Source organism: Burkholderia sp. MSMB2157WGS (assembly GCF_001532755.1).
GTDB lineage: Bacteria > Pseudomonadota > Gammaproteobacteria > Burkholderiales > Burkholderiaceae > Burkholderia.
In genome coordinates, this window is sequence record NZ_LPJG01000044.1 from 56,810 (window position 1) to 114,480 (window position 57,671).

Below are 57,671 nucleotides of genomic sequence, written 5' to 3' on the forward strand. Positions count from 1 at the left end.
GCAATTCGCCGCGTTCCAGGCGGCGTCCGCGCGCTGGGGCAGCGAAAACTTCCGGTTGTGGGTCGGCAGGTAGCACTGGCGGTCGAAGCTCGCGCAATAGACGACGCGGTCGTCCATGTCGAGCACCGGCTCCTGGATGGCGGGCAGCACGCGATCGGTGAACGCCGTGAAGCGCGTCATGAACTGCTGCGGGTCGGTGCCGGGAATCGGTTCGTAGTGCGTATCGAAGAGCGCGTCGAGCGCGATATCGCCGCGGGCGACCGCGTCCTCGAACAACTTGCCGATCGCGGCGGCCGTGCGCCGCGCGGTGTCGATCAGGCGCGTGTCGGGCGATTCGATGCCGGTCGCGGCCGTGAGCTCGATCAGCGTCTCGGAAACGGAGAGCAGATTGCCGAGCCGGTCCTTGGCCTGCGAGAAGTTGTCGGCGGAGTTCTCGACGCCGGACGCCATCTCGCCCACCTGCTCGTCGAGGCGGTGGCACTGCGTCTCGATCTCGTCCGTCAGCGACGCGATCTGTTCGGCCTCGCCGGCGAGCTCGGTGATCGCGTGGCCGGTCGCGTGCACGACCTCGCCGATCGTACGCGTGCCCTCGCGCACGCGATGCGCGCGGGCGGCGTTGTCGGTGCCTTCCGCGATCAGGTGTTCGGTCTGTTCGGCGAGCCGCGCGAGAGTCGTCTCGATCTGGGCCGTCGCCTGCCCGGTCTTCGCGGACAGGTTCTTGACCTCGGCCGCGACGACCGCGAAGCTGCGTCCCGATTCGCCGGCGCGCGCGGCCTCGATCGCGGCGTTCAGCGCGAGCAGGTGAGTCTGTCGCGCGATGACGGAGATTTCCTCGGACACGGCCCGCACGTGATCGAGCGCGTCGCGCAGCGCGCCCATCTGGTCGCCGATCGTGGTGACGCCCTCGACGAGCCCGTGAATGTCGGCGAGCGATGCCTCGATCGTCTGCTGCGACTGCCGAACCGCATTCGACGCATTGGCGCTGACGTCGCGCACCTGCTGCGCGGCCTCGGCGATCCGGTGGTTGCCGCGCAGCGTGAGCGCGGCCGATTCGCGCAGCGTATGGCACACCTGCGCCTGCCGGGCGACGCGGGCCGCGACTTCCTCGACGTGGCCCGACACGTCGCAGATCTCGATGCCGAGCCTGCCGGCCTGTTCGGCGATGTCGCCGACGAGCGCGCGCGACGAACGGCGGCCGCGGCCGATTCCGAAGAGGTTCACGTTGGTGGGTCTCCTTGAGGGCATGCGCGCCGGGTTCCCGGCGGAGGTTGCGCGTGCGTTCCTGACTTGACGGCCGCACGGCCGCGGACTTGAGGTCGGGTAAACATCGAGATCGGCATGCCGGATGGGCGGACCGTTGCCGGGTGGGATGCGTTCGCGTCACGTTTCCGTGGCGCCGCCGCCGCGACGCGGAGCCGGGCGGGCGGCGCGCGGCGACCGCCCGTGCGCAGGCGCTGCGTCAGAACACGTGGTGGATGCCGGCGTTGACGCCGACCGTCGTGCCCGGCAACCCGTACAACGCGCCGCCCGTGATGCCGAGGCCCGTATTCATCGCACCGTGGTTGTTGACCACGCCAACCTGCGCGTACAGGCCCGTTCGTTTCGACAGGCTGTAGTCGGCGCCGATCGCGGCAAGCAGCGAATGATTGTGCGAATCGTTGCGGTCGGTCGTGTACCACGCGCCGGTGTTCAGGTCGAGGGCCGGCGTGACGCGATAGTCGAGGCCGGCGCTGTATACGTCGTTGCTGAACGAGCCGGCGACCTTGTAGCGCGTGAACGACGCCTTGCCGGTCACCGGCCCGAACGTATAGGCGGTGCCGATCGCGGCGTGCGACGGCTGACGGCGTACGGCCACGGACAGTGACAGGGCGAGCGACACAGCGCGACGCGACGGATATCGGGACGATTGATACGCAGTCCTCTTCATACCCTTGGCGACGCGCGATTTGCGCGTGCGAGGACGGCTGAAGGCCGGACGAGGGACCGATGCGGCAGGCCGGATGGTCGCCGTGCGTGTCGCGACCGGCAGCGGCTGTCCGCACCTCGATGCCGGGGCGCGCGATGCGGTGCCGGCGAGCCGCTGCGCGACGCACGCGGCACAAACGGTGCGCCGTCGCCGATTCGGGCGCGCGCACCGATCACGTTCAATCTCGACGAATGACCGCGCACGTCGGCGACATCACCCGTCGTCGGCCTTCGCCTGCAAATCCTTCAGCCCTTGAATCACGACCAGCAGCGCCCGGCCGTGCTCGTCCGAGCCGTCCCACGCGTCGACGATCGCGTCGCGCAGCAGTTCGTTGTACCGGCGGCGCGACGGCTCCGTATCGACACCATAGAAACTGCATAGCTTGTTGAATGGCGCGCTGCGGCGCAGCCGGCGCCCGTTCGACAGCCGAAGGCGCGATACGGTTGGCTGGCTGACCCCGGAAAGTCGCGCGATTTCGCTGGACGAGCGTGTATCCGCCATCAAGCGGCGCAACAGGTCTTGAACGGGAAAATCTTGGTCCGGGGCTTCCATGCGATGCATTATACCTATACAGTTACGGCTGTTGAATGGGCTTGCTGTCGACAGCGAGGCTGTATCCCGAGAAAGTTGATGACACTGAAACACCTCCCACCCACGTTCTGCTGGACCAAGATCGGTACCGAGTCCGGCGAGGAACTGCCGGCCGTCGTGCTCCGCAAGGAATGGGAGCGCCGGCTCGGGGGCGGGCGCTTTCTGTGGGGCATCAACCAGCCGCTCGGCAGCAGCGCGCAAGTCGCCGCGCATCGCACGGGTTCGCTGCTCGCGCTGTTTTCGCCGGTCGCGTCGCGCCCGCGCGCGGGCGAGCGCAAGGACGCGCTGCTGTGGAATGCGTGGATCGACGCAAGCGGGCAGGTGCGGCCTTTGCCGCCGCACACGTTCATCGCCAGCCGTTCGACGTTGCCGTCGGGCCGGCGCCGCGAGCAGCACTACGCGCTCGTGTGCGCATCGTCCACCGCGCTGACGGTCGGCACGCAGTTGCGCGTGTTTCCCGACCACCTGCGCAGCGTGAGCACCGGCAGGCCGCTGGGCGCCGCGCAGGGCGCGGCCGTGGTCGACTGCATCGGGCGTGCGAAGGAGCAGACGGGCAAGAGCTATCCGCTCGCGCTGTCGGTGGAGCTCGAAGCGCCGTATTTCGTGCGGCTCGCGCAGCCGTGCGTGCTGAAGGCGCGCGATCTCGCGGAAGTGAGCAAGGCCACGCGCGCAGGCGATTTCGATCGCTTCGTCGAGCTGGTCGCGCGCTTGCGCGGCCGTTCGCCGACGGACGCCGTGCGCGGCGTCACGCGCGATCTGTTCGATGTGCCGCCGATCGAAACGGCGGCCGCGTATGTGGCGCCCGCGCATGTCGCGCGCATGCGCAACCGGCCGGCGGCCGAGCATCCGCGCGATCTCACCGGCGATCTGTTCGACCTGTCGCCGGGCGAGGCAGCCGCATTCGCCGGGCTCGCCCATCCGCGCATCGGGCGCGCGTGACGCCACGCGCGAAATCGTTCGCGCAAGAATTTGTTGCAATCTCGCCGTAGCGGATCGGCGAACGCGGAGCGACAATCGGCACGAAGCGCGCGGTGCCGCGGCCGATACGTCGCCACGCGACGGGGCGTGGTTCACGCCGCCGACATGCGTACCACGCACACTGAGCGTCGGCGTGCTTCACACTGCAATCCTGAGGGAGGAGTGTCGATGTCGACCCACATCTGTTCGCGGGAAGCGCGAGCCGCACAACGCTTCGTCGAAGCGACGCGCAACGTGGATCAGGCGTTTCGCGCGGTGCGCGGCGAAAGCGACGACGACGGCTCGTCGGCCGAATACGCACGCGCGATGTCGCGTCTCGATCGCGCGCTCGACGAGCTGGCGCGTGCACAGGAATTCTTCGATCGCATCGTCGGCGCGAGCGCCGCGCAGGACAACTGACGGCTCCGGCGTTGCGCTTTTTCGCGCGTCGAGCGACGCGCATTCATCTTTTTGCCGGGCGCGCGTGCCCGGCATGCCGGTTCGTCATCCCGTTTCGATTTCCGTGTCGGGCCTTGCAGCCTGCGGCCGGATAGCCGCTGCAAGGGGAGTCGTGCGTCAGCCCGCGCGCGTCGTGCCCGGCACGGCACGGGACGCGTAGCCTCGATGCTGGAACGACATCGCGAAGAACCGCATCTGGTAGCGGATCGCATTCGCCCAGTAATCCCACGTATGGCCGCCCGGCCGCTCCGCATAATCGTGCGGCACGCCGAGCGCGACGAGCCGTTCATGCAGCGTGCGGTTCGAGCCGACGAATGCATCATCGCGGCCGCAATCGATCGTCAGGTCGAGATGTGCGCGCACGAATGCCCGCGCGCTTTCGACGATCACGTTGCGATTCCAGAACGACGGATGGCGATCGGGATCGCCGAACACGTGGGCGATCCCCGGCTCGTCCGTGCAACAGCGCGGATCGACCGCGCCGCTGATGCTGCCGACCGCGCCGAAGGTATCGGGCCGGTCGAGCGCGATGCGCAGTGCGCCGAAGCCGCCCATGCTGAGCCCGGTGATCGCGCGCGCGTGCTGGGCCGCGATCGTGCGGAAATGCAGGTCGACATAGGACACGACTTCGTCGCCGACGAAGGTTTCGTAGCGGCTGCCCGAATCGAACGGGCTGTCGATGTACCAGCTTTCGTGTCCGCCGTCGGGCATCACGAGGATCACGCGATAGCGGTCGGCCAGCGCGGCGATGTGCGTGTTCGACGTCCAGTCGGTATGGTCGCCGCCCGAGCCGTGCAGCAGATAGACGACGGGGTAACGTTCGCCGTGGTTGTCGCGCGCGTAATCGTCGGGCAGCACGATGGTGGCCTTCAGCGTCTCGCTCATCGCGGCGCTCGGGATCGCGACGACCCGCGCATGGAAGGCGAAAGCAGGGCTCGTGACGGCGAGCAGCAGAAGCAGCCAGAAGGTACGTGCCAGGCGCATCGATCCTTGCATGTGTCGACCCAGTCCGGCCGGAGGCCGGGAAAACCCTGTTCCGGCGACTCTAGCAACCGCGCCTTTCAACCATATTTCGGCGAATCCTACGGGTTGTCAGGCGGACGGCTTGCATACGATGCGCGCGAGGGCGGCGCGCAACGCATCGGGCTGCTCGGCCGCGATCAGGTGCCCGCTGTCGGCGATCGTGTCGAAGCCGGCGCAGCGTGCGAGCGCGTGTGCGGGCACGTGCCAGCCGGCGCGCGAGCGTTCGCCGGCGATCAGCCAGACGGGGTGACGCTCGAACACCTGCGCGAGCGCAGGCAGGTAGCCCGCGGCGCCGGTCGTCTCGACCACCGAGCGGCCCATCGCCCGCAGCGTCGATGCCGGCTGATGCGCGAGCCAGCGGCGTGCATCGTCGAGCTGGCGCGGCGACGGTGCGTCGATCGCGCCGCGCAGCCAGTCGAGCGGCGCTGCGCGCAGCCCGTCGAGCATCGCATCGGCTTCGCCGGGCGTCATGCGGCCGACCGATGCCGACCAGAACGCATCGTCGAGCGTGAAATTGCCTTCGACGTTGACGATGCGCCGCACGCGTTCGGGGTGCGCCCGCGCGAACAGCATCGCGATCGCGCCGCCGACCGAATGGCCGACGACATCGACCGGCTGCATGCCGAAGGACGCATCGACGGTTTGCCGCACGTGCTCGACCTGCGCGGCAAGCGAGATCGCGTCGGGCGGCGTGGCGCGATGCGCGCCGTAGCCGAGCAGGTCGGGGCAGAGATGCGGGCCGTTCCATCCGCGCACGTCGAACGTGCCGATGAAACCGTGAATGAAGACGACGGGCGTGGACGGGATCATGCGGCGTGCATCGAAGGAAGCGGTGGCAATTCGAGTTCGGCGAGCAGTTCGTCGAGTTCGAGCGCGTGCGTGCGGTCGTGGTCGAGCAGCTCGCGCACGAGTTCGTCGAGCGACATGCGGCGGATGCCGTCGCGCAGCCCGCAGCGTGCGAGTTGCGACGGTTCCAGCGCGGCCGCGGTGGCGCACAGCGCGGCGCGGCCGCGGCCGAACGCCGCCACCGCGAGATCGAGCGGCTGCGCGAGATAGTCGCGTTGCGCGGCGAGCGCGGTGCCGTCGACGGATTCGATCGCGGGCAGCTCGGCCGTGCGCACGGCGTCGATGCGCGCGGCGAACACCGCATCGAGATCGCGCAGGTGGCATGCATGTTCGACGAGCGAGAAGCCGGTGCCGGCCGGGCGGCGCACGGCCAGCGCCGCCGGCACATGCGCCGCATAGGCGGCGAGCCGGGCCGGCATGCGCGCCAGCGCGGCGACGACGTCGGCGAACGGTAGCCGCTGCGGGTACGCGCTGAATACCGCGCCATAGCTGAACGGCGCACCGCCGAGCCGCCCGCGCGCCTGCACGACTTCATGGCCGTGGCGGCGCATGACGTCGGCGACCATCGCGCCGCAGAACTGGCGGGCCGTCGTGTCGGCTTCGACTTCGGGGAAGGTGCGCACGATCTCGTCCTGGATCGCGCCGATCGCGGCGACGCCGACACGCGACAGCGCCGCGAACTCGAGATAGCGCTCGGGCCGATCGATCAACGCTTCGAGCTGGGCGCCGAGCGCGGTCGAGCGGAAACGGTCGAAACGGGAATGCATGACGGAGCCCTGTCGAGTAACGTGTCAAAACGATACGTTACTCGACAGGGCTCCGTCAATGGGTACGTTTTTGCGCTTAAGGCTTCTGCAGCCCGGGGGTGAATGCGGGGCTGAAATCCTCGGCCTCGAACAGCGGGCGGATCTCGATATCGGAGTCGCCGGGCATCGGGTTCGGGCAGCGCTTCACCCATTCGACGGCTTCCTCCATCGATTTCACCCGCCACACCCAGTAGCCGGCGACGAGTTCCTTCGTTTCGGCGAACGGGCCGTCGATCACCGTGCGGCTCTTGCCGGAAAAGTGCACGCGCTTGCCGTGGCTGCTCGGGCGCAACCCGTCGGCCGCGAGCAGGATGCCGGCTTTCATCAGTTCCTCGTTGAACTGGCCCATCGCGCCCAGCATGTCGGGGTCGGGCATTCGGCCGGATTCGGAATCGGCGGTGGCTTTGACGATGACCATGACGCGCATTGTCGTATCTCCTCGAACGTGAATAGTGAATAGGGCGCTTGCCGGCGGTGCGACGGCAAAACGATCGGTTACGACGATACGACGCGCGACGGCGACGCGAATCGACATCGCGAGCGAAAAATTGTTCACGCGCGATCGAAGCGGTGGGGAGCGCGGCGCGGCCGCTGTCACGGAGTGCATCGGCAAAACTGGTATGCTGGCCCGCATCACGTGTACGTGGAGGGTGCCATGGCTGCCAAGGAAGTCTCGAAGAAGAAGTACCTGAAAATCCTGAACAAACGCCTGCGTGCGGAGCCGGCGGCCCCGGCCGGCGCGTCGTTCGTCTTTTTCCCGCTGGGCGCGAAGGCGAAGCATGCGACGGGCGTCGTGTCCGGCGACGCGCGCAGCAAGCGTGAACTGGCCGTGATGGCCGCGATCCAGCGCAAGGCGGCCGAAGAATTCATCGTCGCCGACGCCTGACCGGCCGCGGCCGCGCCGCTGCCGGATGACCGCCGCCGCGCGTTACGCGGCGGCGGCTTCGCAATGGGCGATCGCGCCGGCGAGCACGCGCGATTCATGCAGCCCGCCGGGCGGCACCGAACGCTCGCCTGCCCGAAACGGCGCAAAAACCGACCGCCGCGATCAGGACGCCTCGTCCGCCGCCGTCGCCGGATACCGGCCGCTGCCGCCCGTCTCGTCGCCTGCCGCCAGTTGCTCCAGCGCGAGCCCCTTCGTCTCGATCCCGAGCGTCCAGACGGCGACGGCCGCCGCGACGAACGACAGCGCACCGAGCGTGAACACGCCGCCCTGACCGAACACCGGCAACACGACGCCGACCACGTAAGGCCCGATCAGCGAGCCGATCCGGCCGATCGCCGACGCGAAGCCCGAACCCGTCGCGCGTGCGCCGGTGCCGTACAGTTCGGGCGTGTACGTGTACAGCGCCGCCCACATCCCGAACAGGAAGAACTGCATCGCGAGGCCCGTGACGATCAGCAGCGTCGTGCTGCCGCCGTACAGCGCGCTCTGGCCGTACGCGTACGCCATCGCGCCGCCGCCGATCAGCGATGCGATGCAGGTCGGCTTGCGGCCCCAGCGTTCGACTAGCCACGCGGCGCACAGGAAGCCCGGCACGCCGCCGAGCGAGATCAGCACCGTGTAGAACACCGATTTCGTGACTTCGAAGCCGGCCTGCTGCAGCAGTGCGCCGAGCCACGACGTGAGGCCGTAGAAGCCGAGCAGCGCGAAGAACCACAGCAGCCATACCATCACCGTGCGGCGGCGGTACACGCCGCTCCAGATCTCGCGCCATGCGCCGCGGCCACGGGCGACGGCCGGCTCCGCGAGCCGCGACGGCGGCGGCAGCGTCGCGACGCCGGCCGAGCGCATCACCTTTGCCTCGATCGACTGCATCACCGCGTCGGCTTGCGCGTGCCGGCCCGCATGTTCGAGCCAGCGCGGCGATTCCGGCACGATACGGCGCACGACGAGCACGAACACGGCCGGAATCGCGAGCAGCGCGAACACGGTGCGCCAGCCGAATTGCGGCAGCACGAAATACGCGACGATGCCGGCCGTGATGAAGCCGAGCGGCCAGAAGCCGTCCATCAGCGCGATCAGGCGGCCGCGCTTCTCGGTCGGCACGAATTCGGACAGCAGCGTCTGCGCGACCGGAAACTCCATGCCCATCCCGATGCCGAGCAGCACGCGATAGACGATCAGCGCGTCGACGCTCTGTGCGGTCGAGCACAGGTACGACGCGGCGCCCCACAGCACCATGCTCCACTGGAAAACGGGCCGGCGGCCGAAGCGGTCGGCGAGCAGGCCGGCGACGGCCGCGCCGAGCACCATCCCGAAGAAGCTCGCGCTCGCGACGAGGCCGGCGGCCGCGGTCGACAGCCCGAACTCCTTGCGGATCGAGCCGAGCACGAACGTCATCGTGCCGAGGTCGACCGAATCGAAGAAGAACGCGATCGCGATGATGAAGAAGATGCGCTTGTGATAGCCGGAGAACGGCAGGCGTTCGAGCCGGGCGGCGGCGGAGGCGGAAGCGGTGGCGGCGGGCATGGCGTCCTCTGAAATGAAAAGGGGGCCGCGCAGCGCATGCTCCAGGGCCCCGATGCTTCGTATTCAGTAGACGCGACCACAAACTGCCGCATCAGAGGAAAAGCGCCGCCTGCTTGCCCAAATGCGTCATCGGCGGGCGGCGCGCGTGACGCCGGCCGTCGTCAATTCTTCAGTTTGTAGCCGGTGCGGAACATCCACGCGACGATCGCGAGCAGGATCACGAGGAACAGCGCGGTCGCGGCGAGACTGATCCACACGTGCACGTCGGCGATCCCGTAGAACGACCAGCGGAAGCCGCTGATCAGGTAGACGATCGGATTGAACAGCGTGATCACGCGCCACGCGGGCGGCAGCATGTCGACCGAATAGAAGCTGCCGCCGAGGAACGTGAGCGGCGTGATGATCAGCAGCGGCACGAGCTGCAGTTTCTCGAAGCTGTCGGCCCAGATGCCGATCACGAAGCCGAACAGGCTGAACGTGACGGCCGTCAGCACCAGGAACAGCACCATCCAGAACGGATGCAGGATGTGCAGCGGCACGAACAGGCCGGCCGTGGCGAGGATGATCACGCCGAGCAGGATCGACTTCGACGCGGCCGCGCCGACGTACGCGATCACGATTTCCCAGTACGACACGGGTGCGGACAGGATCTCGTAGATCGTCCCGGTGAAGCGCGGGAAGTAGATGCCGAACGACGCGTTCGAGATGCTCTGCGACAGCAGCGACAGCATCACGAGGCCCGGCACGATGAACGACCCGTAGCCGATGCCGTTCACGTCGCTGATGCGCGAGCCGATCGCCGAGCCGAACACGACGAAATACAGCGACGTCGAGATCACCGGCGCGATGATGCTCTGCATCAGCGTACGGCGCGTGCGGGCCATTTCTGCGCGATAGATCGCGCGGATGCCGTGAAAATTCCAGTTCGCCATGTGCGTTAGGCCCCTTGTGCGCCGTTGCGGCGATTGTCGATCAGGCTGACGAAAATATCCTCGAGCGAACTCTGCGTCGTGTGCAGGTCGCGAAAGCCGATGCCGGCCGAGCCGAGCGCGTTGATCAGCTTCGCGATGCTCGCGTCGTCGCGCTGCGAATCGTACGTATAGACGAGCGCGGCGCCGTCCTCCGCGCGTTCGAGCCCGAACGGCGCGAGCGCGGGCGGCACGTCCGCGAGCGGCTGCTCGAGCTGCACGGTGAGCTGTTTCTTGCCGAGCTTGCGCATCAGTTCGCGCTTTTCCTCGACGAGCACGAGTTCGCCGCCGAGGATGATGCCGATCCGGTCGGCCATCTCTTCGGCCTCCTCGATGTAGTGCGTGGTCAGCAGGATCGTCACGCCGCTTTCGCGCAGCGAATCGACGAGCTTCCACATGTCGCGGCGCAGCTCGACGTCGACGCCGGCCGTCGGTTCGTCGAGGAACAGGATGCGCGGTTCGTGCGACAGCGCCTTCGCGATCATCACGCGGCGCTTCATGCCGCCCGACAGCGTCATCAGCTTGTTGTCGCGCTTGTCCCACAGCGACAGCGCCTTCAGCGTCTTCTCGATGTAGGCGGGATCGGGCGCCTTGCCGAACAGGCCGCGGCTGAACGACACGGTGGCCCAGACGGTTTCGAACGCGTCGGTGGTCAGCTCCTGCGGCACGAGGCCGATCATTTCGCGGGCCGCGCGGTATTGATCGCGGATGTCGTGGCCGCCGACCGTCACGCGGCCTTCGGTCGGCGTGACGATGCCGCAGATCGAGCCGATCAGCGTCGTCTTGCCGGCGCCGTTCGGCCCGAGCAGCGCGAAGATCTCGCCGGGGCGGATGTCGAGGGTCACGTGCTTCAGCGCCTGGAAGCCGGACGCGTAAGTCTTGGAGAGGTCTGAGACGGAAAGGATCGGTTGCATGCTCACGGATGGCACGGCCGCCCGGCGCGACGGCGGGCGCCGCGCGTGCCCGGCGCCGCCGCCGCTGCGAAGCGGCCGGGACCGGGGACGGCATGGCGAACGGGCGTCATGTCGAACGGTATTGTGGTGCGGGATCGCGGGACCGCCATATTAGCAATCGGCAGATCGAAATGCATTTCGGTGGAAAGGCCGGGTCGTGCCGGTGCCGGATTTGCGTGAACGGCGGCGATATCGACTCATGATTCGGTGCTTTATTCGAGTGAAGCGAACAATGCGGAGTGTTTTCCGCGAACCGGCCGCGACCGCGCGCCCGCTCGGCGGCCCGGCCGACTGTGCTGCCTGCCGGCCCGCGCGCCGTACCGGGACGGCACGCGTGGCGCTCGCGATAATGCGTTCCTTTCACGGTGATACGGAGCGGCGCATGTCCTTGATCGATTTCAAATCCGTGGCGGATGCACAGGCTGCCGCCTGGAAATCCACGATGGTCGGCGAAGTCGGGCCGGCCCGGATCAAGGTGCTGCGCATGGATGCGCAGCCTTACGAAGCGGAAGTGCATGACTACGACGAGGGGCTGCTGGTGCTCGACGGCACGCTGATGCTGGAAGTCGACGCGGAAACGGTCGCGGTCGGGGCCGGGCAGATGTATCTCGCGCGCGCCGGCACGCGCCACGCGGTGCTGCCCGGCAGCCACGGCACACTCGCGATCATCGACGTCTGAGGTTGCGGCGCAGCATGCGTGCGGGCCGCCGAAGGCCGGCCTGGCTCGGCGCGGATCGGCGGTTGCCGTTCAAACGCGTGTTCCACGGCCCGGTATTTGTCTGAGCAAATAAAATGAAGGCCGTTTGAAAAACTGTCAAATACCGTGCAAGCGCTAGGATCGCGCGGTTTCATCCGTTTGGAACTCTGCATCCATTTACTTGTGGGAAGCGTCCGATCATAGTCTCGACAAACGACGCATCACGATAACGAATCAAGCGTACGTATGGAGACCACGCCATGAGACGCCTATCCGCAGGGCCAGCGGGACTGCCGTTTTCCGATATTTCGCTGAATGCAGGCGCGACGCAGGTCGCGCGGCTGCATCGTCACGTCGCCGTGTAGCGGCGAGCCATAGCGGCAAGCCGTAGCGGCAAGCCACTTTCCGTTTCGATCGTTCCGACGGCGCCGTGCCGCATGACGGCGCCGCGGGAGCGCGCTCGTCTGCTGCATGTGCCCGACCGGCATCGCGGCCGCCTTGCGTGCATCGTCATGCGCCGCGCCTTTCGGGCGACGGCGCGATACCAACCGGCGGGCCATGCAGCCCGGCCGGACGAGACTTGTCGTACCTGAAAAGGAGGGGTAGATGATTTGCATTCCTGAATGGCGGAAGGCGATCCTGGCGTGCGCGGTGCTGGCGCTGCCGTTCGTCGCCGGTTGCGGCGGCGGCGACGATCCGGGGCCGATCACCGTGCCGCAGTGCTCGGGCAGCGCATGCGGGCCGAGCGGCGCGGAAACGACGCCGCCCGTCGTGACGAAGCTGTGCCCCGACGCGCTCGATTACACGACGACGTATACGGGCGGCGCCGGCAGCGGCGAGTACGTGAAGGTGAAATTCGATACGACGAAGCTCACCTATCAGATGCAGTTCATCGAATCGTCGGTGCCGACCTCGGCAGGGCAGGTCAACACTACGCGCGCGGGCCTGACGATCAGCGGCGCGTTTCATCATCCGACCAATCTTCCGACGGCCGAGCAGAATCGCTGTGCGTTCGTGCTCGACAGCGGCGCGACGAGCGACGGCGCGTATTCGGTGACGATCAATCGCGCGGATCCGCCGATGCTGTTCGTCGGCAACGGCGTGGTGGGCGGCGGCATTCCGGGCGCGACGATTGCGTTCAAGGGCCTCGAGCCGATTCCGGGTCTGGTGCTCGGGGTCGTGCCGTCGCGCACGTTCGATTTTTATCCGTTCATCGGCTTCGTCGAAACGGAAACCGACTTCACGAAGGTCGCCGGCAACTACAACGAGGTCGGCATTCACCTGTCGCCGGTCGGCTCCAACTATCAGAATTTTCTCGGGCCCGTCGGCTGGCAGCCCGACGTCATCAACTGGAACCAGACGCTCAACGCAGACGGATCGTGCACGATCACGGCGAGCAGCGACTACTCGTGTCAGACCACCGGAACGCCGTGGACATTGCGCAAGAACGCGGACGGATCGGCCGACAACGTCTTCGTGAGCAATGCGAAGGCCAGCGCGCTCGGCTCGGTCGTCTATCCGTTTGCCGGACAGGGGTCGGCCATCGTGATCCTGGCTCCCAGCCAGGCGAAGGGGATCATGATCGTCGGCAAGCTGAATGGCGTGCTGGTGCCGGTGGTGATTCGTGTCGGTTACACGCACGTCGACGAGAGCAACGTCCTTGCGTCGGTTGCCGATGCCGAAGTCGGTATCTCGATGCTCTCGTCGACCAAGGCGATCGCGGCGAATTCGCTGAAAGGCGGGTACATCGGCGCAACCAGCGCGTCGGCGTGCGGTATCGTGACCTCCGACGGCCCGACCGGTGCCATTGCGACAGGCGGCCCGAGCTTCGACATCACTATTCCGCATCCGGACTTGCCGGGTACCTTCAGCGGCGGTTTCTTCCTGCCCGAAGCCGGCACCTGCAACGACGGCACCGCCGTGTCGACGATCGCCGCGAACTATACGTCCACGCTGTTCCAGGGCAATACCGCGGCGTTCATCGATCCGCAGACGTCGTCGGTCACCTCGCAGTTCTCGCTCGACTATACGCAGGCCACGCCCGGCAAGATCAAGGTCACGGCCACGCAGGGCTTCAACGCGAAGGGTGCGACCGGCGACGTCGCGATCTTCAGCAAGGGCGACACGGGCTGGCTCGTGACGGCCGGCAACGTCTACGCGATGGTCGTCGACAACAACAAGGTCAACCCGTTCTTCACGGTCGGCGCGTTCGTCCAGTAACCCTGCATTGAACACGTAACACCGGCGGCGCATGCGTCGCCGCCGGCGAATCGAATTTCAAGAGGATTCCTATGAATGTGAAACATTGGATGGCCGCGGCGTCGCTCGCGCCCGTGCTGGCCGCATGCGGCGGCGACGGCGACCCGCCGCCCGCGCCGGCGGTGCGGCTGTGCCCGCAGACGATCGACTACAACACGGTGTTCATCGGCGGCTCCGGGTCGGGCGAGCTCGTGAAGGTGCAGCTCGACACGACGAAGATGACGTACCGGATGACCTACCTCGCGTCGCCGGTGCCGACCGCGACGGGCACCGTGCAGCCGACCCGCGACACGGCGCCCGCCAACGTGGTCGACGGCACGCTGGCCGACGAAACGGGGCTGCCGACGGTGAAGCTGAACCAGTGCACGTTCCGGATGCAGAACGCAAGCCTCGACCCGAGCCGGCCCGCGCGGTTGTTCCTCGGCGAAGGCGTGCTGGGCGGCGCGATCCCCGGCGCGACGATCCAGTTCGACGGCGTGATCGGCGTCGGCAAAATCCCGAAGACGACGTTCCCGTACTACCCGTTCATCAGCTTCTCGTCGCTCGAAACCGACCTGACGAAGATCGCCGGCACGTACAACCAGCTCGGCTATCACCAGGTGCCGTCGCAGAACTTCCAGCCGGTGGCGCTCGACCAGAAGGTGACGATCGGCGCGGACGGCAGCTATACGGAAACCGACAACTTCGGCAAGAAGAACGGCGGGCAGCCGCTTGCGTCGAGCGCGACCGTGAACCAGCCGTTCACGCTGCGTCCCGATGCGCCGGCATTCCAGTCGCTCAACTACCAGCCGCAGATTCCGCCGACGCTCGCGGCGCTGGATCCGGCGAAGGCCGGCAAGGGGATCCTGATCGTCGGCAAGCTGCGCAACCAGCTCGTGCCGATCTTCATCCGTACCGGCGCCGCGAATGCGGACCTCACGCAAGGCCCGCCGAGCGCGGACGACGAATCGGGCATCTCGTTCCTGAGCCCGCAGACGGCGATCGCGCAGGGCTCGCAGGACGGCGAGTACACGGGCGTCGACAGCGCGTTCAACTACCGCGCGACCGCGCTCGTCGGCGCGCAGGCCACGCTGCTCGATCCGTTCAACGCGTCGCAGGCCGCACTCACGCGCGCGCTGAACCTCGACTACACGCAGAAGGTGCCGGGCGTCGTGACGACCGTGCATGCGGATGCGGCGTCGGGGCCGGCGACCGGCAAGTTCGTGTTCACCGGCGGCGTGTTCGGGTTCCTCGACATGGCCGATACGAGCAACCCGTACTTCACGGTCGGCGCGTTCGTGCAGTGACCGCGTGCGGATGGAGACACGGCGGCGCCGCGCGCGAATGCGCGGCGCCCGGACGGAATGAGGGGGAGACTTCATGAAGAAGCTGATTGTCGCGGGTGTCGTCGCAGGCGTATCGACGCTCGCATCGGCCCAGCAGGCGGGCGACAACGTCGCGACGCTGGGTTGGCTGCACATCATGCCGCAGGATTCGACCAACGGGCTGACGACGAATCTCGCGAACATGCCGATCAACGGACCGTTGCGCCTGCCCGGTTCGTTCACGTCGCCGGGCACGAGCCTGACGGTCAACAACGCCGATACGGTCGGCCTCACGCTCACGCACTTCTTCACCGACCACATCGCGGTGACGTCGGTGCTCGGCGTGCCGCCCGAGTTCACGCTCACCGGGCACGGCGTGATCAGGCCGCCGGGTCCGGCCGGCGCGCTCGGCAACGTCGACATGGACAAGTCGGCGAACCAGCCGGCCGTGAAGAACGCGCGGCAGTGGAGCCCGACGATCATTCTGCAGTACTACTTCAATTCGTCGACGGCGAAGTTCCGCCCGTTCGTCGGGATCGGCGTGGCCTACAGCTGGTTCAGCAACATCGAACTGAACGGCAACTTCGCGAAGGACATCAACGAGAACCTCGGCAGCGTGCTCGCCGCCGGCGCCGGCAAGCCGGGGGCGACGTCGGTGGAGGGCAAGGCGTCGTCGTCGTTCACGCCGGTCTACAACATCGGCGCGAGCTATGCGATCGACAAGCACTGGGGGCTCACGGCGACGCTGACGTACATGCCGCTGAAGACCTACTCGTCGCTGGTGATCAAGGCGGCCGACGGGTCGACGCTCGCGACCACGCGCACGAAGTTGAAGGCCGACCCGCTGATCACGTTCGTCGGGATTTCCTACAAGTTCTGAGCCGACCGGCGCGCATGACGCGTGCCGGCGGCTTCCTGCGACCGGCCGGCCGGCTCGTTCCGGCCGGAAGGTCGCGTTCCTGGCGGCGTGCCGCCATTCGTGAAGAGAGGGGGCAGTTCAAATGAGCATTCGCACAATCGTATCGCTTGTTGCTGCAGTGGCTTTCACCGCGGTCTCGGCCGCGCCTGCTTTCGCCGTCACCGTTTCGCGCGCCGATGGCCAGCCGATGAATCCGAACGGCGAGCCGTTCTCGGCGACGGGGCTGACGACCCTTGCCAAGGGATCGATCAACGCAAACTGCAACGCGACCTTCAACGGCACGATCACGTCGACCGGTATCGTCAACATCACGTCGACGACGTTCTCGGGCGGCGCGACGTGCGGCCTGATCAGCGGCAGCGCGAGCAGCACGTCGCCGTGGACGGGGCAAGCCGACAGCACGACGCAACTGTCGATCAACAACGTGAAGGTGAACGTCACGTTGCTCGGCACCTGCGGGCCGAGCAAGGTCGTGACGGCGTGGAGCGATGCGAACTCGTCGCTGACGTTCAACAACGCCGCGCTGACGCCGGACTGTACGGTGGGCGGTACCGTCCTGACGTCGCCGAAGTTCCACGTGCAGTAAGCGTCGCGCGAGCGGAGCCGGGCGTCCGCCATGGACGAAGACCGTGCAACGATGCACGGCGGGCGATCCGGTTTCGCGATGCATTCGCGTCGTCGCGCGTATCGGCGTGACGACCGGCTGGCCGCCTGCTTCGCGATCCGATGCGGGCGGCCATGCAGGGGCGGGCGAGACGCACCGTGCCACCTGCGTCGATGGACATAGAACAATCATTTCGATTTGCCAGAACCATTCCGGACCACCCATGCTCACCGACCCAGCGAAGTATGGCGATGCCCGCGGCGCGACGCCCGACCGGCTGCGCACGGCCGCGTGGCTGCAGTACCTGATCGACTACCTGAACGAAGCGACTTGCGTGGCGACGGGCGACATCTGCGCGCCGGCCGCTACGCCGACGCACGCGGCACGCGTGCGCGCCGGCGCGAATCTGTCGCATGAAGCGATCGGTGTCCTGCACGAACTCGCGCCGTGGATTGCGACGGACGGTGGCGGTTGCGCATGCGATGCGACCGATGTGTGCATGCACGTTCCCGACGCACGGCAGCTCGCGCGTGCGGAACGATACTGCCCGGGATCGCGCGCGACATTCGATGCGGCGCATGGCTTCATCGATGCGTGGGCCTTCGACGATCCGAACGACGGCTGGGCCGCGCTCGAGCGGATTGCCGACGGTGTCGCGCCCGACAGCGACGAGGTCGACACGGACGAAATGCGGGAGCGGCTCGCGAACGGTGAAGTGCCGCCGCTGGCGAAGAACCTGAGAGAACGACGCGCCACCGCCGCGGCGGCCTGCGTGGAGCCGTCGGCCCGGCCGGGGGCCGTCATCGACGCGATCGTGCTGCGCGTCTGCGGGCCGCGCGACGATGCGGCGCGCGTCGACGAGATGGCCGCGCTCGCGATGTTCTGCGCGGAGCTTGCAGCCGGCAAGGAGATTTCCTTCGCCGCGTACGGCGGTCAGCACAATCTGGTGGCACGGGCGATCCGCGAACGACGCGCCGATCTCGCGTCGGTGGCCGGGCTGCTCGCGGCGGTGTCCGTGTGCCGGCTCGACCGGCTCGTCGGCGCGGGCAGCTTCTGGGCGTATTACCTGCTCGCGGGCATCGTGATCGCGGCGCCGGGCTTGGTACGCGAGTTCGCGCGGCGTTTTCATGGAGACGCGTGGCAAGCCTGGCTCGACGAAGCGCTCGCTTGGCCGGCGGTCGACCGCTTCGGGATGAAGGAGGATGTCGCGTTCGATCGGCTACGCGGCGCGATGAGCCTGACGTCGCGATCGAATCCGATCGTGCGCGCGAAACGTGTGCGGGCCGCTACGCGGGTACGGTTTTCCGGAGACTGAATGAATATGGCATCGCACGCCATACCTTCGGTCGATGCGGCGATCGTGCCGCTCGACCGCCTTCACTTCGCGGATCTCGAAGCCGGCGCTTGCAGATTCGACAACTGGTTGCAGTCAGCCAGCGGCGGATACGTCACCTGTCGGGCCCCGGCGCCGGCTTGGGCGACGAAGTGCGGTTCCTGCCGACGCTCCCGCCGGTCGACAAGGCGACGGTCGCGAGTGTTTGGCCGCGATTCGGTGAATGGCGCGCTCGCGCCGACACGGTGACGAACGCAAGTTCGATCGACGGCGTCTCAGCGTTCCGGCTCGTTTGTCGGCGTGCCGCTATCGAGTTCGAACTTCCTGCGATCCTTGCCGCGAATCCAGTGAGGTTCTCTTCCACGCCCGCTCCACGTTGCTCCGCTGACCGGATCGAAGTAGCGTGGACGAGCCTTGCGCTTCCGGATGTCCGGGAACAGTTCGTCCAGGGTGAATTGAAATTCCACGACCGCCTTCAGGATCTCCGCCAACACTTTCTTTCGACAGGAAAATTTATTCTCATTGACCTTTTCCTTTGGCGCGGATTTTCTCGCCGGGAAATCTGAAGGCTCGTTCATCTTGGTCTCGTGTGGCGAATTGATATTGAAATTGGGTATGGAGGAACGTCATGACCGGATCGGAAGTCGTCGAGCCGAATTCGACTATTCCTCGATTCTCCGTACTGGCAGGTTTCGATACTTCAACGCTTGTCGAAAGTGTGATTCTATAAGTTCAAATATGTAATTTTGCGTTGATTTTTTATGAACTGGCGAACTTCCAGGGAGATGTGTGAAATTGTATCGGCGGATTGTTTGTAGCTGGTTCTTTAAATAAATATCTTTACATGATTTGCAGTTGTCGTTTTGTTTAATTGATTTATTTTCCAATCCTGAGTGTCGTGGATTTTCACGATATTGGTGCATAGACGAGTTGGGCGATGACCACACCTGGAGGCGATGTATCGCGGGCGCGGGCGGAACGAGGAACAAATCGGGGCCGTTCCGGAGAACGAATGCCGCTCGGAACGAGGGGGGGCGGGCTGATCGTCACGCGGTGTATCGACGCGATGTCGACCGAATGACACGCGTAACACCGGGAGCGTCGTGTGCGAGTCGGCGCGCACGAGAGGCTCGTCTGGCGGCCGGTTACAGGCTGCGGAAGACGAGTGCGGATGCCGCGACAAGGGATGTCTGCAAGGCGTCGGTCGGTGCAAGCCACGCTCACGCGAGCGGGAGACGCGACGCAAGGGATCGCGATCGGCGTGACGGCGGCATACTGTGCGCCGGTCCGTTTCCGCCTCCGTCATGCAATGACGCCCCGAGTGGCAGTCGCAACTGCGACGCCCGGGGCGCTGTGTACCTACCGCTTACCACTGATAGGAGACGCCTCCACCGTAAGTACTGCCATTGCTGCTGATCCCGACGCCGAGCTTTGCCTTCAGGTTGTCGCTGAAGCGGACGGACACGCCGATTGCCGACGCCGAGTACCCTTGGTAGCTGCCGCCACCGATCCCGACCGCGATCGTTTTGCCCGGGTCGACTTCCGGAATCATCGTCAACGCGGTTGCCGCGGCGACGCCTGAGTACGCACGACGGGCCACCTCGTTGACGGTGGATTGGACGCCCCACAGTTGATTCATGTTCGCGGCGTCCGTGCCGTCGATGCCAGGCGCCACGTTCGTCAGCCGACGTTCATTGCCCGGGGATCCGAAAGACACGGTGTTCGGCGCGGAGGCCACCGAGCCCGTGCCGATCGCAACGGAGTTCGGGGCGCTTGCCATGCTGCCCTGGCCTACCGCGGTCGTATTGGCTCCCGAAGCCGTCGATCCTTGCCCCAGTGCCGTCGAATTGTCGCCCGTTGCGGCTGCGGCTTGGCCGTCGGCCTTCGAGTTTTTCCCCGAAGCGATTGCCCCTTGGCCCACGGCGGTCGAGTTCTGTCCCGACGCCATTGCGTCTTTGCCCACTGCGGTCGAATTCGCGCCCGACGCGGTCGCACTATGGCCGATCGCCGTCGAATTCGCGGATGCCGACGATCCTGAACCGATTGCGGTGCTGCCGTCCGTCGTCTGCGTTTTGATCGAGATCAGCGGCGCGACCGCGGTCGAAAGGGACGACAGGCTGGCGTTGGTCGTCGAAAGGCCGGTCGACAGCGATGCGACGTTGCTGGTTGTCGAACTCAGTCCTGTCGACAACGACGTAATGCTGCTGCTCGTCGAACTGAGCCCGGTCGACAGCGAACTGATCGCGGTCGAGGTCGACGTGGACAGCGACGCCACGTTGCTGTTGGTCGAGCTCAGGCCGGCGGACAGCGCGTCGACTGCCAGGTTCGTCGCGTTGAGCTGGCTGCCGTTGATCGCGTCCGTGCTGGTGGCATTGACCTGACCGGCAGCGACGTTCGTGATCTGGCGCTCATGACCCGGTGAACCGATACTCAGCACTCCGACCGGTTTGGTTCCGTAGACCGGATACGTGATGCCGCCGACCGTGACGGTCGACACGCCGACCGCGTTGCCCGTGACCGAGCCCGCGCCGAGCGCGATCGAGTTGGCGACGTTCGCGGTGGCGTTCGAGCCGAGGGCGAGCGCGTTGGCCGCGCTGGCCGTGGACTGGTTGCCCAGCGCAATCGTGTTGTCTGCGGTGGCCTGGTTCGACGTGCCGAGGGCGAGTGCGCTCGTGCCGGTTGCGGTGTTCGCGTTGCCGAGCGCCACTGCGCCGTTGCCGGTCGCCGTGTCGTTCGCACCCATCGCTACCGCGCCGTCGCCGCTCGCCGTGTTGCCGGAGCCGACCGAGACTGCCTTGCCGCTCGTTGCCGACGCATTCTGGCCGATGGCGACAGCGCCGTCCGCAGAAGCGTTGGCGCTGTCGCCGACGGCGACGCTGCTGATGCCCGTTGCAGAGGCGCCGACACCTGCGGCGAGTGCGTTGGGTGCCGTTGCGCCCTTGTTGTCGTAGTTGCCCTGCTGCGTGCCGTTGTCGTTGACGCTGTAGTAGTGCGTCTTCGCGGCATCGATCGCGGCCGACGTCGACGTCGACATCGATGTCAGCAAGCTGTTGGTGGAGCTCAGACCGGTGGACAGCGACGAGACATTGCTGTTGGTCGAGCTCAGGCTGGTGGACAGCGACGAGACGTTGCTGTTGGTTGAGCTCAGACCGGTCGACAGTGACGAAACATTGCTGTTGGTGGAGCTCAGGCCGGAGGACAACGACGAGACGTTGCTGTTGGTCGAGCTCAGACCGGTCGACAGCGATGAGACGTTGCTGTTGGTGGAGCTCAGACCGGTCGACAGCGATGAAACATTGCTGTTCGTCGAGCTCAAGCCGGTGGACAGCGACGAAACGTTGCTGTTGGTCGAGCTCAGGCCCGTCGACAGTGACGAAACATTGCTGTTGGTCGAGCTCAGACCGGTCGATAGCGACGAAACATTGCTGTTGGTCGAGCTCAAACCGGTCGACAGTGACGAAACATTGCTGTTGGTCGAGCTCAGACCGGTCGACAACGACGAGACATTGCTGTTGGTGGAACTCAGGCCGGTCGACAGCGACGAGACATTGCTGTTGGTGGAGCTCAGTCCGGTCGACAACGATGAGACGTTGCTGTTGGCGGAACTCAGGCCGGTCGACAGCGACGAGACGTTGCTGTTGGTGGAGCTCAGGCCAGTCGATAGCGACGAGACATTGCTGTTGGTCGAGCTCAGACCGCTCGACAACGACGAGACGTTGCTGTTGGTGGAGCTCAGGCCGGTGGACAGCGACGAAACATTGCTGTTGGTCGAGCTCAGACCGGTCGACAACGATGAAACATTGCTGTTCGTCGAGCTCAAACCGGTGGACAGCGACGACACATTGCTGTTGGTCGAGCTCAGTCCGGTCGACAACGACGAGACGTTGCTGTTGGTGGAACTCAGACCGGTCGACAGCGACGAGACGTTGCTGTTGGTAGAGCTCAGTCCGGAGGATAGCGACGAGACATTGCTGTTGGTCGAGCTCAGGCCGGTCGACAGTGACGAAACATTACTGTTGGTAGAGCTCAGACCGGTCGACAACGACGAGACGTTGCTGTTGGTGGAACTCAGACCGGTCGACAGCGACGAGACGTTGCTGTTGGTGGAGCTCAGTCCGGTCGACAGCGATGAAACATTGCTGTTGGTCGAGCTCAGGCCCGTCGACAGCGACGAGACGTTGCTGTTGGTCGAGCTCAGACCGGAGGACAGCGACGAAACGTTGCTGTTAGTGGAGCTCAGACCGGTCGACAGCGACGAAACATTGCTGTTGGTGGAGCTCAGACCGGTCGATAGCGATGAAACATTGCTGTTCGTCGAGCTCAAACCGGTGGACAGCGACGAAACATTGCTGTTGGTCGAGCTCAGTCCGGTCGACAACGACGAGACGTTGCTGTTGGTGGAACTCAGGCCGGTCGACAGCGACGAGACGTTGCTGTTGGTTGAGCTCAGGCCGGAGGACAGCGACGAAACATTGCTGTTGGTGGAGCTCAGACCGGTCGACAACGACGAGACATTGCTGTTGGTGGAGCTCAGCCCCGTCGACAACGACGAAACATTGCTGTTGGTGGAGCTCAGGCCAGTCGACAGTGACGAAACATTGCTGTTGGTCGAGCTCAGGCCGGTCGACAACGACGAGACGTTGCTGTTGGTGGAGCTCAGGCCAGTCGATAGCGACGAGACATTGCTGTTGGTCGAGCTCAGGCCGGTCGACAACGACGAGACGTTGCTATTGGCGGAGCTCAGGCCAGTCGATAGCGACGAGACATTGCTGTTGGTCGAGCTCAGACCGGAGGACAGCGAAGTAATTGAACTAGTTGTAGTGCTGGCAAGCGAGTAAAGTTGACTGCCGTTGATTGCGTCTGTACTTGTCGCTGTGATTCTCCCCGCGGCGACATTAGTAATCTGGCGCTCGGATCCGCCCTTACCGACACTGACGACGCTCGTCGGATTGGTGCCAGCGAAACCGCCATAGGTCGTGGATCCAATTGTTACGCTAGCGGTCGGATTTGTCGCGCCTGTAACCGATCCCGACCCAAGGGCAACATCGCCGGAATTAGCCGATGCCGAGGCATTGGCGCCGAGCGCTATGCCAGAGCTAACCGACGCCGTGGCATTGGCGCCGATCGCGATAGATGAACTCGGGCCAGCGCTCGCCCCATTTCCGATCTGAATACGCCCCGCATTTACCTGGAAAAGCGAATTGTTGCCGGTATCCCCGGTACTGTCGCCGATAATTGTATGGGTGAGTCCGTTTAAGTCGGTATACCCATAAAAGTAGTTTCGGATCGTCGTTCCGGTTCCGAATCCACTTAACAAAACGCCCTCGGGAAGGCCTTGGGTTTGGTTATCGCTGTTGGCGATGAGCTGGTAAGCCGCTATGTACGAATTGCTGTTGAAGCTGTTGGTTTGAATTAATCCTGAAATCACCGTCGGAATTTGCTGGGCAAATACGCTCGGGGAGAATGCGGAAAGAAGCAGTAGTGGGACGATGCCCAGTCTGCCGGCCCGAACCGCGTGATGAAATTCCCTGCTCAGCTGCGGTGCTTCCTTGGTCGAAGCGGTCTTGCCTCGCTGTTTTGCCCCTTCCGACACGACCACCCATCCGGATGAGACGTGGGACCATATGATCTTGTATATCTTGTTCATGTTAACGATGCGTTGAATATTGATTGTAAGAAATCGACAAATAAATCTCGTCGATGCAAAAAGCAATCAACTTCGGCGTGTGCCGAAGTTGATTGTTCATCTCGCTATGGTTTGTATTGGCTGTCTCTACGCTATGAGGGCACTTCTGGCGGTGCCTTCAGGTATTTTTATTAATATGGAGATCGGCAAGCCTTCTTCACTTCATTTGTAGCGAATCGCTTTCCAGTTCGAACATCCGGCGATCCTTGCCGCGAATCCAGTGTGGCTCTTTTCCTCTGCCGCTCCAGATTGCACCAGACTTGGGATCGAAATAGCGCGGTCGAACCTTGCGTTTTTCGCTGCGCGGGAACACCTCTTCCGGGACGAACTTGAACTCTTCAATAGCGATCAGGATTTCCGACAATACTTTTTTACGACAGAGAAATCGCTCTTCGTTGATCTGCGCCTCGAGCGAGGCCTTTCTATTCAAGAAATTGGAGAATTCAGTCATTTTGACCTCACTCGGCAACTTAACGTAACGAGCATCGTTGCGCTTCAGACGGGGCGGGCTTGGCAACTTTGTATTCGATGTTCGTGATATATCTTGTCTGGGCTATTAACCTGTCGCTTCTGGGTTGTGCTGCACGTTGAAAGTATAGCGACGGTCTGGTGTGTTTTTTTGGCTTATGTTTTTGATATTTACATTGTTGACCATTCTCCGTTTTATTAATGTATTAAATTGACTTTGGCGAGGATTCCGCACGCCCAGCGCGGCGACGGCGAGCAGGACGAGCGGGGCGCACGCCGACGAACACGATCCGCACGCGCTCTCCGAAACGCAGGCGCGGCGGCTGCGCGTGGGCGAACTTCAAACCGTCGAAAGGCCACACGAATTTCTCCATGGGGCCGGTGAGGTGCAATTCGATCGTGCGCGTCGGCGCGCGGCCAACGGGGTCCGGAAATGCACCCCGTAAATCCGCGTGCGTCAGCACGGGCCGACCGTTGCCGCGTAAGCCGTGCCAGTGGATCGACGCCGGTTCGTTCGTCCGGTTGGCGACGCGCAGCGCGACGGTGCCGCCTTCGCGCCCACGCACGAGCGGCCCCGGCAGCGTGCCGTTCACAGTCGTCGCCGTGCGCGAGCGCCCATACGTCTGGCCGCCATAGGCGGAACCCGCCTGCGAGGCAGACGGCGCCAATGCGGGTGACGAGGTGCGTCTGCCGAAATCTGGATGCATGACCTGAATGAAGTCCGGTTGTCCTGGCGCGCGATCGCCGACGGCTGATTTCCCGAGAACGCCGCCCGTCGAGCTTGGGACGAGATTAGCGACGAAGCGACATCAGCTAAATTGCTGCCAGATGACAATCCGTTCATGTTCGTTGTCTGGAAAATTGCCGTCTTTGGCGCTATCTTTTCGATGTGCAGCGCCCGCGCCGCATAAATATCGGTCAACCCCACCCGGGCCCGCCTCGAGACCATGCGCATCCTGATTGTCGAAGACGAAGAAAAAATGCGGTCGTACTTGCACAAGGGCCTGACGGAGGCGAGCTACGGCGTCGCCACGGCGAGCAACGGCGAGGACGGACTGTTCATGGCATTGAGCGAGGATTTCGATCTGGTGATCCTCGACGTGATGTTGCCCGTCGTCGACGGTTTCGAAGTGTTGCGCCGATTGCGGAAACAGAAACACACGCCAGTGCTGCTGCTCACCGCGCGCGACACGATCACCGACAAGGTGGAGGGACTCGAGCTCGGCGCGGACGATTACCTGCCGAAGCCTTTCGACTACGCCGAACTGCTCGCGCGCATTCGTTCGTTATTGCGCCGAACGCGCCGGGACAATCGCACCGTGCTGAAGATCTCGAATCTCGAGGTCGACATCATCAAGCGACGTGTAACGCGTGGTGGCGCACGCATCGAATTGACCGCACAGGAATTCGCGCTGCTGCAGTTGCTGGCCGAACGCGCGGGCGAGATCCTGACGCGCGCGTTCATCACGTCGCAGGTCTGGGACATGAATTTCGACAGCGACACGAACGTCGTCGACGTCGCGATCCGGCGGCTGCGTCTGAAGATCGACGATCAGGACCCGAAGCTGCTGCACACGGTGCGTGGTATGGGCTACGTGCTGGAAGATCGCTCCTCATGACGCGCTCGCAGTCCTATTCGCTGCTCGGTCGGCTGACCATGGCGTTCGCGCTGGCTGGCGTCGTCGTGCTGTTCCTGATCGGCACGTTTCTGTACCAGGCGCTGTCCACGCAGCTCCGACAACGCGACGACGGCGAGATTTCCGACAAACTGAAGCAGATCGGACAAATCTTGCACGAGTCCCGGACGCTCGATGGCGTCCGGCAGGCTGGGCCGTTGTTTCACGAAGCGTTGCAGGCGCATTCGGGCTTGTTCGTCGCCGTGTTCGGCGTCAACGGCGAGTCGGTCATCCAGCATTCGGAGGCGGCGGGCGTCGCGCTGGACGCGCGCATCGCCAGCGAGCATGAACCCAACCGGGCGTACGCGTGTGCGCCGCCCGGCATCGGTCCGGCCGAATGCATGCATGGCCCGGTGCTGCTGGCGGATGGCAATACCGTGACGGTCGCGATCGTGCGAAGCGCGGGCGACCGGACCTCACTCATGCATGCCTATTTGATCCATGTCGTGGTTGCGGCCGCAGTCGGTGCGCTGTCGATCGCCGCGCTCGGTTATGCGATCATGCGCAGCGGGCTCCATCCGGTCCGCGAAATCGGCCGGCACGCGACGCGCATCGAGGCGAGCCGACTCGACGAACGGCTGAGCATGGACCACGCCCCGGAGGAGCTCGCCGAAATTACCCGATCGATCAACCGAATGCTGGATCGCCTGCAGCTTGCATTCGATCGATTGTCGCGTTTCTCGTCGGATGTCGCGCATGACATGCGCACGCCGCTCGCGAACATCATCGGCGCATCGCAAGTGATTTTGTCACGCGAACGGGAACGTGCCGAATACGAAACGCTGATCGAATCCAATCTGGAGGAGTGCAAGCGGCTCAAGAGAATGCTCGATAACATGCTGTTTCTCGCGCGCTCCGATCATGCGACGCAGCATGTCACGCTCGAACGCTTCGATGTCGGCGAGGCGCTCGCGAAGATCGTCATGTACTACAACGAGGTCGCGAGCGACCGGAATATCCGGATCGCTTTCGATGGCGCCGGTACCGTCGTCGCGGATGAAATGCTGTTCCAGCGCGCGGTCGCGAACTTGCTGTCGAATGCCATCGAGCACGCGCGGCCCGGTACGATCGTTCGTATCGCCATTGCCCGGCAGGGAGGATCGATGTCGATCGGTGTCCGAAACGAGGGAGAGGATATTCCGGCCGAACATGCGGCCCGCCTGTTCGAGCGCTTCTATCGAGCCGATCCGTCGCGCTACGGCTCATCGAAGAATTCCGGTCTCGGTCTGGCCATCGTCAAATCGATCATGGAACTGCATCGTGGCACGGTCGGTGTCGTCAGCGCCGACGGAGAGACCGTTTTCACGCTCACATTCCCGACGCCGAATTGAAGCTATTAAGTTCGCGTGTTTTCGACTGTTAAATTTGGTTGTCACCGCCACGCGGAGGCGATTTTTGCACTAATGTCGATGCTCGGTTCGATGGTCGGAAAGGTCATTCATATCGGAGGAGCGGTGGGCAATCACGACATCAAGGGCAAGGTCGTCCTGATCGCAGGCGGCGCAAAGAATCTCGGCGGTCTGATCGCGCGAGACCTGGCGAGCCATGGAGCAAAGGCGATAGCGATTCACTACAACAGCGCGAGTTCGAAGGCGCAGGCCGACGCGACGGTCGCGGCTATCGAGGCGGCAGGGTGCGAAGCAGCCGCTTTCCACGCGGATCTGACGAGCGCGGGTGCGATGGAAGCGCTGTTTCTGGACACGATCGCGACGTTCGGGCGTCCGGACGTCGCGATCAATACGGTCGGCAAGGTGTTGAAAAAGCCGTTCACGGAGATCAGCGAGGCCGAGTACGACGAAATGGCCGCAGTGAACTCGAAGTCCGCGTTCTTTTTCCTGCGCGAGGCGGGCAGACACGTCAACGACAATGGCAAGATCGTCACGCTGGTCACTTCTCTGCTCGGCGCGTTCACGCCGTTCTACGCGGCCTACGCGGGAACCAAGGCGCCAGTCGAGCACTTCACGCGTGCGGCGGCGAAGGAGTTCGGCGCGCGCGGCATCTCCGTGACGGCGGTCGGGCCGGGCCCGATGGACACACCATTCTTCTATCCGGCCGAAGGGGCCGACGCGGTCGCCTATCACAAGACTGCCGCCGCGCTGTCGCCGTTCAGCAGGACGGGCCTCACCGACATCGAGGATGTCGTGCCGTTCATCCGTCATCTCGTGACCGACGGCTGGTGGATTACCGGTCAGACGATTCTGATCAACGGTGGTTATACGACGAAGTAGCGCACGTCGGAAAGGCGATTCATATCCATTTCCCACAGCTGGCGGCGACCGTGGCGTGGTCAAAGCGGAATTGCCAAGCCACGGCTGGATCGGCATTGCCGCTGCGGGATGCGCTTTACCGGAATCGCAGCACGTCAGATGTTTCGCATAACAGAGCAATCATGATGCATCGAACCGAAATGAGGCGCTGCGCATTGAGCGAACGTTCCGCTGCCGGCGGCTCGTGAGAAGGAAGGTCGGCCGGTGGGGCGTCGCCGGTCCGATGGACGGGCTACAGCGGAATAATGCCGTATGCAACAAACGTCAATTCGCGCGCCATATGCAGTACAGCTTATATGCTTCGTCGAGCGTATTGGCCCATGCCAGGATCGCCGTTTCCACGTCGTCCGTGGCCGGCTGCGGCGTGAGCGGACACATCGTCCACGAATGATGACGCCGGTACGAGTCGATCGAGTACGGTAGCCAGGTCCGATCCGAGCGTGCCTCGATCGTATAGGCGATGGTGGGCGTCACGACCCGCCAGATCGAGACGATTTCCGCAGAGGCGGTACGAGGCGGCACGACGCTCATGTTGCGGGCGGGCGCGGTTATCCGGATCTGACGAGACGGCTGCGTCCGCCTCTGCTCTTCCTGGGACGAACCTGACGATCGCTGCTCCGGCGGCGCGGGAAGGGAATCACTCAAAATTCAGGATATATGTCACCGAGGTATTGAAGGTCCCCGCAACTACCGGAAGCGACGTAGCAACATATCCGGCAAAGTATACGAGGGTAGCGGAGCCGTCCACGATGTTGAACGACTGCGAGTTTTGCGCACCGCGGGCGCCTGCAAGATTGATCTTCGAGAAATCGCTGTTCATGATCGACAGCTGGACATTCTTCGCCGTTCCCATGTTGATGAGCTGACCCGTGTTCTGATCGACGGTCGGGCCCGGTTCGAAATAGACCGATACGCGTCCGGATGGCGGCGTGCAATCGCTCAACGTGATCTTGTACGGGCGCGTCATGGTGGGCGGATCGCCGACATAGTGAAATGATGCAACCGGGAGCGTCCCCACCTTGACGTCGAAGGAGGAATTTTCGGCTTCCGCGCCATTGATCTTGCAAGTCGCTCCTTCAACCTGCCCTTGAAAGTTCACCAGTCCATCTTCCGCGCGCGCTTCGGGCAGCAAGTGGAAAGCGGTGGGGATGGCGACCGCGAACGGCACGACGAACAGCAAGCGACGCATCGATATTCTCCCCATATGAAATCGAATGACTCTGCGGCAGCGACGGATGTTCATGATCATTGATAGGACAACGTATAAGTCAAGATTCCGTTCGCGGTCCCCGGAACGACCCTGGCTTCGGTCTGAACGTAGCGTGCGCGCAATTTGACGTCGACCCGTCCGATATCCGATTGGCGCCCAAGGGTTGCGACGAGTTGCTGATTGATCGCGCCGGATTCCGGGCCGAATGCGATCGGGGAGGAGATCCCGGTTGCGCTGTCGGGCAGGATCTGGATTCCGATGCCGCGCGCGGTCGAATCGCGGGTGAGCGGCAGGGTGTTGCCGGTGTTGGCGGGATTCGCGTTGTCGGTAAACGTCATGTAGACATTGCGCGTGACGCCGGTGCAATCGATGGGAATCGAGAAATTCACCGGATCGCTCGTCGTGCCGGGGCCTTTGAATTTCCGCTGCGGCACGCTGCCCAACGGCACTCGAATCGACGATGACATGACTTTGCACGACGCATACTGAACGACGATGTTGCCGGAAAGATTGAATCGCCTGAATACGACCCCGCCGGCAGCAACCTCTCCAATTTGAGCACTGAAAACTGTTCCAGGCTGAATTTCGCCCGTTTTGATAATTTCCAGCGTGAATGTTCCACCGTAGGCGATCCATGTAAATGGTCCAAGAAAATTCCACGGATCAGACGTTAGCGTGGCGCCTTTATCCAAATCCTCGTAATACGTTTGCCCCCGGGAATTTCCATTTGCCCATGCCGGGCCGTCGACGACTGTTTTTATTCTGATGCCGATTCCGGGGGCATTTGTCTGATAAATATAGTTGCCAAGGCTCGTGAGATTTCCGCTGTGGTTGACGGTCATCGGTACTTGAGGTGCACTGCATTGAACGACGTTCGACCATCTCGTCGGAAGAAAGACCGTGATCGTGTCGAGAACGGTGCCGACAGTGGCGTTACGATCCGGGTTGATCGTCTTCCCCGGGAAATTAATTACATTCGTACTGAATCCGGGCAGACCCCAGCAGAATGCTGCGTTTGCGATGGATGGCGACCACAGTACCGCTACCAGAGGTATCAAACAAAAATAATTGATCAAGCGCTTCATTGCTTACCTCGCCATCCGTGTTCATGAAATATATTTCGGTCTCTGGTGTGTTCTTCGTGACTGGACGCGCACGTTGCGTAACGTGCTATTTGTTGGAAGCGTCGGGTGAACCGACGATATGCGCCGCCTCGGTCACGTGTTCCGTCCTGGATGCTTTCGCCGTGCAAATCGAGTCGAGCGACGTGTAGACCAACTGCTTGCGGTCTCGCGGCGGCAGGTTGTAGGAAAATTCGCAAGTCTCGTCCGGCGCGTTGCCCCACTTCACGGTGAGCCGGCCGTTGTCGGTCGCACCTTGCAAGAAGAACTTTCCGCCTTGGCCGATGATTCCGATGTCGCTGCCTTTTTCGTCCTGTACCGCCGCACCGAACGGCGGCGACTTCCCATTCGGCAGGTGGACCGTGACCAACGCCGTGCGGCCGCTCACCGTCTTGAAGTGCAGCATCACGACCGAGTTCGCTCTCGGCGCGATCTGTTGAGCGGTCGTATCCAGCTGGACGTCCAGCGGCAATCCGCGTGGATCGAGTGAAACGGTATTCAGGCTGTACGGCGTGAGGAAAGGCACGATTGCGTATCCGTGCCCGTCGACCGCCACGCCGGGCGCATTCTCGACGCGCGCGCCGGCGGCATCCGGCGCGTCGACCACGCCTACGGTGTCGCCCATGCTCGGCGCCAGCGTCACACCGCCCGGGTGCGCCACCACGGCGCCGGACAGGGTCGCCGTTGCCCGGCTATACCCGTTGCCGCGGCTGATGCTGCCGCCGATCGTCGTGTACGGGCTCGCATATTGCGCATTCGCGTCGGCGCTCGATCCGGGGCGGGCGCGCGTCGCGGTCAGCCCGTAGCTGAACTCGTTGTAGTCGCCCGCGCTGCCGTTGTACATGGCCTGCAGCGTCGAGCCTGCGTCATCGTCGCGCGTGAAGGTCGTGGTGAGGGTCGACGTATGCCCGTTACCGCCGAGCGGCACGGAAATGCTCGCGAAAATCTGGTTGCTCATGGCCGATGTCGTGCCCACGCGCTGCCGCGATACCGACACGGAGTAGCCGATGCTGCGGAACGAATTGCTATAGCCGGCGTTGTAGAACGTGTCGTTGCCGCCACGCCCCCAATAATCCACGCGGTTGCCCGACATGAAGACGTTCCCCCAGCGTTGTCCGAACGATTGCGACAGCCATACCTGCAGGCGCGAACGAGGCCGGCCGGCCCACTGTATGTCGTTGCCGCGTTCGATCGCCTGTCGCGCAAGCATCGCGTCGCGGAACGTCCAGAATCCGCTGGACGAGTATCGAGATGCGGATGCGTTGACGAGCGTTTGAGTGACCGGCACGGACTTGCTGAAACTCACGCGGAAACTTTGTCCGCTGCTGTTGTTTTCCGGGCCGATCTCGGCGTGTGCATGGGTGACGTCGAAGGCGACCGCGCCGAAATCCGTGTTGACGGCCACGCCCACGAGCGCCGAGTAATAATTCTGCGCGAGAATCGCGCCCGTATATCCCGTCAGCAGATTGGTGAACCCGCGCTGGACGGTCGACTGCAGCACCTTCACCTTCGATGTGATTTGCTGGTCGCGCAACTCGCCCGCGGAGGCCGTGACGCGATAGATTCCCGGGCGCAGCAACTGCACGACCGACGCGTACGGCACGGCGAAACTTCGCTGGCTTCCGTCCGCCTCGGTGATCGTCACCAGCAGATTGCCGCCGTATCCCGTCGCATAGAGATCCTTGATCTCGAACGTACCGGGCGTCACGATCGTTTCGTAAAGCTTGATGCCGTTCTGCGTGACGGTCACACGGGCATTGGAGTTCGCGACGCCGCGAATGATCGGCGCATAGCCGCGCATCGATTCCGGCAGCATCTGATCGTCGGTGGCCAGTTGAATGCCGCGCACACCGAAACTGTCGAAGAACTGCCCGTCGGTATACGTGTCGCCGATCTTCACCTGGCTCCGCAGGGACGGCACGTCGTGCTGCAGGTACGTGACGATGCTTTGATACTCGCGCGTTCGCCCCGTCGACCACGACATCGAGCCGTTGTGCCTGACGTGCCAGCTGCCGATGTTGATTCCCGCGTTCAGTCCGAGGTAGCCCTGGGAGTCGGGCGACTCGCCTCCTGTCGAACGCGAGCCCGTGAAGTTGTAGGCCAGTGTCGCCGACGGCACGCCGGCATCCCAAAGCTCCGGACTCACGTAGCCGTGCGGGTTCTGCTTCACCGCGATTTGCGGCACGGTGAGATCCAGCCTCAGGTCGGATGGGTCGAAATCGACGCTGGCGTCGCCCACCATGGATCTCAGGTCCAGGCATTCGTCGACGTTCGCGGAGGCGAGTCGCGTGCGGTTCTCCGGCGACAGCACGTCGAAATTCAAGCCGATGCGCTCGCCGAGCTTGCGGTCGAAGCACAGTGCGGCGTTCGCGCCATCGCGAGCACCGAACTTCACCGCCTGACGGCCCACCCAGTTCCCGTTCACGATCACGTCGACCACATATTGACCGGGGACCACCGGATTGCCTTTCTCGAACCGGCTCACGTCGATCGAGCGTCCGTCCGGCCCCAGCAGGAACTGACTGTCGAACTGGACGTCCTTCGTCGTCGTGTCGCCATTCGCACGAACCGGCTGCATCACGCTGGCTGCGCATAGCGTGAGCAACGCCACCAACGGTCTCATGACGATGCGTTTGCTTCCGGAGTCGAGCGAATACGAATACATGATGATGGGAGAACTTGAATGACCCGCGAACATGATCGGGAGAGCGGCTTGATGCTCCGCATGCGTCGTCGCTCGAGCAGCGAGCGACGGAGGAAACGACGCGAGTCGCTACTTGCTCTTTGGGAATGTCGCGTTGATTTCCGCGCCGTAGTCGTTGATATAGCGATACTTGACTTCGAACGGCCCGGCGGCGGGCGTGACGGCGGACTTCTTCAGGAGGAACGTCGTGTTCCCTCCTGGGTCGACCATGCCGCCCACGCTGTCCGAATACGACTTGCCGTCGATTCCGGCGTCGATGTTCACGATCGTCACGTGATAGGCGGAGGGATTGTCGACCCGCACTTTCATTTCGCCGCCTTCCGGCACGGGCGTCCATGTCAGCTGAGTGGCGGCTGCGTCGGGGTTATCCGGCAGCGCCTTTGGCCTGAAAAATATCTTGATACGGTAGCGGAATGCCAATTGCATCAGGTTCTCGTTTTCCGTCGACACCTGCGCCTTGGGCGGAACTTCGAGTACGTTCAGCCAGAAGACGGACTCCTTGTCCTGCGGCAGCGGCTCTCCGGTGTAAATGAGGCGGAGCGTCTGACCTTTCCTGGGTTCCATGCGGAACAGCGGCGGCATCAACGTGAACGGCAGCTGGACGGCCCCAGGTTGCGCTTTGGGATCGCCTTTATCGAGCCACGTCTGCACCAGTGCGGGCGACGATCCTTCGTTGCTGAGCTTGATGGAGACCTCGCGCTCTCCGGCGGGGTAGATCACCCGTGTGCCCATGATCACGACACTGCCGTACGCCGTCGAAACGCACGTCAGCAACACCGCGACGGCGGAACGCGCTGCTGTCTTCCATGGGAACATGTCTGAGAATCCGATTCTGATGATTAGGAATGCGAAGGCCCCCTGACAAGGGGGCGGGGTTCATGCCGATGTGTTTCGATCAGATGAAGTTCAGCGTGTACATGACCTGGGCTTGTACCGGGCCGGGCGTTGCCGCTCCGCCCGTTGCCACATACTGTGCGTAGAACTTCAGCGTGGCCGTCCCGTCCGCGCCGATCGCCACGACGTCGGCACCCTGAGTGCTAGGATCATTACCCAACGTGATCGGCTGGAACCCGCTGTTCAGCAAGCCCACTTCGACGTTGGTGGCATACGCTTTGCCGTTGGTAGCCGTGCCGGTATTGTTCTTGAGCCGACCGGTGTTGAAGTCGACCTGCGGGCCGGGTTCGAAGTAGACCGTCACGTTGCCCGATGCGGGCGTGCAATTGGTCAGCGCAATGGTCCACGGCGTACGCTCGGCGGTATCGCCATCCTTCTTGAGCGCCGACGTCGGCACCGATTTGAGCGTGACGGTGAAGTCGCTCTTGCCGGTGTTGTTGCCATTGATCGTGCAGGTCTGCGAGATGACTTCGCCGTTGAAATTGACCGTGCCGTCCGCCGCATGCGAAATGCCCGGCATGGCGATGGCCAATGCCACCGCACTCGCCGATAACGGTCCAAGGATTTTTTTGCTCATCTGGAACTCCTTCGCTGGTTGAGGCACTGCGCCTCTGATTGGTATGCCGAGCCTGCCCACGCCAATAACGAGTCGAATATGCCGGATAAGTGGAGTTGCCTCGTCGAGTACGAGGTAATTTCGGGCGACCACGCATACGGCCAGGAAATCTTCTGTGCCGATTCCCCGTTGGTTGGATTCAATGGTCCCGTTCGGTCGCTATTGGCGTGAACAGGCTCGGATCTCGCAGAGTCACGTCAGCTGCTCAATTTGCTTCGTCGGAAGCAGATTGTTTTTTGGAAGAAAGCTGATCTGTGACAACGCACCAGCATTCTATCCAGTCTGATTTTTGCGAATACTTCTCGTGACAAAGATTGACAGAGTTATTTATGATTTATCGATTAACTGGCTAATATGGGTATTTAAAAAATATTAACCAGGGCGCTTCCCGTATTCCGCTGGCCACGCAAATAGACGCCGGCTCGAGTTATAGCGGTGACGATACCCTGGCCCTGATCCGAGAAATAGCCGGGTTCAAAAGTGGAGAAATCCGGCGCGATGTGTCCAGGCAGGACGAGGGCCATGCCACGAAGAGGAGCAAGTCTATGGAAGAGCAGATCGCATTCGCACTGACGCTAGCCGAGTTGGGTACGACGATCGAGGAGATCTGCCGCAAGCTCGGAACAAGCGACGCGACTTTCGACGACTGGAAGAAGAAATTCGGAGGGCTGGGACAGACGACGGGCGCTACTCAACCCAGCCGGAAATTTTGCTTCCGACCGGGACCGAATCTGGTTCAGAGTCGAACGCCGAGCGTTTGGGGGCGGATATCGACAATCGCCAAATCCGGAAACGAAAAACGCTGCTGAAGGCAACCGTCAGCAGCGTTACACGAGGAGCGCAAAGACCGCGCAGAATACCCGCTTGCGTCAGACCGTTTCCGGTTGCCGCACGGCCTTCGCGACATTGCGCGCCGGTGCGCCGTTCGCGACGAAGTACGGCACGTCGACACGGGCGAGCGGCGTGCGGCGGCGGATCTTGTCGGCGATCTTCTCGGCGATCATGATCGTCGGCGCGTTCAGGTTGCCGGTCGTGATGATCGGCATGATCGACGCATCGACCACGCGCAGCCCGTCGAGCCCGTGCACGCGGCCTTCTTCGTCGACCACCGCCATGTCGTCGTAACCCATCTTGCACGAGCACGACGGATGGAACGCGGTTTCCGCGCGAGCGCGCACGAATGCGTCGAGCTCCTTGTCGGTCTTGCAGTCGGCGCCCGGATTCAACTCGCGGCCGCGATAGCGATCGAGCGCCGGCTGTCGCATGATCTCGCGCGTCGCGCGAATCGCATCGCGGAACTCGCGCCAGTCGAGCGCTTCGGCCATGTAGTTGAACAGGATGCTCGGATGATCGTTCGGATCGCGCGAGCGCAGCTTCACGCGGCCGCGGCTCGGCGAGCGCATCGAGCCGACGTGCGCCTGGAAGCCGTGCATCTCGATCGCGTTCGAGCCGTTGTAGTTGATCGCCACCGGCAGGAAGTGATACTGGATGTTCGGCCACAGGTCGTCGTCGCGCGTGCGGATGAAGCCGCCGGCCTCGAAGTGATTGCTCGCGCCGAGGCCCGTGCCGTTCAGCATCCATTCGAGGCCGATCTTCGGCTGGTTCCACCACTTGAGCGCCGGATACAGCGAGACCGGCTCCTTGCACTCGTACTGGATGTACATCTCCAGGTGGTCCTGCAGATTCTGGCCGACGCCGGGCAGGTCGAGCACGACGGGAATGTCGAGTTCCTTCAGCCATGCGCCGGGGCCGACGCCCGAGCGTTGCAGCAGTTGCGGCGACGCGATCGCGCCGCTGCACACGAGCACTTCGCGGCGGGCGTGCGCGGTCGCGCGTTCGCTGCCGCGCAGGTACGTGACGCCCGACGCGCGCTTGCCGTCGAACAGGATGCGGTCGGCGAGCGCGTGCGTGACGATCTCGAGATTCGGCCGCACCTTCGCCTGATCGAGGTAGCCGCGCGCGGTGCTCGCGCGGCGGCCCTTCGGCGTGACGGTGCGGTCCATCGGGCCGAAGCCTTCCTGCTGATACCCGTTCAGGTCGTCGGTGCGCGGATAGCCGGCCTGCACGCCCGCGTCGACCATCGCCTCGAACAGCGGGTTCACGCCCGGCTTGCTGGTGGTGACCGACACGGGGCCGCTGCCGCCGTGATAGTCGTTCGGACCGATGTCGCGCGTCTCGGCTTTCTTGAAGTACGGCAGGCAGTCGAGATACGTCCAGTTCTCGAGGCCCTTGTGCGTCGACCAGTTGTCGTAGTCGAGCGCGTTGCCGCGGATGTAGCACATCCCGTTGATCAGCGACGAGCCGCCGAGCCCCTTGCCGCGGCCGCACTCCATCCGGCGGTTGTCCATGTGCGGCTCGGGGTCGGTCTCGTACGCCCAGTTGTAGCGGCGGCCCTGCAGCGGGTAGGCGAGCGCCGCCGGCATCTGCGTGCGGAAGTCGAAGCGGTAGTCGGGGCCGCCCGCTTCGAGCAGCAGCACCGTGACGTCCGGATCTTCCGTCAGCCGCGTGGCGAGCACGTTGCCCGCGGAACCCGCGCCGCAGATGATGTAGTCGTATTCGCGTGTCGTCATGACGGATCTCCTTTTCAGAACACCGGGTTGTAGCGGCCGAGCTCGACCTGCACCGACTTGATTCGAGTGTAGTGCTCGAGCGTCGTGATGCCGTTCTCGCGCCCGACACCGGATTGCTTGTATCCGCCAACCGGCATTTCGGCCGGCGATTCGCCCCAGGTATTGATCCAGCAGATGCCGGCTTCGAGGCGATGGATCGTACGGTGCGCGCGCGACAGGTTCTCGGTCACGACGCCGGCCGCGAGGCCGTAGTGCGTGTCGTTCGCGCGCGCGATCACTTCGTCCTCCGATTCGAAATCGAGGATGCTCATTACCGGCCCGAAGATTTCCTCGCGCACGATCTTCATGTCGTCGCGGCAATCGCCGAACACGGTCGGCGCGACGTATTGGCCGCTGCCGAAGTGGCCGTCGGTCAGGCGCGTGCCGCCCGCGAGCAGCTTCGCGCCTTCGGCCTTGCCGCTTTCGATGAAGCCGAGCACCTTGTCGAGCTGCGCGGCCGACACGAGCGGGCCGAAGTTGGTGTCGGCATCGGTCGGCTTGCCGACGCGGATGCGCTTCACGCGTTCGAGCACCTTCGTCGTGAAGGCGTCCTTGATCGAGCGGTGCACGAACACGCGCGTCCCGTTGGTGCAGACCTGGCCCGAGCTGAAGAAGTTGGCGGTGACCGCGATATCGGCCGCGCGGTCGAGGTCCGCGTCGTCGAACACGATCAGCGGCGACTTGCCGCCGAGCTCCATCGTCACTTCCTTCAGCGACGATGCGCCGGCCAGCGACATCACCTTCTTGCCGGTTTCGACGCCGCCGGTGAACGACACCTTCGCGATGTCCGGGTGGCCGGTGAGCAACGCGCCGACCGAGCCGTCGCCCTGCACGACGTTGAACACGCCGGCCGGCACGCCGGCTTCCGTATAGATTTCCGCGAGTTTCAGCGCGGTCAACGGCGTGACTTCGCTCGGCTTGAACACCATCGCGTTGCCGGCCGCGAGCGCCGGTGCGGTCTTCCAGCAGGCGATCTGGATCGGGTAGTTCCACGCGCCGATGCCCGCGCACACGCCGAGCGGCTCGCGGCGCGTGTAGACGAACGACTCGGCGCGCAGCGGTACCTGCAGCCCTTCGATCGCGGTCGCGAGGCCCGCGTAGTACTCGATCACGTCCGCGCCGGTGACGATGTCGACCGCGAGCGTCTCGCCGATCGGCTTGCCGGTGTCGCGCGTCTCGATGGCCGCGAGTTCGTCGTTGCGCTCGCGCAGCAGGTCGACCGCGCGGCGCAGGATGCGCGAGCGCTGCATCGCGGTCATCGCCGCCCATTCGCGCTGGCCTTCCTGCGCGGACGCGACCGCGCGATCGACGTCGGCCGCGCTCGCCTGCTGCACCTGCGCGAGCAGCTCGCCGGTGGCCGGATCGAAGGTGTCGAAAGTCTTGCCGCTCGTGGCGTCGACGTAACCGCCGCCGATGTAGAGGCGCTGCAAACCGTATACGGACATGAGGATCTCCTTGAGGGCGACTGCGTGACGCGTCAGTCGGACGCGAGCAGCAGGTCGATGTAATCGTGGGCGAGCTTCAACGCGGCTCGGGTGTCGATCGGGCCGCCGGCGAGCGCGCCGCGCAGCCACAGGCCGTCGATCAGCGCGGCGAGGCCGCTGGCGGCTTCGCGCGCCTGGGTGCGCGGCAACGCCTTCGCGAACTCGGCGCACAGGTTCGAATGGAGGCGCCGCGTGTTCACGTGCTGCAGGCGCTTGAGCATCGGGTCGTGCATGCTCTGCGACCAGAACGCGAGCCACGTCTTCATCACGGGCGCGCTGACCTGCGTGTCGTCGAAGTTCGCGACGACGATCGCGCGCAGCCGCGAACGCGGATCCTTGCGCGCGGCGACGCGGCGGCGCGTGGTGGCCGACCACAGGTCGCGCAGCACGTGCCGCATCGTCGCTTCGAGCAGGCCGTCCTTGTCGCCGAAGTAATGGCTGACGATGCCCGTCGAGATGTTCGCGCGTTGCGCGACCGATGCGAGCGTCGTGCCGGGCAGGCCCGCTTCGTCGATCGAGCGCAACGTGGCGTCGATCAACTGTGCGCGGCGGATTTCCCGCATTCCGACTTTCGGCATCGTGACTCCCTTCGCCCGGGTGGGCCGTCCATGGAAGTCGGCAGCTTAGCGGTTTTTTATTGAACGATCAATCAACAAAAAATCGGGGGCGAACGGAGTGACGTGTTCCAAACGGAAGGATTCGTCACGCCTGGAGCCCATGTGCAGGTGCGGAAAAACGAGCTGAAAGAAGGTTAACTAAGTTTGAATATGTTTAAAACGGTTCACGAAAATTCGACGTAATCGGAAGCACCGTTTCCCTGCCCGATTCCATTACGAAACGAAAGAATGTCGAAATCTGCAACATTATTCACGATGTGAAATCGTCAAACCGGATCGTGAAGGCGGCTGGCTTTCAAAAATCCGTTTCAATCGACCGATTTATATTGATTAAACCATTGAATATGCAAGAGAAGTTTGTACTTTCGAGCTTCAAAAAGGGTGGCTCGCAAACGATTGCCAGCATCTCTTCCTGAATTCCTCATACCACGGAAATAGATAAATGAATTTGAATCCGACGTATTTCCGGTTCGAGTAGAGGGTATTTTTGGAACGACTTGAGTAAGTAATATCGACCGTATTAGTATGGCGCCGCACCACGAGGAATGAATGGCGCCGCGGGCAATTGCCGCGGTGCGTCGGCAATGAGCGCGTCGAACGACCGCGCGCGGGGTCGGCGTCAGCCATTGCGCACTTGCAGCATGCCGCGACGTCGAGACGCCGCATCCACCGGAGAACGACGATGCCGACCGAAAAACACGTGGTCCCGCTACCGAATGGCCTGAAGGTCTACGTCGAACGGAACGTGTTCGACCCGGCCTTCGACACGGCGATGCTCGTCAACGGCGCGCTCGCGACGACCGCGTCGTTCGGCCAGACCGTCCAGTATCTCGGCGAGCGGATGAACACGATCTGCTTCGACCTGCCGTATGCGGGGCAGTCGCGCCAGCACAATCCCGGCTGCTCCATCCTGACCAAGGACGACGAAGCCGCGATCCTCCAGTACCTGGTCGAGCGCTTCGCGCCGGCGTTCCTCGTGTCGGTGTCGTGGGGCGGCGTCGCGTCGCTGTTCGCGCTCGCGCGCGGCTGCCCGAGCGTGCGGCGCGCGGCGATCTGCTCGTTCTCGCCGTTCCTGAACGATGCGATGGTCGACTACGTGACGCGTGCGCGCGACCACATCGCGGCCGGCGAGAACCTGAAGGCCGCGCAGTTGCTGAACGACACCGTCGGCCGCTATCTGCCGCGCATCATGAAGCTGTACAACTACCGGTATCTCACGCGCCTGCCGCGCGACGAGCAGGACCAGGTCGCGTTCCACGTCGATCAGATCCTGTCGTTGCAGCCCGAGCGCTACTTCAGCGAGTTCTCGAACATCGGCTGCGAGCTGCTGTTCCTGAACGGCGAGCGCGACGAATACACGACGCCGGCCGACGTGCGTCAGCTCGGCGCGCATGTGGCGCGCGCGCGGTTCGCGACGGTGCCGGACGCCGGCCATTTCCTCGACATCGAAGGCCGGGCGCAGCGCGAATGCACCCGTGCCGCGCTGCTCGAATTTTTCTGTGGCGACGCGCCCGCCGCGAACGGCATCGCACGGGCTGCCGCGCACGCGTGCGTGCCCGCGCCGATGCCTGCGCTGTCGTCGTGACGTCGTCCGTCGTGCATCGGGCTCGTCCCGCGCATCCGAATTCCCATCCCAACGAGGCAGGCCAGCCGTGAATATCGTTCAGACCATCGCCATCGTCGTTCCGTGGGCCGCGTGGCTCGCGTACTGGATCGCCACGTCGCAGGGCGTCAAGGCGACCGTGCGCAAGGAAGCGTCGCGCTCGCGCACGCTGCAGTCGATTCCGCTGATCGTCGGCGGCGCGCTGATCATCCTGCCCGATCCGTCGTGGCAGGCGCTCGCGCCCGACTGGCACCGCTTCGGGCTGCAGGCGCAGTGCGGGCTCGCGGTGCTGGTGGCCGGCCTGTTGTTCTCGGTGTGGGCGCGGCTGCATCTGGGCACGAACTGGAGCGTATCGGTCACGCTGAAGGAAGATCACGAGCTCGTGCGCACGGGGCCGTATGCGCTCGTGCGTCACCCGATCTACACCGGCTGCCTGATCGCGCTGGTCGGCGCCGCGCTGATCGGCGGCGAATGGCGCGGCGCGATCGGCGTGCTGCTCGTGTTCGCGTCCCTTGCGTACAAGGTGCGCGTCGAAGAAAGCTGGCTGACCGGATATTTCGGGCCGGCCTACGTGCAGTATCGCCGCGAAGTGGCGGCGCTGATTCCCGGCTTTTACTGATCTCCGCGAGGCGCGCGATGGCGAAGATGATCGTGACCGCGATCGGTTCGGCGGGCGACGTGCATCCGATGCTCGGTATCGCGCGCACGCTCGCGGCGCGCGGTCACGAGGTCGTGTTCTGTACGCATGCGCCGTTCGAGGCGGTCGTGCGCCGCTGCGGGTTCGCGTTCGTGCCGGTCGGCACCGCGGCCGACTATGACGCGGCGATGGCGAACCCGGCGCTGTGGGATCCGCGCACGTCGTTCCGTACGCTGTGGCAGGTGATCGCGCCGACGCTGCGCCCGCATTACGACGCCCTGCGCGCGCTGACCGACACCGACACGGTGCTGGTCGGCACGCTGTGGGCATTTTCCGCGCGCTTCATGCAGGAACTGCACGGCACGCCGTACGTGTCGGTGCAGGTGTCGCCGTCGACGCTGCTGTCCGCGCATGCGCCGCCGACCCACCCGCGCCTGACGATTCCCGCACGCTGGCCGTTGCCGGTGAAGTCGGCGCTGATGACGCTGATCGAGCGGCAGGTGCTCGACCGCGTGTGCGGCCCGGCGCTCGACGCGGTGCGCGGCGAGCTCGGGCTTGCGCCCGCGCGGCGCGTGCTCGGCCGCTGGCTGCATTCGACCGACGGCGTGCTGTGCCTGTTTCCCCGCTGGTTCGCGCCGCCGCAGCCGGACTGGCCGTCGAACCATCTGCAAAGCGGTTTTCCGTTGTTCAACGACATCGCCGCCGCCGACGATGCGGCGCTCGATGCGTTTCTCGCGGCCGGCGAGCCGCCGGTCGTGTTCACGGCCGGTTCGACGCTCGTCGATCACGCGGCCTATGCGCGCGCGGCGGCGGACGCGCTGCGCGCGACCGGCGCGCGCGGGATCCTGCTGACGCCGCACGACGATGCGGCGCAGACCGGCGACCGGCTGCTCGTGCGCCGTTTCGTGCCGATGCGCGCGCTGCTGCCGCGTTGCCGCGCGCTCGTGCATCACGGCGGGATCGGCACGGCGGCGCTCGCATGCGAAGCCGGCATCGTGCAGGTCGTCACGCCGTTCGCGCACGACCAGTTCGACAACGCGCAACGCGTCGTCGCGAACGGCTGCGGCGTGCGGGTCGACGGCCCGCTCGACGGCGCGCGGCTCGGCGCGGCGCTCGCGCGCGTGCTCGAAGAACCCGCGTTCGCGGTACACGCGGAGCGTACGCGCGCGCTGCTCGCAGCCGCGCCGGACGGCTGCGGCGCGGCCGCCGATTTCGTCGAACGGTTCGTGCCCGGGCGCGGACGGCTGGCCGCGCGGGCCGATGTCGCGGTGGCCGGCGCATGAGCACCGCGTCGCCGCTTCGCGACGGGCCCGTCGCGCCGTCCGCGTTCGACGGGCCGGCGCCCGTGCCGGCCGCGCAGCCGGTGCGCGGCATCCGGCTCGCGCTGCTGACGTTCGCGCTGTCGCTCGCGACCTTCATCGAGGTGCTCGACTCGACCGTGACGAACGTCGCGGTGCCGGCGATCTCCGGCAGTCTCGGCGTATCGAACAGTCAGGGCACGTGGGTGATCAGCTCGTATTCGGTCGCGGCCGCGATCGCGGTGCCGCTGACCGGCTGGCTCGCACGGCGCGTCGGCGAGTTGCGGTTGTTCGTCGGCGCGGTGCTGCTGTTTACGCTGACGTCGCTGCTGTGCGGGCTCGCGCGAGACCTGCACGTGCTCGTGATCTGCCGCGCGCTGCAGGGATTGTGTTCCGGGCCGATGGTGCCGCTGTCGCAGACGATCCTGCTGCGCACGTTCCCGCCGGACAAGCGCACGATCGCGCTCGCGCTGTGGGCGATGACCGTGCTGCTCGCGCCGATCTTCGGGCCGGTGGTCGGCGGCTGGATCGTCGACAACTTTTCGTGGCCGTGGATCTTCCTGATCAATTTGCCGATCGGGCTGTTCTCGTTCGCGGTGTGCACCGCGATGCTGCGCCCCGACGCGCAGCGCGGCGCGGCCGGCCCGATCGACGTGCCGGGCATCGTGTTGCTCGTGATCGGCGTCGGCTCGCTGCAGGCGATGCTCGATCTCGGCCACGACCGCGGCTGGTTCGATTCGCCGCTGATCGTCACGCTCGCGGCGGTCGCGGCGGTCGCGATCGTGTCGCTGCTGATCTGGGAGGCGGGCGAAGCGCATCCCGTGGTCGATCTGAGCCTGTTTCGCGACCGCACGTTCTCGTTCTGCGTGCTGATCGTCTCGCTCGGGATGATGAGCTTCTCCGTGGTCGGCGTCGTGTTTCCGCTGTGGATGCAGGCCGTGATGGGCTACAACGCGTTCCACGCGGGGCTCGCGACCGCGTCGCTCGGCGTGCTCGCGCTGGTGTTCTCGATCCTCGTCGGGCTGCATGCGCACCGCTTCGACGCGCGCGTGCTCGCGACGTTCGGTTTCCTCGTCTTCGCGGCCGTGCTCGCATGGGACGCGCACTTCACGCTGAAGATGACGTTCGCGCAGATCGCCGCGCCGGGGCTGATCCAGGGGATCGGGCTGCCGTGCTTCTTCATTCCGCTGACTGCCGCCACGCTGTCGCGCATTCCGGACGACCGGCTCGCCGCCGCGTCGAGCCTGTCGAATTTCCTGCGTACGCTGTCGGCCGCATTCGGCACCGCGATGAGCGTGACGCTGTGGGACAACCGCGCGACCTATCACTACGACGTCGTCTCGCAATCGGTCACGCATGCGTCCGCCAACACGCAGCGCTTCGTGCACACGCTGAACGCGATGGGCGTGGACGGCGTGCGCGAACTGACGACGCTGCATCAGGTCGTGATGCAGCAGGCGTACATGATGGCGACCAACGACATGTTCTGGATGGCGAGCATGACGTGCGTCGTGCTTGCCGCGATGATGTGGTTGACGCGGCCCAGGCGCGGCGCGGCAGCATCGTTCGGGCATTGAGGAGCGGACCATGACGACACTCGGCGCACTCGTGATCCTCTATCACCCGAGCGACGCGCAGCTCGACGCGCTGCGCGGCTGGCGGCACGCGTGCGACGCGCTGCTCGTCGTCGACAACACGCCGCAGCCGGATGCGCGTGCGCGCGAGCTGTGCGCGCGCGACGGCATCGCGTGGCTGCATCACGGCAATCGCGGCGGGATCGCGGGCGCTTACAACGCGGGGCTCGCAGCGCTGTTCGGCGACGGCGTCGATGCAGTCGCGCTGTTCGATCAGGACTCGTCGGTGCCGGCCGGATACTTCGCGACGATGCGCGGCGTCTGCACAACGCTCGCGGCGCGCGCGTTCCTGGCCGGCCCGCGCATCTTCGACGAGAACGCGCAAAGCTTCCTGCCGGAACTCGCGACGAACGGGATCGGGTTGCGCCGGCTGAGTCTCGCCCCCGACGCACCGATGCAGCGCTGCGCGTTCCTGATCTCGTCGGGCTGCGTCGTGTCGCGCGATGCATTCGACGTGCTCGGCCGCTTCGACGAGACGCTGTTCATCGATCATGTCGACACCGAGTACAGCTTCCGCGCGCTTGCGCGCAACGTGCCGCTCTATGTCGTGCCGTCGCTGGTGCTGCCGCACCGGATCGGCGCGAAACGGCGGCATGCGATCGGCCCTTTCGAAATGACGTCGATGAATCACTCGTGGCAACGGCGCTACTACAGCGCACGCAATGCGGTGCAGCTCGGCATGCAGTACGGGCTGCGCTTTCCGGTGGCGCTCGTGCCGAATCTGCTGACCGTGTGGCAGGTCGTGCAGATCGCGCTCGTCGAGCGTGACAAGCGCGCGAAGCTGGCCGGCATCCTGTTCGGCGTCGCGGACGGTCTGTTCGGCCGCCTCGGCCCGCTCGAGCGCACGCGGCCGCGTCTGGCCGCGCGGGCGCAGCACGTTCGGCAGGGGTGACGATGCGGAGGATGAGGCAAGCGGCGGGTTCGCCGCGTGGCGCGAAGGGCGGCTGGTCGATCGCGGCGGCCGCGGCATTGCTCGCATTGGGCGGATGCGTGCCGTCGGGCTTCCTGCCGGCGCTGTCGCTGCGCGCGCCGGCCGACGATGCACTCGTGCATACCGCCGGCCCGGGCGCGAACGGCGCGTGGCCGGCGCCCGACTGGGTGAAGCAGCTGCAGGATCCGCAACTCGACGACCTGGTCGCCGAGGCGTCGCGGAACAATCCCGATCTGCAGGTCGCACAGGCGCGGCTGCGGATCGCGCAGGCGCAGCTTCAGCAGTTCGATTCGCTGACGGGCTTGACGGGCACGGCCGGCGCGACGATCAGCCGCGCGCGGATGCCGAAGCCCGGCGACATCGCCGACGTGACGGCCGGCGGCTATCGCGTGCCGGTGCAGATCTTCGGCGATCCGAACGTGTCGCCGTCGTCGATCTTCGTCGGACTGAACTATCAGCTCGACCTGTGGGGCAAGAACCGCGCGGCGACGAAGAGCCTGATGTCGTTGCGCGACGCGGCCGGCGTCGAGGCCGAACAGGTGCGGCTCACGCTCGCCGTCGCGATCGTCACCGTGTATTGCCAGCTCGACCAGGCGTACGCGATGCGCGACCTGTTGCAGCAGAAACTGAAGATCAGCCAGCGCGTGACGGCCGTGCTGCGCGAGCGCACCGCGCGCGGCCTCGACAACGCGTACGACGCGAGCGATGCGTCGATCAAGCGCAGCCGCCTGCTCGAGCAGATCGCGCTGAACGACGAGCAGATCAAGCTCGCGCAACTGCAACTCGGCGTACTGTCCGGCCGTGGCCCGGAACGCGGGCTCGCACTGCAGCGGCCGCGCGTCGGCGCGTTCGCGGGCGGCGCGCTGCCGGCCCGGCTGCCGGCCGATCTGCTGGGTCGCCGGCCCGACATCGTCGCCGCGCGGCTGCGGGTCGAAGCCGCGTTCGCGAATGCCGACTCGACGCGCGCGCAGTTCTATCCGGACGTGAACCTCGTCGCGCTCGGCGGCGTGTTCGCGTTGACGCCCGCATCGCTGTTCTCGCGCGATTCGCTCGCGGGCTCCGTCGGCCCCGCGATCTCGCTGCCGATCTTCGATCGCGGCCGGCTGAAGGCGAAGCTCGGCGCTGACGTCGCGCAGGCCGACGTCGCGATCGGGTTGTACAACAAGACCGTCGACGATGCGCTCGGGCAGGTCGCGCAACTCGTCACGTCGCTGCAGACGTCGCAGACGCTCGTCGCGCAGCAGCAGGACGCGGTCGCGGCCGCGCAGAAAATCGTGGAGATCGCGGCGGATCGGCATCGGCGCGGCGTGCTGATGCAGAAGGACGTCGATGTCGCGGATCTCACGCTGATCGACGAGCGCGCGCAGATGATCGCGTTGCTCGGCAAGCAGCGGACGCTGCGGGTCGGGTTGATCGGCGCGCTGGGCGGCGGATTCGACGCGAGGAGCGGGGCGTCGGCGCCCGCTTCGGCATCGACGCCGGCCGTTCGCCAAGCGCGCGGCGGCGTGGCGAAGCGAGGACCGGCGACGGCGGCGAGCGTGAGTCGGGCGACTGCGACGGCGGCGCCGCCCGATACGCGTTCGGCGGCCGGGGCCTCGCGGCAGGCCGCCGGATCCGGCGGCACGTCGGCCACCGGTGTCGCATCGCGCGATACGGCGACCCGTACGTCGAATGCGGCCGCGGCGAACAACGACCCGACGCCACGCGGTGCACCCGCGTCGACCCGTACCGCGTCCGCGAACCTGGCGGCCGACCCGCGCGCGACGCCGGCCATTCCGCTGTTTCAGCATGACCGCCTGATCGTTACGCAAAGCGACTGATGCATCACGACAACCTTCATACCGCCGCGCCGCCGGCCTCACTCGGTGACGACCCGGCGCTCGACGCGCGCCGCGCGACGCGCCGCAAGCGCTTCATGGTGTTCTTCGCGATCGTGCTCGCGGCCGCGCTCGCATGGCTCGCGTTCTGGTTTTTGAGCCAGCGTTACTACGAAGACACCGACGACGCGTATGTCGCGGGCAGCATCGTGCAGGTTGCCGCGCAGATTCCGGGCGCCGTGACCGACGTGCTGGTCGCCGATACGCAGGTCGTGCGCGCGGGGCAGACACTCGTGCGGCTCGACGATACCGAGGCGTCCGTTGCGTTCGCGCAGGCGAAGGCGCAACTCGTGCAGGCCGTACGGCAGGTCGCGAACGCGAAGATCTCGAACACGATGTACGTCGAAGCGGTGAACGCGCGACGGGCCGACCTGCAGCTCGCGCAGCGCGCGCTGGCGGCGCGTTCGGGCGCGTCGGTCGAGATCGTCGCGCCCGAGGAGCTGGCGCGCGCCCGCGCGGCGGTAGCCGGCGCGCAGGCCAACCTGGCGGCCGCGCAGGCGCAGCTCGATGCGGCGCGCGCGCTCGGCACCCGGCTGCCCGTCGACGAAAGCCCGGCCGTCGTGCAGGCGGCCGCGCAATTCAAGCTCGCCTACCGGAACCTGAAGCGCACGACGATCGTTGCGCCCGTCGACGGCACGGTCGGACAGCGCTCGGTGCAGGTCGGCCAGCAGGTCGGCCCCGGCGTGCCGCTGATGTCGATCGTGCAGCTCAACCGCTTGTGGATCGACGCGAATTTCAAGGAAGGGCAGATTCGCCACATGCGCGTCGGGCAGCCGGTCGAAGTCGTATCGGACCTCTACGGCGCACGCATCGTCTATCGCGGCCGCGTGCAGGGATTTTCGGCGGGTACGGGCAGCGCGTTCTCGATGCTGCCGTCGCAGAATGCCGCCGGCAACTGGATCAAGGTCGTGCAGCGCGTGCCGGTCGTGATCGCGCTCGATCCGCGCGATCTCGCCGCGCATCCGCTGCGCGTCGGGCTGTCGATGCGCGTGACGGTCGACACGCACGATCGCAACGGCCATGCGCTCGACAGCGAACCGCCGACGCCGGCGGTCAGTACGCGCGTGCACGACGGCGTGGCGAGCGAGGCCGAGGTCGCCGCTGCGGCGATCATTCGGGAGAATCGGGGAGGGTAGCGGCAGGGTAGCGGCGCGGCCCGGCGCGCATCGCCGCGGATGCGGGGGAACGAACGCATCGTCGTTCCCCCGCGCGCAGGCGGTCATACTCCCCGCCTGCGCCGGGTCATGGTCAGAAGAACACGAACTGGCCGCCGACGAGCGGCACCCGCGCCGCGTCGCCGGACGCCGTATTGCCCGTCATCGACGTCATCGCGAAACCTGCGAGTCCGCCATACCGCTGACCGTAGCCCTGCGTGTAGGCGATCCGGCTGGTGGTCGACGATGCTTGCGTCGTTCCGAAGTCCATTCCCACGATGCCGCCGAGCGTGGCATTCAGGCCGCCGCTCACGGTGCCTGACGACGACGATCGGTCGATCGTGCCGCCGTTGATGCCGACCAGGCCGCCGACCTTCGCGCGTGCGCCGCCGTTGACGCTGCCGCTTGCGTCGGACAGCACGATCGAGCCGCGCGCGTGGTTGCCGACGAGCCCGCCCGCATTGCTGTCGGCGCCGGCGGAAACGGCGCCTTGCGCATGTGACGAGGCGACCGTTCCGACGTTGCGGCCGATCAGGCCGCCCGCGTCGCTATCGGCGAGAACCGATACCTTGCCGGACGCGTTGCCGTGGTCGACGCGGCCGACGTTGATGCCGACGAGCCCGCCCGCAGCCGCGTCGTTGCCGGCGACGGCGACCGTACCCGTGGCATTCGACTTGTCGATCGTTCCGTCGGCGGCGTTAATGCCGACGAGGCCGCCCACCGTGCTGCGCGTGCCGCCTACGACGTCGCCGCTCGCGCGCGATGCGGCGATGGCACCCGAGTTGAGGCCGACCAGCGCACCGGCCACGCTGGCCGTACCGGCGGTGACACGGCCGGACGTCTCGGATCCGAGAACCCGGCCTTGATTGCGTCCGACGAGACCGCCGACGGCGGCGTCGGCGCTCGCGACCGATACAACGCTGCTGCTCGACGAGTCGCGGATGTCGCCGCCGTTGAAACCGACGAGCCCGCCCGCATTGCTGCCGGCGCCGGCGGAAACAGTGCCTTGTGCATGCGACGATTCGACGGTTCCGGTGTTGCGGCCGGTCAGGCCGCCGGCGTCGCTGTTGCCGAGGACCGATACTGCGCCGGATGCGCTGGACCCCGACACGCGACCGTCGTTGCGGCCGACGAGCCCGCCCGCCGTCGCATCGTTGCCGGCGACGGCGACCGTACCCGTGGCGTTCGATTTGTCGATCGTACCGACTGCGGTGTTGATGCCGACGAGGCCGCCCACCGTGCTGCGCGCACCGCCTGCGACGCCTCCGCCCGCGTGCGATGCGGCGATGGCGCCCGCGTTGACGCCGACCAGCGCACCGGCGGCGCTGGCCGCGCCGGCGATGACGCGGCCGTCCGCATCGGACCCGCCGACCGTGCCGGTGTTGCGCCCCACGAGACCGCCGACGGTTGCGCCCACGGTCGCGACCGACACCGCGCCGTGGCTCGACGAATCGCGGATGTCGCCGCTGTTGAAGCCGACGAGCCCGCCGAATCCGTTTTGTCCGTTGTCGGGCGACGTGCCGGCGGCCTGGATCGAGACGCTCGCGTCGGCACGGCTGCGGGCGATCGTCGCGGTGCCGAGCCGGCTGTCCGGCGACGTGATGTTTTCGCCGACAAGCCCGCCGAGCGCGGTCGTGTAGCGGTTGCCTTCGACGCGGCCCGACACCGATGCGCGGTCGATCGTGCCGCTCAGGTTCGTGCCGACGAGACCGCCGGCGATGTTGGCGGCCGAGCCGCCGCTCGTCACGACGACATTGCGTGCATGCACGTTCGACAGCGTGCCCTGGATGTTCGCGCCGACCAGCGAGCCGACCATCACGGGCCCGATACCGTAGTTCGCCGTGCCGCGCGCCGACACCGAATCGAGCGTCAGGTTGGCGATCGTGCCGAAGTTTCCGGCGAACAGGCCCACGAACGGTCCGTCGTTGTAGACGGACAGCCCGGAGATCGTATTGCCGAGGCCGTCGAACGTGCCGGTGAACGCCGCATCGCCGCCGATGCTGCGGAACGCGCCGCTGCCCTTGATCGCATTGCCGAGCACGTAGCGGCCGTTCAGGTTCGTATCGACCGCGCGCAATTGATCGACGTCATGGATCACGCGATAGGCCTGCCCGTTCGCGCTGAACGACGCATTCGCGCCCGACAGCGTGACGGTTGCGTTGTCGTTCAGCACATGTCCGTTACCCGAGTTCAGCGCGAGGGCGGCGTTTGCGCCGGTCAGCGCGAGCGGACCGGCGATGTCGATACGCTTCGCGGCGTTGACCTCCAGCCCGGCGCGGCTGCCGTGCGCGCTCAACGCGCGTTGCAGCTTCACGCCGCCGCGCTGCGACGCGAGCGACAGCGTGTGGTCGCCGCTCCAGTTCACGGGGCCTTCGACCGACAGGTCGCCTGCCGCGCCGGTCAATGCAACGTGGGCCGTGTCGAGATTGCGCGACAGCGTGGCTGCGCCGATCGTCGCGTTCGCATCGTCGGCGACGCGTGCGTTCGCCGTGTCGATCTTCCACGTGCCCGAGCGGCCGTTCGCGCCGCGCGTGTCGACCTTCGCGTCGTCGGCGATGCGCACGTCCGCGCCGCGCGTCGCCACTTCGCCGCCGTTGCCCGCCGTGGCGCTCGCGTCCAGCGTGCCGCCGGCCAGCACGGTGCCGCCGTCGAGCGTGATGCGCCCGCCGTGGCTGCTCAGTCCACGCGCCTCGATGGTGCCGGTGTTGTTGACTGCCGCGTTCAGCAGATTGCCAGCCGCGCGGGCAGTCATCAGCACCTCGCCGCCATCGGCTTTCAGCAGCCCGCCGTTGCTCGCCTGCGCGTCGACGGCGCCGCCTTCGACCTGCACGCTGAGCAGATCGCTGCCGTCGAAGTTGACCTTGAACGCGTTGCCGGCGCCGAGCGCGATGCGGCCCATCTTCGCCTGGATCACGCCGGTGTTCGACACGCGCGCGCCGAGCAGCGCGACGCTGCCGCCGTCGGCGGCGGTGATGTGGCCGGCGTTGGCGACGGACGCGGCCGATGTGCCGGCGAAGCGATAGTTGCCGGCGAGGAAGTCGGCATCGGACAGGTTCTGCGTGGACGCGACGAGGCTGCCGACGTTGACCTGCGAGCCGGCGCCGAACATCACGCCGTTCGGGTTGACGAGGAAGACCTTGCCGTTGGCGTCGATGCGGCCGTCGATCTGGCTGCCGCGGTTGCCGATCACGCGGTTCAGCGCGATCGACGAACTGCCGGGCTGGTGGAACGACACGCGTTCGCCGCCGGCGACGCCGAAGTCCTGCCAGTTGGTGATGAGCTTGTCGGAGTGCTGGTTGATGGACATCGTCTTGCCGTCGGCGGACGTGGCGATGTCGGCGTGGCCGGCGACGACGGCCTGGCCGGTGGGCAGCGCGTGGGCGGGCACGGCGGCGAGGCCGAGCAGCGACACGGCGGCGGCCGCGACGAGCTTGCCGCCGCCGGATTTGCCGCGGCGGCGCGCGGTTTCCCCGACTGCGCTCCAGCACCCTTGTGCGTGATTCCACACCAATGCGTAGGTCTTGTTCATCGTTTTCGTTTCCTGGGTGATGAGTATATTGAGTTCATCAGTCCACCTGACAACATGACTGATGAACGATGGCGCGGAATGAATTTCCGCTTCAAGCGGCGGACGATCTGCCCGCCGCCATGTGCCGGCGCCGGCGGTCGGACTGCCCGCCTGCGCCGGGTCACAGTCAGTGGATGCCGAACTGGTTGCCGACGAACGGCACGTTCATGGCTTCGCCCGATACCGTATTGCCCTGCATCGACGTCTTCGAGAAGCCCGCGATGCCGCCGTATTGCTGACCACGGCCAAACTCGTAGGCGACCCGGCTGCTGGTCGACGACGCTTGCGCGGTGCCGCGGTTCGTCCCGATGAGGCCGCCGAGGTTCGCGTACAAGCTGGCGCTCACGGTGCCGGACGACGACGACCGGCTGATCCTGCCGTCGTTGAGACCCACCAGGCCGCCGACGTTGGCATTGCGGCCGCCCGTCGCGTTGCCGGTCGCGTCGGACAGCTCGATCGTGCCGCCCGCGTGGTGGCCGACGAGCCCGCCGACGTTGCTCTTGTTGCCGGCGACGACGGCCCCCGACGCATGCGAGCTTCGTACCGTGCCGCTGTTGAAGCCGACCAGTCCGCCCGCCTGGCTCGCAGCGTCGGCCATGACGGTGCCGCTCGCCCGTGACGAATCGACGGTTCCGGTATTCCGACCGATCAGGCCGCCGATCTCCGCGTTTTCGTCGGCCTGGACCGTGCCCGATGCGCTGACGCTCACGACGCGGCCGCCGTTGGTACCGACGAAGCCGCCGACGCGGCTGTTCGTTTCGCCTCGCACCGAGCCGTGCGCGGACGACGCGCCGATCGTCGAATTCGCGTCGGTGATGCCCGCAAAGCCGCCGATCGATTCGGTATCCATACCGTCCACGCTGCCGCGTGCGCTCGATCCGTCGATGATGCCGCCGGCCGCGTTGCGGCCGACGAAGCCGCCCGCCGGTGCGCCGGCGAAAGTCATCACGTCGCCGCTTGCGTTCGACGCGTCGATTCTTCCTCGATTGATGCCGACGAACCCGCCCACGGCGCCGACGGCGTTGCGCGCCGCCACGTCGCCATGTGCGTCCGACGCCTGGATGCGGCCGCCGTTGACGCCGACGAGCCCGCCGGCGACGCCGTTATCCAGCGCCGCCACGTCGCCGGTCGCACTGGAACGGTCGACGAGGCCGTCGTTGACGCCGACGAGGCCGCCCGCGATGCCGTTCGTCGCGGCTGCGACGCTGCCGGATGCGTAGGCGCCCGTCACCACGCCGCTGTTGCGGCCGACGAGGCCGCCGGCCGTGCCGCGCACGCCGGCCGTGACACTGCCGCCTGCGCGCGAGGCGGCGATGGCGCCCGCATTGACGCCGACCAGTGCACCGGCGACGCCGGCCGTGCCGACGGTGACACGACCGGACGCATCGGATCCGGCGACCGTGCCGGTGTTGTTCCCGACGAGACCGCCGACGGCTGCGCCGGAGCGTGCTACGTACACCTGCCCCTTGCTCGACGAATCGCGGATATCGCCGTTGCTGAAGCCGACGAGGCCGCCGATCCCGCTTTTCTCGCTGTTGACGAGCGTGTCGGCGATATCGATGGAGACGTTCGCGTCGGCGCGGCTGCGGGCGATCGTCGCGGTGCCGGAGCGGGCGTCGGGCGACGTGACGTTCTCGCCGACGAGCCCGCCGAGCGCGGTCGTGTAGCGGTCGCCTGCGACGCGGCCCGACACCGACGCGCGGTCGATCGTGCCGCCCTGGTTCCGGCCGACGAGGCCGCCGGCGACGTTGGCGGGCGAGCCGCCGGTCGTGACGGAAACATTGCGCGCGTGCACGTTCGACAGCGTGCCTCGCACGTTCGCGCCGGCCAGCGCGCCGACGGCGCTGCCGCGATAATTCGCCGTGCCGCGCGCCGACACCGAATCGAGCGTCAGGTTGGCGATCGTGCCGCTGTTGATCGCGAACAGGCCGACGAACGGCGCGCTGTTGTAGACGGACAACCCGGAGATCGTGTTGCCGAGGCCGTCGAACGTGCCGGCGAACGCCGCGTTGCCGCCGATGCTGCGGAACGCGCCGCTGCCCTTGATCGCATTGCCGAGCACGTAGCGGCCGTTCAGATTCGTATCGACCGCGCGCAAGTCATCGACGTCGCGGATCACGCGATAGGCCTGCCCGTTCGCGTTGAACGACGCATTCGCGCCCGACAGCGTGACAGCTGCATTGCCGTTCAATGCGTGACCGTCGCCCGAGTTCAATGCGAGGCTGGCGTTGCGGCCCGTGAGCGCGACCTTGTCGTTGACGGCGATGCGTCGTGCGGCGTTGACTGCGATGCGCGCATTGGCGCCACTCGCCGTCAGCGACTTGCCGAGATGCACGTCGCCGCGCACAGACGTCAGCGTGAGGCCGTGATCGCCGTTCCAGCCAATCGCGCCGTCGGTCGTCAGCGCACCGTCGGTGCTCGTCAGTTCGACCGGCGTGGTGCCGAGATTGCGCGACAGCGTGGCTGCGCCGATCGTCGCGTTCGCGTCGTCGGCGACGCGTGCGTTTGCCGTGTCGATCTTCCACGTGCCCGAGCGGCCGTTCGCGCCGCGCGTGTCGACCTTCGCATCGTCGGCGATGCGCACGTTCGCACCACGCGTCGCAACTTCGCCGCCGTTGCCGGCCGCGGCGCTCGCGTCCAGCGTGCCGCCGGCCAGGACGGTGCCGCCGTCGAGCGTGATGCGCCCGCCGTGGCTGCTCAGCCCGCGCGCCTCGATGGTGCCGGTGTTGTTGACTGCCGCGTTCAGCAGGTCGCCCGCGGCGCGCGCAGTCATCAGCACTTCGCCGCCGTCGGCTTTCAGCAGCCCGCCGTTGCTCGCCTGCGCGTCGACCGCGCCGCCTTCGACCTGCACGCTGAGCAGATCGCTGCCGTCGAAGTTGACCTTGAACGCATGGCCGGCGCCGAGCGCGATGCGGCCCATCTTCGCCTGGATCACGCCGGTGTTCGACACGCGCGCGCCGAGCAGCGCGACGCTGCCGCCGTCGGCGGCGGTGATGTGGCCGGCGTTGGCGACGGACGCGGCCGATGTGCCGGCGAAGCGATAGTTGCCGGCGAGGAAGTCGGCATCGGACAGGTTCTGCGTGGACGCGACGAGGCTGCCGACGTTGACCTGCGAGCCGGCGCCGAACATCACGCCGTTCGGGTTGACGAGGAAGACCTTGCCGTTGGCGTCGATGCGGCCGTCGATCTGGCTGCCGCGGTTGCCGATCACGCGGTTCAGCGCGATCGACGAACTGCCGGGCTGGTGGAACGACACGCGTTCGCCGCCGGCGACGCCGAAGTCCTGCCAGTTGGTGATGAGCTTGTCGGAGTGCTGGTTGATGGACATCGTCTTGCCGTCGGCGGACGTGGCGATGTCGGCGTGGCCGGCGACGACGGCCTGGCCGGTGGGCAGCGCGTGGGCGGGCACGGCGGCGAGGCCGAGCAGCGACACGGCGGCGGCCGCGACGAGCTTGCCGCCGCCGGATTTGCCGCGGCGGCGCGCGGTTTCCCCGACCGCGTTCCAGCACCCTTGTGCGTGGTTCCACACCAATGCGTAGGTCTTGTTCATCGTTTTCATTTCCTCGGTGATGAGTATCTTGAGTTCATCAGCAAACCTAACTGACGAATTGAGAGGCGAAACGGCTTTCCGCTTCATGCGGCGGGCAGTCACGCCGCCCGCCGCCCGAATGCCGGCCCGCGGCGCTGCCGGGCTGGCCGTCGGCGCCGGGCGACTCAGAAGTACTGGGTCGCCTGGAGCCAGACACCTGGCGATCGCGTGATCGCGGCCACCTCGTCGGACCTGCCGAGCGGTCGCGAGACCGCGACGTTGACCTGCCGGCTTGCGCCGTACCAGCCGAAGCCGATGCCGGCCGCCGACAATTGCAACGTGTTGCGTTCCCGGTTCCACGGCTGCTTGTTGAGCTGCACGCGTCCCGTATCGACGAAGGTGCTGACTTGCCAGCCCGGCGCGGCGAGGTAGCGCAGCTCCGCGCTGGCTTGCCAGCCCTGGTCGCCGCTGCCCGCGCCGAGCCCGTATGCGCGCACCCCGTACGGGCCGCCGAGGCTGAACTTTTCCGACGAGTCGAGATTGCGCGATGCCAGTTGCGCGCTGAACTGCACGTAGAGCTGAAACCGTGCGGTGAGCGCCTGCAGCCGCAATGCGTTGACGTTCAGCTTGGCGAAGCGGCCGTGGGTTTTCGCGAGCGAATCGAAATCGAGCGGATCGTTGCCGCTCATCCGGCCGATGCCGAACGTCACGGACGCACTGCTGCGGCCGCCGCCGAACCAGTCGTCCTGGTTGCTGCCGCCGATGCTGAACGACCCCATGCGAATGCGCTTCGCGCCGTGCACGTCCAATGCGTCGTAGTCGTCGTGCAGCCGCTTGTTCTCGTAGAGCAGCTGCGCATTGACGTTCGCGCGGCGGCTGCGCAGCAGCGGTTGCGAGACGGATACGCTTTGCACCGATGCGCGGCCGTGATAGTCGAGATCGTCGAAGCTTCCGCCGACCCGGTAACCCATGTCGGAATACGCGACGCCGAGCCGGGTCGACGCGGGGCCGACGGGCAACTGATAGGCCGCGCGGTAATAACGCTGGCGCGAATCGCTGGTGAGCCCGCGCAGCGCGAACCGATCGCCGAGCCGCAGCGGGGCGTCGACGTCGACGCTGCCGGTGGCGCGATAGCGGCCGGTGAGCGGGTCGCCGTAGTTGTCGACATCGAGCGAGCCCGATGCGAACCGGCCGCGTTCGACGTCGACGGCGAGATCGGTCGTGCCGGCTTCCGCACCCGGGCGCAGCGTGCCCTTCGCGATGACGCCCGGCAGGTCGTCGAGCAGCAGCAGGCTGCGCTCGAGCGTGTCGCCCTGCACGGCGTCTCCGGGGCGCAGGCCGGCGAGCGGCCGGCGCAGGACGCCGTCCAGCACGCGCGAGCGGTTGTTCAGTTCGATGGCGCCGTAACGGCCTTCGAGCACGTCGATGCGCACGACGCCGTCGTCGATGTCCTGCCGCGGCAGGTAGGCGCGCGCGAGCACGTAGCCGTGTTCGCGGTAATACGCGGAGATCCGGTCGGCGGCTTGCCGGAGTTCGTCGAAGCTCAGTTCGCGGCCGACGAGGTCCGCGAGAAGCGGCTGCAGCCGTTCGGCGTCGAACGCACGATTGCCGCCGATCGCGAATGCCTGCACCCGTACGCGCGGCCCGGCGTCGTCGCCGGGCGGCGGCGGCTTCGCGTCGGGCGGCGGCGCGATGGCGAGATCGGGCGGCGAGTCGGCAGGCAGGGTGGGGCGTGTGGCCTCGATGTCACGCATCGATTGCCCGGCGCTGGGCGGCAGCGCGTGTGCAATGCCCGGCAGCAACAGCACGGCGCCGATGTACCAGACCGGGAGGCCCGCCCAGTGCGCGATGCAATCGGTGCAGGCGGCGCGATGCCGCGGACGAGACGTGTCGTGTAGCGGGAGCGGCCGCCCGGAGATCGCCGACCCGA

Annotated in this window: 45 protein-coding genes and 2 pseudogenes (1 of these 47 cut by a window edge); 20 read left to right on the forward strand and 27 right to left on the reverse strand. The window is 65.6% G+C overall.

Annotated features, from left to right (window positions below; genetic code table 11):
* From WT53_RS26910 to WT53_RS26920, 3 genes are all read right to left on the reverse strand, one after another.
* On the reverse strand, positions 1–1,221 hold the 5' portion of the coding sequence (locus WT53_RS26910) for a methyl-accepting chemotaxis protein (RefSeq protein WP_060262331.1). 186 nt of this gene lie to the left of the window's left edge; only the first 1,221 of its 1,407 coding nucleotides appear in the window; its start codon is at positions 1,219–1,221; its stop codon lies off the left edge, out of view.
* Between the two features lie 238 nt (positions 1,222–1,459).
* A complete protein-coding gene (locus tag WT53_RS26915; protein WP_257127880.1) occupies positions 1,460–1,927 on the reverse strand; it encodes a porin in 468 nt (155 codons plus the stop codon).
* A gap of 252 nt (positions 1,928–2,179) precedes the next feature.
* On the reverse strand, positions 2,180–2,518 hold the full coding sequence (locus WT53_RS26920) for a helix-turn-helix transcriptional regulator (protein ID WP_034204222.1): 339 nt from the start codon (positions 2,516–2,518) through the stop codon (positions 2,180–2,182).
* A gap of 78 nt (positions 2,519–2,596) precedes the next feature.
* On the opposite strand from WT53_RS26920, the gene WT53_RS26925 reads away from it, so the two are divergent.
* Both WT53_RS26925 and WT53_RS26930 read left to right on the forward strand, forming a co-directional pair.
* Positions 2,597–3,496, forward strand: a complete 900-nt coding sequence (locus WT53_RS26925) for a hypothetical protein (protein ID WP_060262333.1) — start codon at positions 2,597–2,599, stop codon at positions 3,494–3,496.
* A 207-nt stretch (positions 3,497–3,703) separates the two neighbouring features.
* On the forward strand, positions 3,704–3,934 hold the full coding sequence (locus WT53_RS26930; RefSeq protein WP_034204224.1) for a hypothetical protein: 231 nt from the start codon (positions 3,704–3,706) through the stop codon (positions 3,932–3,934).
* A 156-nt stretch (positions 3,935–4,090) separates the two neighbouring features.
* Here the strand turns inward: WT53_RS26930 and WT53_RS26935 are convergent, their stop codons facing one another.
* The 4 genes from WT53_RS26935 to WT53_RS26950 all read right to left on the reverse strand — a co-directional run bounded on the left by WT53_RS26935 (position 4,091) and on the right by WT53_RS26950 (position 7,075).
* Positions 4,091–4,957, reverse strand: a complete 867-nt coding sequence (locus WT53_RS26935) for an alpha/beta hydrolase family protein (RefSeq protein WP_179949052.1) — start codon at positions 4,955–4,957, stop codon at positions 4,091–4,093.
* Positions 4,958–5,065: 108 nt separating this feature from the next.
* On the reverse strand, positions 5,066–5,806 hold the full coding sequence (locus WT53_RS26940; RefSeq protein WP_060262338.1) for an alpha/beta fold hydrolase: 741 nt from the start codon (positions 5,804–5,806) through the stop codon (positions 5,066–5,068).
* On the reverse strand, positions 5,803–6,609 hold the full coding sequence (locus WT53_RS26945; RefSeq protein WP_034204227.1) for a DinB family protein: 807 nt from the start codon (positions 6,607–6,609) through the stop codon (positions 5,803–5,805). The genes WT53_RS26940 and WT53_RS26945 overlap by 4 nt, the downstream gene beginning before the upstream one ends.
* A 76-nt stretch (positions 6,610–6,685) precedes the next feature.
* Positions 6,686–7,075 carry a YciI family protein gene (locus WT53_RS26950; RefSeq protein WP_034206113.1) on the reverse strand — a complete coding sequence of 130 codons (390 nt, stop codon included), beginning with the start codon at positions 7,073–7,075 and terminating at the stop codon, positions 6,686–6,688.
* Positions 7,076–7,303: 228 nt separating this feature from the next.
* Between WT53_RS26950 and WT53_RS26955 the strand changes: the two genes are divergently transcribed.
* Complete coding sequence (locus WT53_RS26955) at positions 7,304–7,534, forward strand: hypothetical protein (RefSeq protein ID WP_034204228.1); 231 nt, start codon at positions 7,304–7,306, stop codon at positions 7,532–7,534.
* A 162-nt stretch (positions 7,535–7,696) separates the two neighbouring features.
* Here the strand turns inward: WT53_RS26955 and WT53_RS26960 are convergent, their stop codons facing one another.
* The 3 genes from WT53_RS26960 to WT53_RS26970 all read right to left on the reverse strand — a co-directional run bounded on the left by WT53_RS26960 (position 7,697) and on the right by WT53_RS26970 (position 11,003).
* Positions 7,697–9,121, reverse strand: a complete 1,425-nt coding sequence (locus WT53_RS26960; protein ID WP_034204229.1) for an MFS transporter — start codon at positions 9,119–9,121, stop codon at positions 7,697–7,699.
* Positions 9,122–9,282: 161 nt separating this feature from the next.
* Positions 9,283–10,053, reverse strand: a complete 771-nt coding sequence (locus tag WT53_RS26965) for an ABC transporter permease (RefSeq protein ID WP_034204230.1) — start codon at positions 10,051–10,053, stop codon at positions 9,283–9,285.
* Positions 10,054–10,058: 5 nt separating this feature from the next.
* Positions 10,059–11,003: an ABC transporter ATP-binding protein gene (locus tag WT53_RS26970; RefSeq protein ID WP_034204231.1), complete on the reverse strand. Its 945-nt coding sequence runs from the start codon at positions 11,001–11,003 to the stop codon at positions 10,059–10,061.
* Positions 11,004–11,424: 421 nt separating this feature from the next.
* Here WT53_RS26970 and WT53_RS26975 point away from each other — a divergent pair, with 421 nt between their 5' ends.
* The 6 genes from WT53_RS26975 to WT53_RS27000 all read left to right on the forward strand — a co-directional run bounded on the left by WT53_RS26975 (position 11,425) and on the right by WT53_RS27000 (position 18,140).
* Positions 11,425–11,721 (forward strand): cupin domain-containing protein, encoded by a 297-nt coding sequence (locus WT53_RS26975; RefSeq protein ID WP_034204232.1) that lies wholly within the window; start codon positions 11,425–11,427, stop codon positions 11,719–11,721.
* 624 nt (positions 11,722–12,345) lie between these two features.
* Positions 12,346–13,959, forward strand: a complete 1,614-nt coding sequence (locus tag WT53_RS26980; protein ID WP_034204233.1) for a DUF2957 domain-containing protein — start codon at positions 12,346–12,348, stop codon at positions 13,957–13,959.
* A gap of 71 nt (positions 13,960–14,030) precedes the next feature.
* Positions 14,031–15,284, forward strand: a complete 1,254-nt coding sequence (locus WT53_RS26985) for a DUF2957 domain-containing protein (protein ID WP_034204234.1) — start codon at positions 14,031–14,033, stop codon at positions 15,282–15,284.
* A 73-nt stretch (positions 15,285–15,357) separates the two neighbouring features.
* Positions 15,358–16,182, forward strand: coding sequence for an OmpW family protein (locus WT53_RS26990; RefSeq protein WP_034204235.1), 825 nt, complete (start codon positions 15,358–15,360; stop codon positions 16,180–16,182).
* A 121-nt stretch (positions 16,183–16,303) separates the two neighbouring features.
* On the forward strand, positions 16,304–16,807 hold the full coding sequence (locus WT53_RS26995) for a hypothetical protein (RefSeq protein WP_034204236.1): 504 nt from the start codon (positions 16,304–16,306) through the stop codon (positions 16,805–16,807).
* A gap of 241 nt (positions 16,808–17,048) precedes the next feature.
* Positions 17,049–18,140, forward strand: coding sequence for a hypothetical protein (locus WT53_RS27000; RefSeq protein ID WP_034204237.1), 1,092 nt, complete (start codon positions 17,049–17,051; stop codon positions 18,138–18,140).
* A gap of 293 nt (positions 18,141–18,433) precedes the next feature.
* On the opposite strand, the gene WT53_RS27005 is transcribed toward WT53_RS27000, so the two are convergent.
* The 5 genes and pseudogenes from WT53_RS27005 to WT53_RS27020 all read right to left on the reverse strand — a co-directional run bounded on the left by WT53_RS27005 (position 18,434) and on the right by WT53_RS27020 (position 25,019).
* The gene (locus WT53_RS27005) at positions 18,434–18,736 is read right to left on the reverse strand and encodes an H-NS family nucleoid-associated regulatory protein (protein WP_060262341.1); all 303 of its coding nucleotides are present in this window, start codon (positions 18,734–18,736) and stop codon (positions 18,434–18,436) included.
* Between the two features lie 788 nt (positions 18,737–19,524).
* Positions 19,525–23,331, reverse strand: a complete 3,807-nt coding sequence (locus tag WT53_RS33010; RefSeq protein WP_373558459.1) for a YadA family autotransporter adhesin — start codon at positions 23,329–23,331, stop codon at positions 19,525–19,527.
* Between the two features lie 417 nt (positions 23,332–23,748).
* Positions 23,749–23,805 (reverse strand): annotated as a pseudogene (locus WT53_RS34460) (ESPR-type extended signal peptide-containing protein); the annotation flags it as partial.
* A 196-nt stretch (positions 23,806–24,001) separates the two neighbouring features.
* Entirely contained in the window at positions 24,002–24,295 is a 294-nt protein-coding gene (locus tag WT53_RS33015) for an H-NS histone family protein (RefSeq protein ID WP_034204239.1), read from the reverse strand.
* A 223-nt stretch (positions 24,296–24,518) separates the two neighbouring features.
* Entirely contained in the window at positions 24,519–25,019 is a 501-nt protein-coding gene (locus WT53_RS27020) for a multicopper oxidase domain-containing protein (protein ID WP_080747623.1), read from the reverse strand.
* A 240-nt stretch (positions 25,020–25,259) separates the two neighbouring features.
* Between WT53_RS27020 and WT53_RS27025 the strand changes: the two genes are divergently transcribed.
* The 3 genes from WT53_RS27025 (at position 25,260) to WT53_RS27035 (ending at position 28,216) form a co-directional block, all read left to right on the forward strand.
* A complete protein-coding gene (locus WT53_RS27025; RefSeq protein ID WP_034204241.1) occupies positions 25,260–25,931 on the forward strand; it encodes a heavy metal response regulator transcription factor in 672 nt (223 codons plus the stop codon).
* The gene (locus WT53_RS27030) at positions 25,928–27,319 is read left to right on the forward strand and encodes a heavy metal sensor histidine kinase (protein WP_034204242.1); all 1,392 of its coding nucleotides are present in this window, start codon (positions 25,928–25,930) and stop codon (positions 27,317–27,319) included. The genes WT53_RS27025 and WT53_RS27030 overlap by 4 nt, the downstream gene beginning before the upstream one ends.
* Before the next feature lie 123 nt (positions 27,320–27,442).
* Complete coding sequence (locus WT53_RS27035; RefSeq protein ID WP_034206114.1) at positions 27,443–28,216, forward strand: SDR family oxidoreductase; 774 nt, start codon at positions 27,443–27,445, stop codon at positions 28,214–28,216.
* A 303-nt stretch (positions 28,217–28,519) separates the two neighbouring features.
* Here WT53_RS27035 and WT53_RS27040 read toward each other — a convergent pair whose 3' ends face one another.
* The 6 genes from WT53_RS27040 to WT53_RS27065 all read right to left on the reverse strand — a co-directional run bounded on the left by WT53_RS27040 (position 28,520) and on the right by WT53_RS27065 (position 34,761).
* Positions 28,520–28,729: a hypothetical protein gene (locus tag WT53_RS27040; RefSeq protein ID WP_034204243.1), complete on the reverse strand. Its 210-nt coding sequence runs from the start codon at positions 28,727–28,729 to the stop codon at positions 28,520–28,522.
* A 163-nt stretch (positions 28,730–28,892) separates the two neighbouring features.
* A complete protein-coding gene (locus WT53_RS27045; RefSeq protein ID WP_060262347.1) occupies positions 28,893–29,444 on the reverse strand; it encodes a fimbrial protein in 552 nt (183 codons plus the stop codon).
* A 56-nt stretch (positions 29,445–29,500) separates the two neighbouring features.
* A complete protein-coding gene (locus tag WT53_RS33020; protein ID WP_080747624.1) occupies positions 29,501–30,550 on the reverse strand; it encodes a fimbrial protein in 1,050 nt (349 codons plus the stop codon).
* Between the two features lie 85 nt (positions 30,551–30,635).
* A complete protein-coding gene (locus tag WT53_RS27055; RefSeq protein ID WP_052100078.1) occupies positions 30,636–33,251 on the reverse strand; it encodes a fimbria/pilus outer membrane usher protein in 2,616 nt (871 codons plus the stop codon).
* 108 nt (positions 33,252–33,359) lie between these two features.
* Entirely contained in the window at positions 33,360–34,106 is a 747-nt protein-coding gene (locus tag WT53_RS27060; RefSeq protein ID WP_063890154.1) for a fimbria/pilus periplasmic chaperone, read from the reverse strand.
* A gap of 79 nt (positions 34,107–34,185) precedes the next feature.
* On the reverse strand, positions 34,186–34,761 hold the full coding sequence (locus tag WT53_RS27065; RefSeq protein ID WP_060262350.1) for a fimbrial protein: 576 nt from the start codon (positions 34,759–34,761) through the stop codon (positions 34,186–34,188).
* 539 nt (positions 34,762–35,300) lie between these two features.
* Between WT53_RS27065 and WT53_RS34260 the strand changes: the two are divergent.
* A pseudogene (locus tag WT53_RS34260) lies at positions 35,301–35,480 on the forward strand (transposase); the annotation flags it as partial.
* A gap of 189 nt (positions 35,481–35,669) precedes the next feature.
* Here the strand turns inward: WT53_RS34260 and betA are convergent.
* The 3 genes from betA to betI are packed head-to-tail and all read right to left on the reverse strand — an operon-like array spanning position 35,670 to position 39,471.
* A complete protein-coding gene (betA, locus tag WT53_RS27070; protein WP_059780828.1) occupies positions 35,670–37,370 on the reverse strand; it encodes a choline dehydrogenase in 1,701 nt (566 codons plus the stop codon).
* 14 nt (positions 37,371–37,384) lie between these two features.
* Positions 37,385–38,854 carry a betaine-aldehyde dehydrogenase gene (betB, locus tag WT53_RS27075; protein WP_060262352.1) on the reverse strand — a complete coding sequence of 490 codons (1,470 nt, stop codon included), beginning with the start codon at positions 38,852–38,854 and terminating at the stop codon, positions 37,385–37,387.
* Between the two features lie 32 nt (positions 38,855–38,886).
* A complete protein-coding gene (betI, locus tag WT53_RS27080) occupies positions 38,887–39,471 on the reverse strand; it encodes a transcriptional regulator BetI (protein ID WP_060262354.1) in 585 nt (194 codons plus the stop codon).
* Positions 39,472–40,192: 721 nt separating this feature from the next.
* Here betI and WT53_RS27085 point away from each other — a divergent pair.
* The 7 genes from WT53_RS27085 (at position 40,193) to WT53_RS27115 (ending at position 48,626) form a co-directional block, all read left to right on the forward strand.
* Positions 40,193–41,095 carry an alpha/beta fold hydrolase gene (locus tag WT53_RS27085; RefSeq protein ID WP_059823347.1) on the forward strand — a complete coding sequence of 301 codons (903 nt, stop codon included), beginning with the start codon at positions 40,193–40,195 and terminating at the stop codon, positions 41,093–41,095.
* A 67-nt stretch (positions 41,096–41,162) separates the two neighbouring features.
* A complete protein-coding gene (locus WT53_RS27090; protein WP_034204248.1) occupies positions 41,163–41,732 on the forward strand; it encodes an isoprenylcysteine carboxylmethyltransferase family protein in 570 nt (189 codons plus the stop codon).
* A 17-nt stretch (positions 41,733–41,749) separates the two neighbouring features.
* The gene (locus WT53_RS27095) at positions 41,750–43,033 is read left to right on the forward strand and encodes a glycosyltransferase (protein WP_060262356.1); all 1,284 of its coding nucleotides are present in this window, start codon (positions 41,750–41,752) and stop codon (positions 43,031–43,033) included.
* A complete protein-coding gene (locus WT53_RS27100; RefSeq protein WP_034204250.1) occupies positions 43,030–44,625 on the forward strand; it encodes a DHA2 family efflux MFS transporter permease subunit in 1,596 nt (531 codons plus the stop codon). The genes WT53_RS27095 and WT53_RS27100 overlap by 4 nt, the downstream gene beginning before the upstream one ends.
* A gap of 10 nt (positions 44,626–44,635) precedes the next feature.
* Positions 44,636–45,574 (forward strand): glycosyltransferase family 2 protein, encoded by a 939-nt coding sequence (locus WT53_RS27105; protein WP_034204251.1) that lies wholly within the window; start codon positions 44,636–44,638, stop codon positions 45,572–45,574.
* Between the two features lie 11 nt (positions 45,575–45,585).
* A complete protein-coding gene (locus tag WT53_RS27110) occupies positions 45,586–47,433 on the forward strand; it encodes an efflux transporter outer membrane subunit (protein ID WP_034204252.1) in 1,848 nt (615 codons plus the stop codon).
* The gene (locus tag WT53_RS27115) at positions 47,433–48,626 is read left to right on the forward strand and encodes an efflux RND transporter periplasmic adaptor subunit (protein ID WP_034204253.1); all 1,194 of its coding nucleotides are present in this window, start codon (positions 47,433–47,435) and stop codon (positions 48,624–48,626) included. Before WT53_RS27110 ends, WT53_RS27115 begins: the two co-directional genes overlap by 1 nt.
* 112 nt (positions 48,627–48,738) lie before the next feature.
* Here the strand turns inward: WT53_RS27115 and WT53_RS27120 are convergent, their stop codons facing one another.
* The 3 genes from WT53_RS27120 to WT53_RS27130 all read right to left on the reverse strand — a co-directional run bounded on the left by WT53_RS27120 (position 48,739) and on the right by WT53_RS27130 (position 57,495).
* Positions 48,739–52,173 carry a GLUG motif-containing protein gene (locus WT53_RS27120; RefSeq protein ID WP_034204254.1) on the reverse strand — a complete coding sequence of 1,145 codons (3,435 nt, stop codon included), beginning with the start codon at positions 52,171–52,173 and terminating at the stop codon, positions 48,739–48,741.
* Positions 52,174–52,339: 166 nt separating this feature from the next.
* Complete coding sequence (locus WT53_RS27125; RefSeq protein ID WP_034206119.1) at positions 52,340–55,762, reverse strand: GLUG motif-containing protein; 3,423 nt, start codon at positions 55,760–55,762, stop codon at positions 52,340–52,342.
* Between the two features lie 164 nt (positions 55,763–55,926).
* Complete coding sequence (locus WT53_RS27130) at positions 55,927–57,495, reverse strand: ShlB/FhaC/HecB family hemolysin secretion/activation protein (RefSeq protein ID WP_080747706.1); 1,569 nt, start codon at positions 57,493–57,495, stop codon at positions 55,927–55,929.
* Between the last annotated feature and the right edge of the window lie 176 nt (positions 57,496–57,671).

Coding starts and splice junctions, on each gene's coding strand:
- WT53_RS26975 (WP_034204232.1), top strand. CDS start 11,425: ATGTCCTTGATCGATTTCAAATCCGTGGCGGATGCACAGGCTGCCGCC.
- WT53_RS27105 (WP_034204251.1), top strand. CDS start 44,636: ATGACGACACTCGGCGCACTCGTGATCCTCTATCACCCGAGCGACGCG.
- WT53_RS26985 (WP_034204234.1), top strand. CDS start 14,031: ATGAATGTGAAACATTGGATGGCCGCGGCGTCGCTCGCGCCCGTGCTG.
- WT53_RS27025 (WP_034204241.1), top strand. CDS start 25,260: ATGCGCATCCTGATTGTCGAAGACGAAGAAAAAATGCGGTCGTACTTG.
- WT53_RS26935 (WP_179949052.1), bottom strand. CDS start 4,957: ATGCGCCTGGCACGTACCTTCTGGCTGCTTCTGCTGCTCGCCGTCACG.
- WT53_RS27065 (WP_060262350.1), bottom strand. CDS start 34,761: ATGAGCAAAAAAATCCTTGGACCGTTATCGGCGAGTGCGGTGGCATTG.
- WT53_RS27120 (WP_034204254.1), bottom strand. CDS start 52,173: ATGAACAAGACCTACGCATTGGTGTGGAATCACGCACAAGGGTGCTGG.
- WT53_RS27125 (WP_034206119.1), bottom strand. CDS start 55,762: ATGAACAAGACCTACGCATTGGTGTGGAACCACGCACAAGGGTGCTGG.
- WT53_RS26950 (WP_034206113.1), bottom strand. CDS start 7,075: ATGCGCGTCATGGTCATCGTCAAAGCCACCGCCGATTCCGAATCCGGC.
- WT53_RS27045 (WP_060262347.1), bottom strand. CDS start 29,444: ATGCGTCGCTTGCTGTTCGTCGTGCCGTTCGCGGTCGCCATCCCCACC.
- WT53_RS26960 (WP_034204229.1), bottom strand. CDS start 9,121: ATGCCCGCCGCCACCGCTTCCGCCTCCGCCGCCGCCCGGCTCGAACGC.
- WT53_RS27020 (WP_080747623.1), bottom strand. CDS start 25,019: ATGCATCCAGATTTCGGCAGACGCACCTCGTCACCCGCATTGGCGCCG.
- WT53_RS33015 (WP_034204239.1), bottom strand. CDS start 24,295: ATGACTGAATTCTCCAATTTCTTGAATAGAAAGGCCTCGCTCGAGGCG.
- WT53_RS26990 (WP_034204235.1), top strand. CDS start 15,358: ATGAAGAAGCTGATTGTCGCGGGTGTCGTCGCAGGCGTATCGACGCTC.
- WT53_RS26930 (WP_034204224.1), top strand. CDS start 3,704: ATGTCGACCCACATCTGTTCGCGGGAAGCGCGAGCCGCACAACGCTTC.
- betI (WP_060262354.1), bottom strand. CDS start 39,471: ATGCCGAAAGTCGGAATGCGGGAAATCCGCCGCGCACAGTTGATCGAC.
- WT53_RS26980 (WP_034204233.1), top strand. CDS start 12,346: ATGATTTGCATTCCTGAATGGCGGAAGGCGATCCTGGCGTGCGCGGTG.
- WT53_RS27055 (WP_052100078.1), bottom strand. CDS start 33,251: ATGTATTCGTATTCGCTCGACTCCGGAAGCAAACGCATCGTCATGAGA.
- WT53_RS26925 (WP_060262333.1), top strand. CDS start 2,597: ATGACACTGAAACACCTCCCACCCACGTTCTGCTGGACCAAGATCGGT.
- WT53_RS27130 (WP_080747706.1), bottom strand. CDS start 57,495: ATGCGTGACATCGAGGCCACACGCCCCACCCTGCCTGCCGACTCGCCG.
- betA (WP_059780828.1), bottom strand. CDS start 37,370: ATGACGACACGCGAATACGACTACATCATCTGCGGCGCGGGTTCCGCG.
- WT53_RS27000 (WP_034204237.1), top strand. CDS start 17,049: ATGCTCACCGACCCAGCGAAGTATGGCGATGCCCGCGGCGCGACGCCC.
- WT53_RS27005 (WP_060262341.1), bottom strand. CDS start 18,736: ATGAACGAGCCTTCAGATTTCCCGGCGAGAAAATCCGCGCCAAAGGAA.
- WT53_RS27100 (WP_034204250.1), top strand. CDS start 43,030: ATGAGCACCGCGTCGCCGCTTCGCGACGGGCCCGTCGCGCCGTCCGCG.
- WT53_RS26955 (WP_034204228.1), top strand. CDS start 7,304: ATGGCTGCCAAGGAAGTCTCGAAGAAGAAGTACCTGAAAATCCTGAAC.
- WT53_RS26920 (WP_034204222.1), bottom strand. CDS start 2,518: ATGGAAGCCCCGGACCAAGATTTTCCCGTTCAAGACCTGTTGCGCCGC.
- WT53_RS26965 (WP_034204230.1), bottom strand. CDS start 10,053: ATGGCGAACTGGAATTTTCACGGCATCCGCGCGATCTATCGCGCAGAA.
- WT53_RS27095 (WP_060262356.1), top strand. CDS start 41,750: ATGGCGAAGATGATCGTGACCGCGATCGGTTCGGCGGGCGACGTGCAT.
- WT53_RS26995 (WP_034204236.1), top strand. CDS start 16,304: ATGAGCATTCGCACAATCGTATCGCTTGTTGCTGCAGTGGCTTTCACC.
- WT53_RS26915 (WP_257127880.1), bottom strand. CDS start 1,927: ATGAAGAGGACTGCGTATCAATCGTCCCGATATCCGTCGCGTCGCGCT.
- WT53_RS27115 (WP_034204253.1), top strand. CDS start 47,433: ATGCATCACGACAACCTTCATACCGCCGCGCCGCCGGCCTCACTCGGT.
- WT53_RS26970 (WP_034204231.1), bottom strand. CDS start 11,003: ATGCAACCGATCCTTTCCGTCTCAGACCTCTCCAAGACTTACGCGTCC.
- WT53_RS33020 (WP_080747624.1), bottom strand. CDS start 30,550: ATGAAGCGCTTGATCAATTATTTTTGTTTGATACCTCTGGTAGCGGTA.
- WT53_RS27030 (WP_034204242.1), top strand. CDS start 25,928: ATGACGCGCTCGCAGTCCTATTCGCTGCTCGGTCGGCTGACCATGGCG.
- betB (WP_060262352.1), bottom strand. CDS start 38,854: ATGTCCGTATACGGTTTGCAGCGCCTCTACATCGGCGGCGGTTACGTC.
- WT53_RS26945 (WP_034204227.1), bottom strand. CDS start 6,609: ATGCATTCCCGTTTCGACCGTTTCCGCTCGACCGCGCTCGGCGCCCAG.
- WT53_RS26940 (WP_060262338.1), bottom strand. CDS start 5,806: ATGATCCCGTCCACGCCCGTCGTCTTCATTCACGGTTTCATCGGCACG.
- WT53_RS27110 (WP_034204252.1), top strand. CDS start 45,586: ATGAGGCAAGCGGCGGGTTCGCCGCGTGGCGCGAAGGGCGGCTGGTCG.
- WT53_RS27060 (WP_063890154.1), bottom strand. CDS start 34,106: ATGTTCCCATGGAAGACAGCAGCGCGTTCCGCCGTCGCGGTGTTGCTG.
- WT53_RS27085 (WP_059823347.1), top strand. CDS start 40,193: ATGCCGACCGAAAAACACGTGGTCCCGCTACCGAATGGCCTGAAGGTC.